This window comes from Pseudomonas sp. LAMO17WK12:I10, assembly GCF_900215185.1.
GTDB classification, from domain to species: domain Bacteria; phylum Pseudomonadota; class Gammaproteobacteria; order Pseudomonadales; family Pseudomonadaceae; genus Aquipseudomonas; species Aquipseudomonas chlororaphis.
In genome coordinates this window covers 1-57,671 of record NZ_OBDX01000020.1, presented here as the reverse complement: position 1 = coordinate 57,671, position 57,671 = coordinate 1, and the positions used below count along the sequence as shown (strand labels likewise).

Annotated in this window: 45 protein-coding genes, 3 pseudogenes and 2 riboswitches (1 of these 50 running past the window's edge); of the genes and pseudogenes, 23 read left to right on the top strand and 25 right to left on the bottom strand. The window is 63.3% G+C overall.

Annotation, left to right across the window (positions count from 1 at the left end):
• The 7 genes from CRO75_RS20925 to CRO75_RS20895 form a co-directional block, all read left to right on the top strand.
• Positions 1-177 carry the 3' portion of a FecR family protein gene (locus CRO75_RS20925; RefSeq protein WP_097137847.1) on the top strand. 777 nt of this gene lie to the left of the window's left edge, so the window shows 177 of its 954 coding nt (coding positions 778-954); its start codon lies off the left edge, out of view; its stop codon occupies positions 175-177.
• 104 nt (positions 178-281) lie between these two features.
• Positions 282-3,221 (top strand): TonB-dependent receptor, encoded by a 2,940-nt coding sequence (locus tag CRO75_RS20920; RefSeq protein WP_097137845.1) that lies wholly within the window; start codon positions 282-284, stop codon positions 3,219-3,221.
• Between the two features lie 187 nt (positions 3,222-3,408).
• Positions 3,409-6,303, top strand: a complete 2,895-nt coding sequence (locus CRO75_RS20915; protein ID WP_097137843.1) for a TonB-dependent receptor — start codon at positions 3,409-3,411, stop codon at positions 6,301-6,303.
• A 208-nt stretch (positions 6,304-6,511) separates the two neighbouring features.
• A complete protein-coding gene (locus CRO75_RS20910; protein WP_097137841.1) occupies positions 6,512-8,365 on the top strand; it encodes an extracellular solute-binding protein in 1,854 nt (617 codons plus the stop codon).
• Complete coding sequence (gene yejB / locus CRO75_RS20905; RefSeq protein ID WP_097137839.1) at positions 8,352-9,416, top strand: microcin C ABC transporter permease YejB; 1,065 nt, start codon at positions 8,352-8,354, stop codon at positions 9,414-9,416. Before CRO75_RS20910 ends, yejB begins: the two co-directional genes overlap by 14 nt.
• Positions 9,416-10,438, top strand: a complete 1,023-nt coding sequence (locus CRO75_RS20900; protein WP_097137837.1) for an ABC transporter permease — start codon at positions 9,416-9,418, stop codon at positions 10,436-10,438. The genes yejB and CRO75_RS20900 overlap by 1 nt, the downstream gene beginning before the upstream one ends.
• 1 nt (position 10,439) lies before the next feature.
• Entirely contained in the window at positions 10,440-12,062 is a 1,623-nt protein-coding gene (locus CRO75_RS20895; RefSeq protein ID WP_097137835.1) for an ABC transporter ATP-binding protein, read from the top strand.
• A gap of 81 nt (positions 12,063-12,143) precedes the next feature.
• Here CRO75_RS20895 and CRO75_RS20890 read toward each other — a convergent pair whose 3' ends face one another.
• Both CRO75_RS20890 and CRO75_RS20885 read right to left on the bottom strand, forming a co-directional pair.
• On the bottom strand, positions 12,144-12,458 hold the full coding sequence (locus CRO75_RS20890) for an SCP2 sterol-binding domain-containing protein (RefSeq protein ID WP_007921837.1): 315 nt from the start codon (positions 12,456-12,458) through the stop codon (positions 12,144-12,146).
• 50 nt (positions 12,459-12,508) lie between these two features.
• Complete coding sequence (locus CRO75_RS20885) at positions 12,509-13,219, bottom strand: histidine phosphatase family protein (RefSeq protein ID WP_097137833.1); 711 nt, start codon at positions 13,217-13,219, stop codon at positions 12,509-12,511.
• Positions 13,220-13,563: 344 nt separating this feature from the next.
• Between CRO75_RS20885 and CRO75_RS20880 the strand changes: the two genes are divergently transcribed.
• Positions 13,564-13,905 (top strand): hypothetical protein, encoded by a 342-nt coding sequence (locus tag CRO75_RS20880; protein WP_143503988.1) that lies wholly within the window; start codon positions 13,564-13,566, stop codon positions 13,903-13,905.
• A gap of 408 nt (positions 13,906-14,313) precedes the next feature.
• Here CRO75_RS20880 and CRO75_RS20875 read toward each other — a convergent pair whose 3' ends face one another.
• On the bottom strand, positions 14,314-14,730 hold the full coding sequence (locus CRO75_RS20875; RefSeq protein ID WP_097137829.1) for a hypothetical protein: 417 nt from the start codon (positions 14,728-14,730) through the stop codon (positions 14,314-14,316).
• Positions 14,717-15,847: a polymorphic toxin type 44 domain-containing protein gene (locus CRO75_RS20870; protein WP_097137827.1), complete on the bottom strand. Its 1,131-nt coding sequence runs from the start codon at positions 15,845-15,847 to the stop codon at positions 14,717-14,719. The genes CRO75_RS20875 and CRO75_RS20870 overlap by 14 nt, the downstream gene beginning before the upstream one ends.
• A 343-nt stretch (positions 15,848-16,190) precedes the next feature.
• Here CRO75_RS20870 and sohB point away from each other — a divergent pair, with 343 nt between their 5' ends.
• Positions 16,191-17,213 (top strand): protease SohB, encoded by a 1,023-nt coding sequence (gene sohB, locus CRO75_RS20865; RefSeq protein ID WP_085534266.1) that lies wholly within the window; start codon positions 16,191-16,193, stop codon positions 17,211-17,213.
• 148 nt (positions 17,214-17,361) lie between these two features.
• Here the strand turns inward: sohB and CRO75_RS20860 are convergent, their stop codons facing one another.
• Both CRO75_RS20860 and CRO75_RS20855 read right to left on the bottom strand, forming a co-directional pair.
• The gene (locus CRO75_RS20860) at positions 17,362-17,856 is read right to left on the bottom strand and encodes a DUF934 domain-containing protein (RefSeq protein ID WP_007921840.1); all 495 of its coding nucleotides are present in this window, start codon (positions 17,854-17,856) and stop codon (positions 17,362-17,364) included.
• Complete coding sequence (locus CRO75_RS20855; RefSeq protein WP_097137825.1) at positions 17,840-19,498, bottom strand: nitrite/sulfite reductase; 1,659 nt, start codon at positions 19,496-19,498, stop codon at positions 17,840-17,842. Before CRO75_RS20855 ends, CRO75_RS20860 begins: the two co-directional genes overlap by 17 nt.
• A gap of 498 nt (positions 19,499-19,996) precedes the next feature.
• On the opposite strand from CRO75_RS20855, the gene CRO75_RS20850 reads away from it, so the two are divergent.
• Positions 19,997-21,094: an ABC transporter substrate-binding protein gene (locus CRO75_RS20850; protein ID WP_097137823.1), complete on the top strand. Its 1,098-nt coding sequence runs from the start codon at positions 19,997-19,999 to the stop codon at positions 21,092-21,094.
• 7 nt (positions 21,095-21,101) lie between these two features.
• Here the strand turns inward: CRO75_RS20850 and CRO75_RS20845 are convergent, their stop codons facing one another.
• Positions 21,102-21,320 carry a DUF2970 domain-containing protein gene (locus CRO75_RS20845; RefSeq protein WP_009044467.1) on the bottom strand — a complete coding sequence of 73 codons (219 nt, stop codon included), beginning with the start codon at positions 21,318-21,320 and terminating at the stop codon, positions 21,102-21,104.
• A 107-nt stretch (positions 21,321-21,427) separates the two neighbouring features.
• Positions 21,428-25,138 carry a methionine synthase gene (gene metH, locus CRO75_RS20840; RefSeq protein WP_097137821.1) on the bottom strand — a complete coding sequence of 1,237 codons (3,711 nt, stop codon included), beginning with the start codon at positions 25,136-25,138 and terminating at the stop codon, positions 21,428-21,430.
• A gap of 156 nt (positions 25,139-25,294) precedes the next feature.
• On the opposite strand from metH, the gene CRO75_RS20835 reads away from it, so the two are divergent.
• Positions 25,295-27,586, top strand: coding sequence for a fatty acid cis/trans isomerase (locus CRO75_RS20835; RefSeq protein WP_097137819.1), 2,292 nt, complete (start codon positions 25,295-25,297; stop codon positions 27,584-27,586).
• Between the two features lie 203 nt (positions 27,587-27,789).
• Complete coding sequence (gene nfuA, locus CRO75_RS20830) at positions 27,790-28,374, top strand: Fe-S biogenesis protein NfuA (RefSeq protein WP_007921862.1); 585 nt, start codon at positions 27,790-27,792, stop codon at positions 28,372-28,374.
• Between the two features lie 154 nt (positions 28,375-28,528).
• Here the strand turns inward: nfuA and cobM are convergent, their stop codons facing one another.
• From cobM to CRO75_RS20810, 4 genes are all read right to left on the bottom strand, one after another.
• Positions 28,529-29,275: a precorrin-4 C(11)-methyltransferase gene (cobM, locus tag CRO75_RS20825; RefSeq protein ID WP_097137816.1), complete on the bottom strand. Its 747-nt coding sequence runs from the start codon at positions 29,273-29,275 to the stop codon at positions 28,529-28,531.
• An 81-nt stretch (positions 29,276-29,356) separates the two neighbouring features.
• Positions 29,357-29,770 carry a cobalamin biosynthesis protein gene (locus tag CRO75_RS20820; protein WP_097137814.1) on the bottom strand — a complete coding sequence of 138 codons (414 nt, stop codon included), beginning with the start codon at positions 29,768-29,770 and terminating at the stop codon, positions 29,357-29,359.
• A complete protein-coding gene (locus CRO75_RS20815) occupies positions 29,767-30,474 on the bottom strand; it encodes a CbtA family protein (RefSeq protein WP_097137812.1) in 708 nt (235 codons plus the stop codon). Before CRO75_RS20815 ends, CRO75_RS20820 begins: the two co-directional genes overlap by 4 nt.
• Before the next feature lie 11 nt (positions 30,475-30,485).
• The gene (locus CRO75_RS20810) at positions 30,486-30,674 is read right to left on the bottom strand and encodes a CbtB-domain containing protein (RefSeq protein ID WP_009049661.1); all 189 of its coding nucleotides are present in this window, start codon (positions 30,672-30,674) and stop codon (positions 30,486-30,488) included.
• Positions 30,675-30,771: 97 nt separating this feature from the next.
• Positions 30,772-30,994, bottom strand: a riboswitch (cobalamin riboswitch).
• Positions 30,995-31,099: 105 nt separating this feature from the next.
• Positions 31,100-31,299: riboswitch (cobalamin riboswitch) on the top strand.
• 95 nt (positions 31,300-31,394) lie between these two features.
• On the opposite strand from CRO75_RS20810, the gene cobW reads away from it, so the two are divergent.
• From cobW to CRO75_RS20790, 4 genes are all read left to right on the top strand, one after another.
• A complete protein-coding gene (gene cobW, locus CRO75_RS20805; RefSeq protein WP_097137809.1) occupies positions 31,395-32,462 on the top strand; it encodes a cobalamin biosynthesis protein CobW in 1,068 nt (355 codons plus the stop codon).
• Between the two features lie 3 nt (positions 32,463-32,465).
• The gene (gene cobN / locus CRO75_RS20800) at positions 32,466-36,239 is read left to right on the top strand and encodes a cobaltochelatase subunit CobN (protein WP_097137807.1); all 3,774 of its coding nucleotides are present in this window, start codon (positions 32,466-32,468) and stop codon (positions 36,237-36,239) included.
• Positions 36,240-36,416: 177 nt separating this feature from the next.
• Positions 36,417-37,424 (top strand): ATP-binding protein, encoded by a 1,008-nt coding sequence (locus CRO75_RS20795; protein ID WP_097137804.1) that lies wholly within the window; start codon positions 36,417-36,419, stop codon positions 37,422-37,424.
• A gap of 53 nt (positions 37,425-37,477) precedes the next feature.
• Entirely contained in the window at positions 37,478-38,098 is a 621-nt protein-coding gene (locus CRO75_RS20790) for a VWA domain-containing protein (protein WP_177409770.1), read from the top strand.
• Between the two features lie 90 nt (positions 38,099-38,188).
• On the opposite strand, the pseudogene CRO75_RS33615 reads toward CRO75_RS20790, so the two are convergent.
• A pseudogene (locus tag CRO75_RS33615) lies at positions 38,189-38,651 on the bottom strand (hypothetical protein); the annotation flags it as partial.
• On the opposite strand from CRO75_RS33615, the gene CRO75_RS33025 reads away from it, so the two are divergent.
• Positions 38,550-38,951 carry a MerR family DNA-binding protein gene (locus tag CRO75_RS33025; protein ID WP_345789169.1) on the top strand — a complete coding sequence of 134 codons (402 nt, stop codon included), beginning with the start codon at positions 38,550-38,552 and terminating at the stop codon, positions 38,949-38,951. The pseudogene CRO75_RS33615 and the gene CRO75_RS33025 sit on opposite strands and share 102 nt — an antisense overlap.
• Positions 38,952-39,038: 87 nt before the next feature.
• Here CRO75_RS33025 and CRO75_RS20775 read toward each other — a convergent pair whose 3' ends face one another.
• From CRO75_RS20775 to CRO75_RS20765, 3 genes and pseudogenes are all read right to left on the bottom strand, one after another.
• Positions 39,039-40,376 carry a Wzz/FepE/Etk N-terminal domain-containing protein gene (locus tag CRO75_RS20775; RefSeq protein WP_239990618.1) on the bottom strand — a complete coding sequence of 446 codons (1,338 nt, stop codon included), beginning with the start codon at positions 40,374-40,376 and terminating at the stop codon, positions 39,039-39,041.
• Between the two features lie 596 nt (positions 40,377-40,972).
• Positions 40,973-42,511: pseudogene (locus tag CRO75_RS20770) on the bottom strand (MFS transporter).
• Positions 42,508-43,005, bottom strand: coding sequence for a heme-binding protein (locus tag CRO75_RS20765; protein WP_007930475.1), 498 nt, complete (start codon positions 43,003-43,005; stop codon positions 42,508-42,510). Before CRO75_RS20765 ends, CRO75_RS20770 begins: the two are co-directional and overlap by 4 nt.
• A 103-nt stretch (positions 43,006-43,108) precedes the next feature.
• On the opposite strand from CRO75_RS20765, the gene CRO75_RS20760 reads away from it, so the two are divergent.
• Positions 43,109-43,984 (top strand): LysR substrate-binding domain-containing protein, encoded by an 876-nt coding sequence (locus CRO75_RS20760; protein ID WP_009044452.1) that lies wholly within the window; start codon positions 43,109-43,111, stop codon positions 43,982-43,984.
• A 26-nt stretch (positions 43,985-44,010) separates the two neighbouring features.
• Here CRO75_RS20760 and CRO75_RS33285 read toward each other — a convergent pair whose 3' ends face one another.
• Positions 44,011-44,244, bottom strand: a complete 234-nt coding sequence (locus CRO75_RS33285) for a hypothetical protein (RefSeq protein WP_239990617.1) — start codon at positions 44,242-44,244, stop codon at positions 44,011-44,013.
• A gap of 232 nt (positions 44,245-44,476) precedes the next feature.
• Here CRO75_RS33285 and CRO75_RS33280 point away from each other — a divergent pair, with 232 nt between their 5' ends.
• The 3 genes from CRO75_RS33280 (at position 44,477) to CRO75_RS20745 (ending at position 47,758) form a co-directional block, all read left to right on the top strand.
• On the top strand, positions 44,477-44,779 hold the full coding sequence (locus tag CRO75_RS33280) for an Imm52 family immunity protein (protein ID WP_239990616.1): 303 nt from the start codon (positions 44,477-44,479) through the stop codon (positions 44,777-44,779).
• Between the two features lie 401 nt (positions 44,780-45,180).
• Complete coding sequence (locus tag CRO75_RS20750; protein ID WP_097137802.1) at positions 45,181-46,740, top strand: TerC family protein; 1,560 nt, start codon at positions 45,181-45,183, stop codon at positions 46,738-46,740.
• 100 nt (positions 46,741-46,840) lie between these two features.
• Complete coding sequence (locus CRO75_RS20745; protein ID WP_092421096.1) at positions 46,841-47,758, top strand: hypothetical protein; 918 nt, start codon at positions 46,841-46,843, stop codon at positions 47,756-47,758.
• A gap of 95 nt (positions 47,759-47,853) precedes the next feature.
• On the opposite strand, the gene CRO75_RS20740 is transcribed toward CRO75_RS20745, so the two are convergent.
• The 3 genes from CRO75_RS20740 to CRO75_RS20730 form a co-directional block, all read right to left on the bottom strand.
• The gene (locus CRO75_RS20740; protein WP_009044436.1) at positions 47,854-48,315 is read right to left on the bottom strand and encodes a YccF domain-containing protein; all 462 of its coding nucleotides are present in this window, start codon (positions 48,313-48,315) and stop codon (positions 47,854-47,856) included.
• Positions 48,316-48,387: 72 nt separating this feature from the next.
• Complete coding sequence (locus CRO75_RS20735; RefSeq protein WP_097137800.1) at positions 48,388-50,151, bottom strand: hypothetical protein; 1,764 nt, start codon at positions 50,149-50,151, stop codon at positions 48,388-48,390.
• Between the two features lie 215 nt (positions 50,152-50,366).
• A complete protein-coding gene (locus CRO75_RS20730; protein WP_097137798.1) occupies positions 50,367-51,365 on the bottom strand; it encodes a bile acid:sodium symporter family protein in 999 nt (332 codons plus the stop codon).
• An 84-nt stretch (positions 51,366-51,449) separates the two neighbouring features.
• Here CRO75_RS20730 and CRO75_RS20725 point away from each other — a divergent pair, with 84 nt between their 5' ends.
• Positions 51,450-52,244 carry a helix-turn-helix transcriptional regulator gene (locus tag CRO75_RS20725; RefSeq protein WP_097137796.1) on the top strand — a complete coding sequence of 265 codons (795 nt, stop codon included), beginning with the start codon at positions 51,450-51,452 and terminating at the stop codon, positions 52,242-52,244.
• A 103-nt stretch (positions 52,245-52,347) separates the two neighbouring features.
• Here the strand turns inward: CRO75_RS20725 and CRO75_RS20720 are convergent, their stop codons facing one another.
• From CRO75_RS20720 to CRO75_RS20710, 3 genes are all read right to left on the bottom strand, one after another.
• Entirely contained in the window at positions 52,348-53,997 is a 1,650-nt protein-coding gene (locus CRO75_RS20720) for an FMN-binding glutamate synthase family protein (protein WP_097137794.1), read from the bottom strand.
• A gap of 52 nt (positions 53,998-54,049) precedes the next feature.
• Complete coding sequence (locus CRO75_RS20715) at positions 54,050-54,532, bottom strand: acyl-CoA thioesterase (RefSeq protein WP_009044429.1); 483 nt, start codon at positions 54,530-54,532, stop codon at positions 54,050-54,052.
• Between the two features lie 486 nt (positions 54,533-55,018).
• Entirely contained in the window at positions 55,019-55,810 is a 792-nt protein-coding gene (locus CRO75_RS20710) for a methyltransferase domain-containing protein (protein WP_007930528.1), read from the bottom strand.
• Between the two features lie 78 nt (positions 55,811-55,888).
• On the opposite strand from CRO75_RS20710, the pseudogene CRO75_RS33275 reads away from it, so the two are divergent.
• Positions 55,889-56,098, top strand: a pseudogene (locus tag CRO75_RS33275) (ATP-binding protein); the annotation flags it as partial.
• On the opposite strand, the gene CRO75_RS20700 reads toward CRO75_RS33275, so the two are convergent.
• Positions 56,054-57,355, bottom strand: coding sequence for an IS4 family transposase (locus CRO75_RS20700; protein ID WP_097137792.1), 1,302 nt, complete (start codon positions 57,353-57,355; stop codon positions 56,054-56,056). The pseudogene CRO75_RS33275 and the gene CRO75_RS20700 overlap by 45 nt on opposite strands.
• A 48-nt stretch (positions 57,356-57,403) precedes the next feature.
• Positions 57,404-57,671, bottom strand: a 268-nt coding sequence (locus CRO75_RS20695; RefSeq protein WP_143503985.1) for a transposase, incomplete at its 5' end; no start/stop codon positions are given.

Below are 57,671 nucleotides of genomic sequence, written 5' to 3'. Positions count from 1 at the left end.
AGCTTGCGCGGCTACCGGCGCGGCATCATCCGCCTCAGCCCCCAGGTGGCCGACCTGCGCCTGAGCGGCATCTATCCCCTGGACGACAGCGACCGCAGCCTGCAGTTGCTCGAGCGTTCGCTGCCGATCCGCGTCAGCTACCACAGCCCGTACTGGGTCAGCATCGAGCCGCGCTGAAGGGCGCGGTTATAACCCCATAACCCCTTGGCCTAACCGCCCCCTATAAAAAAACCTCAGTCGCTGCTCATTCCCTGCAACCGCATTCAACAGGGAATCGCCCCATGCACTCATCGATCCTTTTGTACCCGCCGCGCCTGTCACTGATGTTGACCCTAGCGTTCGGCGCTTATGGCAACGCCGCCTGGGCCCAGCAGGCAGAAGCCCGGCAGCTAGAGGCCAGGCAGATCACCTTCGACATTGCCGCCGGCCCGCTGGACGAGGTGCTGCTGGATATCTCGCGGCAGAGCGGGGTGCCGATTTCCTTCAGCCAGGACCTGGTGCAGGGCAAGCGCGGCCCGGCCATCCGTGGCGCCCTGGGCGGCCAGCAGGCGGTGGACAGGGCCCTGCAAGGCAGCGGGTTGGAGGCCCAGCACAGCGAGCAGGGGCTGACCATTCGCAATGCTCCGGCCAGTGCCAAGGCCAGGCCTAAAGTCAGCGCCGTGGCGCCGGTTCGCGCGGCGGACCCGCAGCTGGAAAAGGTCACGGTGACCGGCTCGCGCATCGCCCGCGCCCAGTCCGACGGCGCCACTCCGGTAAACGTGATTACCCATGAAGAGATGGAGGCCCGCGGTTACCGCAACGTCTACGACGCCCTGGCGACCCAGACGCAGAACACCGGCATGACCCAGGGCGAGGACTACGGCAACACCTTCCAGCCCGCCGCCAGCGCCCTCAACCTGCGGGGGCTGGGCCCCAACCACACGCTGGTGCTGATCAACGGCCGGCGGGTCGCGGACTATCCGACGGCCTATGGCGGCCAGGTCAACTTCACCAACCTGGCCAACATCCCTTCGGCGATCATCGACCGCATCGAGGTTCTCAGCAGCGGCGCCTCGGCGATCTACGGCTCCGATGCGATCGCCGGGGTGGTCAACATCATCCTCAAGGAGAAGGCCAGCGGCATCGACGTCAACCTGCGTGGCGGCATCACCGAGCGCGGCGGCGGCGACAACCAGCGCCTGCAGATCAGCGGCGGTGGCAGTTGGGGGGATTTCGATGGCCTGTTCGGCCTGGAGCTGACCCATCGCCAGCCGATCTGGGCCGACGATCGCGGTTTCATGGATCGCGGGCCGGCCCTGGACGTCGGTTACCGGCGCAACCTCGACAGCGGCAAGTACATCGGCCCCGGCTGTGGCGCCTACTCTGGGGTGTTTGCCAACCACCTCAGCGGCAGCGGCGGACGCTGCACCACCGACCAGGTCTACAACGATTACTGGACCTTGCAGACGCAGAAGGAAAACTACGACGGCTACACCCGCGGTACTTGGCATTTCAGCGACAGCGGCAAGGTCTTCGCCGACCTGATGTATGGCCTGGACCATATCCAGAACAACACCCGCGGGCCGAGCTTCACCTCGCCGGACTTCATCAACCGGAACACGGGCAACCTGGAGCGCTGGTTCCGGCGTTTCTCCGAGGAGGAAATCGGTGGCCGCACCAGCAACAACAGCAAGTGGCGCGACACCTCCTGGACCGGCACCCTGGGCCTGTCCGACCGGATCGCCGACACCGCCTGGAGCTACGAGCTGGCGGCCAACCGCTCGGAATACCGCAGCGTGCGCACCACGCGCTATACGCCGTCGGCCACTATTCGCGATTTCTACCTGGGGCCGCAGCTGGGCGAGCAGGGCGGGTATCCGCTGTTCGCCCCGGATGCTTCACGGCTTGACCGGCCGCTGACCGAAGAGGAGTGGCGACAGTTTCGGCGCAACCTGACCCAGACCAGCAAGTCGGTATCGCAGAGCTACAACGCCTCGCTCAATGGCGAGCTGTTCGACTTGCCGGCCGGGCCGGTGGGCTTCGCCGGCATCCTTGAGCTGGGCAAGCAGGAATACCGCATCGACCCGGACGACGGGCTCAACGACGGCAGCTTCTACGGCACCACGCCGGCGCAGAGTTCCGGTGGCTCGCGCAAGCGTTATGCCGCCGGCGGCGAGTTCAGCGTGCCGATCAGCGACAGCCTGCTGGTGTCGCTGGCGGGGCGCTGGGACCAGTACAAGTTCAGCGGTCGCACCGAGCAGCAGAAGACCTACAACCTCGGCCTGGAGTGGCGCCCGCTGAACAGCCTGCTGTTGCGCGGCAGCTACGGCACCAGCTTCCGCGCCCCGGACCTGAACTACATCTACCAGGCCGACACCAACGGCTATGTGCCGGACCAGATCGACTACTACGGGTGCAGCCAGGGCGTGGAGGGCGCCTGTGATCGCGGGCGGGTGGACTACACCCAGAGCGGCACCGCCGACCTCAAGTCCGAGCGGGGCAAGTCCTGGACCTACGGGTTCGTCTGGTCGCCGTCGCGCAACTTCGATGTGTCGGTGGATTACTGGCGCGTGCAGATCGAAGACCTGCTGACCACCGTCGACCAGAACCGCCTGTTGCAAGAGGAAAACGCCTGCCGCAGTGGCGCCATGGACATCAATTCGGCCAGCTGCCAGGCGACCCTGGCGCGCATCCAGCGCAACCCGGGCACTGCCGCGGTGGACCCGAACCGCTTGCAGCGGGTGCAGATCAACGCGATCAACGCCGCCAGCGAACGGGTCAGCGGGCTCGACCTGAAGAGCAATATCCGCTGGGGCGCCGGGGAGTACGGGGCCTTCAGTTCGACCCTGGGCTACACCCTGGTGCTCTCGCATTACTACAAGGAATCGGACGACGCACCGACCCAGGACTGGCGCGTGGACCGCAGCAATCACGACTGGCGCAGCAAGGTCAACGCCAGCCTGACCTGGGATTACCAGCACTACACCGCGACCCTGCTGGGCATCCGTTATGGCAGCGTGACCAACGGCAACTCGGACGGGCGCCTGTCGCCCTGGACCGTGTTCAACGCCAGCGCCCGCTACAAGGTCAACGACCGCGCCAGCGTCGGCCTGACCGTCAACAACCTGCTGAACCAGGTCAAGCGCGACGACTCCGGCGGCTGGCCGTATTACCCCACCGGCAACTACGACCCCTACGGCCGCCAGTGGTGGCTGGATGTGAGTTATCACTTTGGTGGCTGAACCCTCCCTAGGGCTCACGATGCTGTCTGGCCTGATGCGCCGCGGCGCCAGCATCGCGAGCAAGCTGCGCTCCTGCGAGGCTGACGAACAGGCATAAGCTCATTACCCAACGGTCTAGATCGGCCTCTATAAAAACCTCCGGGCCGTTGCACATCCCTGCATACACCTAATGCAGGGATGGTTGTCCATGAGTCTGTTCGTACCCCGTAGATCCCCTTTGAGCCTGGCCTTGCTGGCGGCGCTGAATGTATTGCCGGCCTGGGCCGCGACCACCCCGTTCAACCTGCCCGCGGGGCCGCTGGACCAGACCCTGCTGCAGATTTCCCGGCAGACCGGCCTGCCGATTTCCTTCGAGCAGAAGCTGGTGAGCGGCCGTTATGCGCCGGCGATCCAGGGCCAGCTCGACCAGCACCAGGCGCTGACCCTGGCCTTGCAGGACAGCGGCCTGAAGGAGCAGCAGGACACCCAGGGCGTGACCCTCGTGGCGGACACCAGCACTGCTAGCAGCACCCCGGCATTTGCTGAACCCACCACCCAGTTGCAGCGGGTGGAGGTGACCGGCACCGCGATCCGCCGGGTCGATGCCGAGACCGCGGTGCCGGTCACCGTGCTGCGGGTCGAGAAGCTGCGCGAGCAGGGCGTGACCACCACCGAAGAGCTGATCAACCGGATTTCCGCCAACCAGTCCTCAGTCGGCTCCGGGCGCTCAGTGGGCTCCAACAGCGGCGGCGCGGCCTATGCCGACCTGCGCGGCATAGGCCCGAACAAGACCCTGGTGCTGCTCAACGGCCGGCGCCTGAGCAACAACGCGACCAATGCCATCAACGGCTCCGGGGTCGACCTCAACACCATTCCGTTTGCCGCCATCGATCGAGTCGAAGTGCTGCGCGACGGCGCGTCCGCGCTGTACGGCACCGACGCCATCGGTGGGGTGATCAACTTCATCACCAAGAAGAGCCTGACCCGTGGCCAGGTCAGTACTGGCTACGACACCCCGAGCCATTCCGGCGGTGGCCAGAGCAGGAACTTCAGCGGCAGCTGGGGCATCGGCGATCTGGAGGAGGACCGCTTCAACGTGTTTGGCGTGGTCAGCTACGACAAACAAGAACGCCTGGCCGCCAAGGATCGCGGCTACACCTACAACTACCAGCCGGGCCGGGGCCTGGACTACACCTCCGGCACCGCCTCGCCGGCCAACTGGAGCCAGGGCGCCAATGCCACCAACCCGCTGGCCGGCTCCGGCTGCAACGCGCCGGGCTTGCTGTCGCGCAACGGCATTTGCCGCCAGAGCCTGTGGAGTTACCTGGACCTGGTGCCGGAAACCGAAAAGACCTCGGCCTTCGCCAAGGCCACCGGCAAGCTCAGCGACGATCACAACGTCAGCCTCGAATACTTCTGGGCGCGCAACGAGAACCGCACCCAGATCGGCCCCGGCACCTTGATGGGCAACCAGGTCAACCCGGGCACGGCCTTTTATCCGGGCAATGGCATCACCCCGGGGCCGAGCGGCTTTGCCCTCGACCCGACGCAACCGGTGGCGGCCAACTGGCGGGAAACCGATGTCGGCGCCCGCCGCCATGAAGACGACAACACCGGCCAGCGCCTGCTACTGAGTTTCGATGGCAGCGCGGCGGGCTGGGACTACAACATCGGCGCCTCGTACAACCAGAACAAGGTGGTCAGCACCATCCGCAGCGGCTACGTGAACGATGTGGCGGTGTCCGAGGGCATCGCCAATGGCGTGATCAATCCTTTCGGCCCGCAGACGGCGGCGGGCAGCGCGCTGTTGGCGGCCAATACGGTGGACGGCGATTACGCCACGGCGGTCGGGCGGGTCAAGGCCATCGACGGGCGGGTCAGCCGCGAGATCGGCGACTGGTTCGGCTCCGGCCCCGCGGCCCTGGCCCTGGGCGGCGAGTACCGCAAGGAAGACTTCCACCAGGATTTTGCCCAGTTCGCCGGCAATGTGCAGAGCCTGGGCATCGACCCCAACGGCGCCGTTTCGGGCGACCGCAGCGTGCAGGCGCAGTACGCCGAACTCAACGTGCCGGTGCTCGACAGCCTGGAGCTGACGGCGGCGATCCGGCATGACAAATACAGCGACTTCGGCAGTACCACCAACCCCAAGTATTCGTTCCGCTTCCAGCCCTTCAAGGAGCTGGTGCTGCGCGGCGCCTACAGCGAAGGCTTCCGCGCGCCGTCGCTGTACGAGCTGTACAACCCGACCTTTACCACCTTCACCAACGCCAACTACAACGACCCGCGACTATGCCCCGGCGGCACCCCGGCCAATGGCGGGATCGGCAACCGCGACTGCGCCCAGCAGTTCAACCGCAGCACCGGCGGCAACACCGAGCTGAAGCCGGAAACCGCGCGCAACGTGACATTCGGCTTCGTCTACCAGCCGTTCGAGCGGCTCAACGCCGGGCTGGATTTCTGGTGGATCAAGGTCGCCAACCAGATCGCCGAGTTTCCCGAGTCGGCGCCGTTCGACAATCCCGACCTGTACGCCGACCGGCTGGTGCGCAAGGCCGACGGCTCCATCGATCATGTGGTCACGGGCATGGCCAACCTGGGCAAGCTCAAGACCAGCGGGGTCGATGTCAGCCTCGACTATCGCCTGCCGGTCACTGCCTGGGGCGAGTTCGGCCTGGGGCTGCAAGGCACCTACGTCACCCGCTACGACTACCAGCAACAGCTCAAGGGCGAGTACATCGACAAGCTCGGGGACTTTCGCGGCGGCGACTTCGCCTCGGCCGGCGCGGTGGCGCGCTGGCGCCACAGCCTGACCGCGACCTGGAACCAGGGGCCGCTGGGCGCGACCCTGACCAACCGCTACACCAGCGGTTACCACGACTCCGACCGCGACAGCCATAACCGCGTCGGCTCCTACAACGTCTGGGACCTGGCCGGCACCTACACCTGGCGCCAGGCCCTGGGCGTGACCCTCGGGGTGAAGAACCTGTTCGACCGCGAGCCGCCGTTCAGCAACCAGACCTACACCTTCCAGAGCGGCTACGACCCACGCTACTCGGACCCGTTCGGACGGACCTTGTACACGCGGCTCAGTTACAACTTCTGAGCCGACCGGCAATAAAAGGTCCGGACGCTTTTTAGTAACCAATGGTTCTAAAACCCGCTCTATAAAAATGCCCGGTCAGTTGCACATGACAGGCAGGAGCGGGGTGTTCCGGGAGGAGGGATAAGGCTGGGAGTCGAGTGGCGGCTGGACGATCTTTCGCCGGTACGAACGCCGTCATCCTGGCCCCTGTTCAAAGAGGCATCATTCCATGTTGTTGCAACGCGCTGTGCTGTTCTGGCTCTGCCTGCTGCCGAGCCCCGTGCTGCTGGCCGCCGTGCAACCGTCGCTGACGGTCTACGGCGAAGCCCCGAAATACCCCGCCGGCTTCCAGCACTTCGACTACGTCAACCCGGACGCGCCCAAGGGCGGCAGCCTGCGCCGTTCCTCCCTGGAAAGCGGGCCCTTCGACCATCTGCTTCCGTACATCGATAAAGGCACCGGCGTGGCCGATATCGACGGCTGGCTGTACGCGCCGCTGGCCTATCGCTCCAAGGATGAGCCCTACACTGTGTACGGCCTGGTGGCCGAGGGCCTGGAGCTGGCCGCGGACCGTTCCTGGCTGCGCTTCTACCTCAACCCGCGGGCGCGCTTCGACGATGGCAGCCCGATCACCGCTGAGGACGTGCGCTACACCTTCGAGCTGTTGATGACCCAGGGCAGCTTCGTCTACCGCCAGCAGTTCGCCGATGTCGCCGAGGTGCAGGTGGAATCGCCGACCCGGGTGCGTTTCGTGTTCAAGAACACTGAGAGCCGGACCTTGCCCCTGGACCTGGCGTCGCTGCCGGTGTTGCCCGAGCACTGGTGGCGTGGCCGCAATTTCGCCGACGGTGGCGGCTTCGAAGCGCCGCTGGGCAGCGGGCCATACCGGGTGAGCGCGGTGGACGCCGGGCGCAGCGTCGACTTCGAGCGGGTCAAGGACTGGTGGGGGCAGGACCTGCCGGTGGCCCGCGGACGCTACAACTTCGACCGGCTGCGGGTGGAGTTCTTCGCCGACACCGATGTGTCGCGGCAGATCCTCAAGGCCGGCGGCTACGACTACAACCGCGAGTTCTCCGCCACCGGCTACACCATCGGTTATGCCGGCGCCGCGCTGGAGCAGGGGCGGCTGGTGCGCGAACACCTGGCGCCGGGTTCGGCCCTGGGCGCCCAGGGTTTTATTTTCAACCTGCAGAAACCGCAGTTCCGGGACCGCCGGGTACGCCAGGCGATCGCCATGCTCTGGGACTTCGAGTGGAGCAACCGGCAGATGATGCGCAGCCTGTATCTGCGCCAGCAGAGCTTCTTTTCCCACAGCGAACTGGCGGCAGCGGCGCTGCCGGACGCGCAAGAGTTGAAGATCCTCGAACCCTGGCGCGGGCAGGTCCCGGACGAGGTCTTTACCCAGGTGTTCCAGGCGCCGCGCACCGACGGCAGCGGGATCATCCGCCCGCAGCAGTTGCAGGCGCTGAAGCTGCTGGAGCAGGCGGGCTGGAACCCCCAGGGCGATCAGTTGCGCAACGCCGCCGGCGAGCCCCTGCATTTCACCTTTCTCAACGGCCAGAAAGGCCTGGAGCGTTTGCTGCTGCCGTTCAAGCGCAACCTGGCGCAGATCGGCATCGGTTTCGATATCCGCCAGGTCGACACCGCGCAATACACCAACCGCGTGCGCAGCCGCGACTACGACATGATCATCGCCGCCTACCCGGTGTCCCAGGCGCCGGGGCGCGAGCTGTTCAACTACTTCGGTTCGATGAGCGCCGACGACCCGGGCTCGAACAACTACATGGCGCTGCGCGACCCGGCGGTGGACGGGCTGATCAGCGCCCTGGTGCAGGCCGACAGCCGCGCCAGCATGCTGGCCCACGCCCGGGCGCTGGACCGGGTGTTGCAGTGGGGCTACTACTGGATTCCCAACTACTACCCGCCGGGCATTTCCTCGGTGTGGTGGAACCGCTTTGGCCGGCCGGCCATCGCCCCCCTGTACGACGCCGGGCTCGACACCTGGTGGGAGGTCAGCGCCGAGGCACTGACCCTGAGCCAGATGCGCCAACGTAGCGGGGAGGCGGTCCATGCTGGCTTATAGCGCGCGGCGCCTGCTGCTGATCGTGCCCACCTTGCTGTGCATCCTGCTGGTGAACTTCGTCATCGTCCAGGCGGCGCCCGGCGGCCCGGTGGAGCAGGCCATCGCCCGCCTGCAAGGCATTGGCGGCGCCGCGGCGGTGGGCGGCGGGCATGTCGAGACGGTGGGCGGCGAGTCCCGCGCCACCCGTGGCCTGGACCCCAAGCTGCTGGCCGATATCGAGCGCCAGTATGGCTTCGACAAACCCGCCGGCGAGCGTTTGTGGCTGATGCTCAAGCACTATGCGCGGCTGGATTTCGGCGACAGTTTCTTTCGTGGCGCCAAGGTCACCGAGCTGATCGCGCAGAAGCTGCCGGTGACCCTGTCGCTGGGCCTGTGGGCGACGCTGATCACCTACCTGGTGTCGATCCCGCTGGGGATTCGCAAGGCCATTCATGATGGCTCGGCCTTCGATGTCTGGAGCAGCGCGGCGATCGTCATCGGTTATGCGATGCCGGGGTTCCTGTTCGCCCTGCTGCTGATCGTGGTGTTTGGCGGCGGCACCTTGCTCGACTGGTTCCCGGTGCGCGGGCTGGTCTCGGAGAACTTCGCCCGGCTCTCGGCCTGGGGCAAGGTCGCCGACTACTTCTGGCACCTGGTGCTGCCGGTCAGCGCCCTGGTGATCGGCGGCTTCGCCACCTTGACCCTGCTGACCAAGAACAGCTTTCTCAACGAGATTTCCCGCCTGTATGTGGTCACCGCCCGGGCCAAGGGCCTGAGCGAGCGGCAGGTGTTGTACGGCCATGTGTTTCGCAACGCCATGCTGCTGGTGGTCGCCGGCTTGCCCCAGGCCCTGGTCAATGTGTTCTTCGGCGGCTCGCTGCTGATCGAGGTGATCTTCTCCCTCGACGGCCTCGGGCGCCTGAGCTACGACGCCGCGGTGTCGCGGGATTACCCGGTGGTGTTCGGCTCGCTGTTCATCTTTACCCTGTTCGGTCTGCTGATAAAACTGCTCGGCGACCTGTGCTACACCCTGGTCGATCCGCGCATCGACTTCAGTGCAAGGAGTGCCTGATGTTGACCTTGTCTCCCATCGGTTTGCGGCGCTGGCAGCGCTTCAAGTCCCACCGGCGCGGCTGGTGGTCGTTGTGGCTGTTCGTCGCGCTGTTCGCCTTGACCCTAGGCGGCGAGCTGATCGCTAACGACAAGCCTTTGCTGGTGGCTTACCAGGGCCAGTGGTATTTCCCGGCGTTCAAGCGTTACACCGAACAGCAGTTTGGCGGCGAGCTGCCGTTCCAGCCGGATTACCGCAGCGCCTCGGTGCGCCAGTTGATCGAAGGGCAGGGCGGCTGGTTGCTGTTCGCGCCGATTCCTTTCGCTTTCGACACGGTCAACTACGACCTGACGCAACCGGCGCCCAGCCCGCCCTCGGCGCAGAACTGGCTGGGCACCGACGACCAGGCCCGGGACGTGCTGGCGCGGGTGATCTTCGGCACCCGGGTGTCGCTGCTGTTCGCCCTGGCGCTGACCGCCGCCAGCGCGCTGATCGGCATCGCCGCCGGCGCCCTGCAGGGCTATTACGGCGGCTGGATCGACCTGTTGGGGCAGCGCTTGCAGGAGGTCTGGTCGGGGCTGCCGGTGCTGTATCTGCTGATCATCCTTTCCGGTTTCGTCGAGCCGAACTTTTGGTGGCTGCTGGGGATCATGGCGCTGTTCTCCTGGCTGGCCCTGGTGGATGTGGTGCGCGCCGAGTTCCTGCGCAGCCGCGGCCTGGAGTACGTCAAGGCGGCGCGGGCTCTGGGTGTCGGCGATGCCCAGGTGATGCTGCGGCACATCCTGCCCAACGCCATGAGCGCCACGCTGACGTACCTGCCGTTCATCCTCACCGGGGCCATCGCCACCCTGTCGGCCCTGGATTTCCTGGGTTTCGGCATGCCGGCCGGCAGTGCGTCCCTGGGCGAGTTGATCGGCCAGGGCAAAAGCAATCTGCAGGCGCCCTGGCTGGGGCTGACGGCGTTTTTCGCCCTGGCGCTGATTCTGTCGTTGTTGGTGTTTATCGGCGAAGCCTGCCGCGACGCCTTCGATCCGAGGCATTGAGATGAGTGAACGACTGATTGAACTGCGCGGCCTGCGGGTGGCGTTCAAGGCCACTGAGGTGGTGCATGGCATCGACCTGGAGATCCGTCCCGGCGAATGCCTGGCGCTGGTGGGCGAATCCGGCTCGGGCAAGTCGGTGACGGCCCACAGCCTCCTGCAATTGCTCGACCCGGGCAGCACGCGCATCGCGGGCAGCATCCGTTATCGCGGCGAAGAGCTGCTGGGCGCCAGCCCGGCGCGTTTGCGCCAGCTGCGCGGCAACCGCATCGCGATGATCTTCCAGGAGCCCATGAGCTCGCTGAACCCCCTGCATAGCCTGGAGCGACAGCTGGGGGAAACCCTGCGCCTGCACAAAGGCATGGCCGGCAGCCAGGCCCGCGAACGGATACTGGAACTGCTGCACCTGGTGGGCATCCAGCAGCCGGAGCAGCGCTTGCAGGCCTATCCCCATCAGCTCTCCGGCGGGCAACGCCAGCGGGTGATGATCGCCATGGCCCTGGCCTGCGAACCGGAGCTGCTGATCGCCGACGAGCCGACCACCGCCCTCGACGTGACGGTGCAACGCAAGATCCTGCTACTGCTCAAGGACCTGCAGCAGCGCCTGGGCATGGCCTTGCTGCTGATCAGCCACGACCTCAACCTGGTGCGCAGCATCGCCCAGCGGGTGGCGGTGATGCGCGCGGGGGAGATAGTCGAAACGGCGGGCTGCGCGCAGCTGTTTGCCGATCCCCGGCATCCCTACAGCGTCCAGCTGCTGAATGCCGAGCCTGGCGGCCAGGCGCTGCGCCGCGGGCCCGGCGCGACCCTGCTGGCGGTGGACGGGCTGAAGGTCTGGTTCCGCCAGGGCGGTGGCTGGCTGCGGCCCAGGCGTTACCTGAAGGCGGTGAACGGCATCGACCTGCAACTGCAACGGGGCAAGACCCTGGGCATTGTCGGTGAATCCGGCTCGGGTAAGTCGACCCTGGGCCAGGCGATCCTGCGGCTGATCGAGTCCGAAGGCCGCATCCGCTTCAAGGGGCAGGACCTGCACAGCCTCGACGGCAAGCAACTGCGACCATTGCGTCGGCAGCTGCAAGTGGTGTTCCAGGACCCCTTCGGCAGCCTCAGCCCGCGCCTCAGCGTGCAGCAGATCATTGCCGAAGGCTTGCTGGTGCACAGCGAGCTGAATGCGCGGCAACGCGAGCAGGCGGTGATCGAAGCCTTGCAGGAGGTCGGCCTCGACCCGGCCAGCCGCCATCGCTATCCCCATGAGTTCTCCGGCGGCCAGCGCCAGCGCATCGCCATTGCCCGCGCCCTGGTGCTCAAGCCGGAACTGATCCTGCTCGACGAACCGACTTCGGCCCTCGACCGCACGGTGCAGAAACAGGTGGTGGCGCTGCTACGCCGCCTGCAGCAGGAGCACGGCCTGACCTATCTGTTCATCAGCCACGACCTGGCGGTAGTGCGGGCGCTGGCCCATGACCTGATCGTGATGAAGGATGGCGAAGTGGTGGAGCGCGGCGAGACCGAGCACCTGTTCGGCACGGCGCGCCATCCTTATACCCGGGAGCTGCTGGCAGCGTCCTCGGTGATGGCGGCTCCCGTCACCGGTTTGCCGCTGGCCGAACCGCTTGGCGCCGACTGAAAGCGCGGGCCTGAAACGACGAATCCCGCCGGAAGGCGGGATTCGTGGGCAAGACAAGGGCGTCCCTGGGGAAGCGCTTACTCAGGCCGGGAACAGTTCGCTCAGCTTCATCGCCAGCATCATGTCGCCTTCGGCGCGCAGCTTGCCGCCCATGAAGGCCTGCATGCCGTCGGTTTCGCCGCTAACGATGCCTTGCAGGGTTTCGCCGTCCATTACCAGCGTGACCTGGGCGTCCGGGTTCTCGCCTTCCTTGAGCTCGCAGGTGCTGTCTTTGACGATCAGCGAGAAGTTCTTGGTGTCATCGATACGGAAACCGAAAACCAGGTCCAGGCCGGCAGCGGCAGCTGGGTTGAACTTGGCTTTCATGGCTTGTACGGCGTCGGCTACGGAGGTCATGATTCGATCCTTTTATGGGTTGTTACAGCAAGGGTCACAGTGATCCGGACTCAGCGGAAAGTGATGAGTTCCGGGGCCTTCAACAGTTGCAGGTGGGCATGGCTGTTGAAGGAAGCCAGGGCAACCTCGCGACCGCGAAACTTCAGCTGGTTGAGCGAGGTATTGACGATTTGCCAATTCAGTTCGAAGGCCTGGGCGGCAGGCATCCGGGTAATCAGGTGGAGCAGGGCGGTGATGGTGCCGCCGGAGGTGAACACGGCGATTTTCTGGGTGTTGTCGGCTTGTTCCAGGATGCGCTGCAGGCCGGCTTGCACCCGCTCGACGAACCCCAGCCAGCTTTCCAGGCCCGGTGGATCGTAGGTGCCGGCCAGCCAGCGGTCGATGATCAGGGCGAAGATGCGCTGGAATTCGGCGCGGTTCTGCGCGGCGTTGCGCAGGATGTCCAGGGCGTCGGGCTCCTCGGACAACATGCCGGGCAGCAGGGCGCGGATTACCGCGTCGGCATCGAATTCGTTGAACGCCGAATCGGTTTCCAGGATCGGCGTGGGCAGGCCCGCGGCGCTGAACTGCTGCAGGGTGGAATTGGCAGTGTGTTGCTGGCGACGCAGGTCGCCCGCCAGGCAGCGATCGAAGTTCACGCCCAGTTCGACCAGGTGTTGACCGAGCACTTCGGCCTGGCGAATACCCGTGGTCGAGAGGACGTCGTAGTCGTCCGCACCGAAGGAGGCCTGGCCATGTCGAATCAGATAGATGCTGCCCACGTCCGCGTCATCCCGGTACGTTGAAAGTTTTGCGAGGTTATGAGGATGCCGGTGAGCTGTCAATGAAAAAACATACGCTTGTTTGAAATGCCCGTTAGAGCACGGTAACAGGAGGTTTCGCGACTGGCCGACGCCTGCCTGCGCCGGTATCGGTAGGCGCTTCAAGGTCAACTAGGTAATCATCGAAGGTAACTTTGGTGACGACATGTATCTCAAGCTATTCAGCCCTGTGATGACCCGTACGCACCGTTGTGCTGTCACAGAAGTGGAAGTCCAAGGGGCAGAAGGAGCTCCGTATCTGCGACGTTCTGGAGCCTGTACTGGGCAGCCATAAGCTCGTGGTCATGGAGGGCGTAATCGAGCGGGACTATGAGACTACCCTGAGCATCGACGCAACGACTGACGTTAAGTACAGCAGCTTCTACCAGCTCACACGCATTACGAAGGAGCGGGGTTCTCTGGCCCACGATGACCGTCTTGATGCCTTGGCAATCGGTGTGCAGTTCTTCACGAATGCCTTGGAAAAGGATTCAGAGGTCGGCGCTTCGGAGATGCTGGAAGAGTTCTTGATGGCTCACGTGGAGAACCCATTGATGAGGTTCGAGGATCATCGTCAGATGCTTATGGGCGAGGTCACGTTGCAGTATGAAGCAGATGGCACTACCACCAACTATATGGGTTGGTAACTCAAAGGGGACCTTAACGGGTTCCCTATTTTTTCAAAATGGCCACCTCTCGGAGAGGCCCGGCCCGTAAGGCCTCTAAAACCCCCTCACTATAAGGGGAGGGGACTTAAGGTTACTTGAAGAGTATCCCCCCTATGACCTACAGGGCCCTATTCGATGGTGGTTATTACCTACCACCTAAACCCTACAGCTCAAGGAGGGTTATGCGATGACTACACGGTGGAAAACCTGTGTTGCTGTAATCCGCACTCTGGCTACCCACTGTGTCACCTATCGATTTCTTGGTCTATTCCTTGTCTCTCTGGGAGTTGCTCAAGGTGGTCCTTTGGTCGAAGTCTTTGGGAATGTCGTCTGCGTTCTACTTGGTGGCTGTGCTGGGTGATCTCATAGTGACACTGGTAGAGAACTTTAAGGGCGGAAAGGGTCGGGTTGACCGGGACACTGTTTCAGGTGGGCAATAACATCAGGGTCTGTTTTAGTGATGTCGATCTTACCGCTCCCATCAAGGTAAATGTCCATTGTTCTCCACCGTCTTGGTGTGATGTAGATGCACCGTGCCGGGGTCGTATCGGCCCACCAATCGAACATCATGAAAAAATCCTTATCGGGGAAAATATGCCCTGCATCGCCGGTTGTTTCACCCGGCATCAAGTCCCGTCGAAATATTGAATGCTGCGTATTGAAGACGTATTTGAACTCTTTTGAGCCATCATCCGAGTAGTAAATGACGACCCTTGGCAAAGCCAAATACCAGCATGCAATAAGGAGGCAAGCGAGTCCCGTAAGCCACCGCCCTAAGTAGAGTTTTTTCTCACTTGCAGACATGTGGTTGAACCCCTTTCGCCCAGTCGCTTATGGGTACTGCCAACACTTTGTCCATAATGATCTTCCCTGTGAGGCCGCCATTTGGATATTCCTTGTATAGGTTCATCCCGATAATGATCGAGACCCTATCGGGTACATCATCCCATGCGCGCATACCTTCAACACCCTCAGTCCTTTGCGGTCCATCAAATCTCTTAGGGTTTTTGATGAAGCGCCAAGTGTCTGATCCGATTTGCTCTACACCGGCACCGTCCAATAAGACACTCTCAGAAAGCCCACCTGCGACACCCACATATCCGTAGTGGATGTTCGACCAGATATCGTAGAAATATTCATAGGCACCTTGCTTGTGCCAAGGGTATTCACCAAAGAGTTTTTGCAGTATTGGCTTGTGGTCCCAGGGCCGATTTTGACCTACTCGCTCGGTCCAGATGGCGAAAGCCTTCGCTCTCTTTCCGAGCGCCAAACTGTAGAAGTCTGGGGCAGGACCGAGTCGCATGTAGAACGAAAGCTCAGCGTATTTTCGCATTTCCGCAGAAGGACTAAAGCTATTCAAATCCTTCATCTGTCGCACAGACGGGCTGTTGATATTGGTGTTCATCTCGCCCGCAATATAAGCAGCCAGCTCTTCCATCTGGTCAGGGTCATTACAGACCTTTTCTTCAGGCTTCTCTTCAGGGGTCTCAGAGGCCGCATTGGGATCAACCAAGGCATTTGCGGCGGTGGCCTTCTCCATCAGCCTCGGGTCGGCCAACAAGGTCGCCATCTTTTCATCGTCCACCGAGCCATCCGGGCGAAACACGCTGAGTGCTGCGAAGTTGATGATGGCAGCCCCAGGAGCAGGCCCCATGACAAAACCACCGAAAGTATCACCCGACCCCGTGATGATTGTCCCACCGTGGCTGGTGGGGCTCCCCAAGTGGGTCATAGGGCGACCATTCAGGATGACCGATGGAAACCCCGTGGTAATGACTGCACCACAGCCACAAGTGTCACCGACTCGGGCCGCGCCCATGAAGTTGATATTTATGTCGCCAGAAGCGGAAGCGATAGAGGTCGTGCCATGGCCGGGAAGAGGGCAGACGTGTTTGTCGCCCAGTCGAGCAGAGGAAAGCATGAGCATCATCCTTGCGTGTAAAGGTCCTTTTAGAGCCTCGCGAAGCTACCAAGTATCGAAGGGGAGGGCTGTAGGATGATTCTGAACTTTGCTGAAACCCTTCGAGAATCTGGCAGAAAAATCTGAATGACCACCTCAATACGCGTATGCGCCCAGGCTCCCCCGTAGGCCCTCGCTCCTGAGCCTTATCGCGTGCCCGCATTGGGTCCTTATCGCGCCCGCGCAGGCCTCTGGAAGTGGGCCTTCGAGGTGTCACAAACTGTTAGAACTCCGTTAGAACACTGTTAGACATTGGCTGCGAGATGCCCATAGAATGGGGCTTTCAAGCCTCATTGGATGTCTTATGGAGTTTCTCTCCGAGTACGCCAGTTTCCTGGCCAAAACCGTCACCCTGGTCATCGCCATCCTGGTGGTGCTGATCACCGCTGCCTCGCTGCGCAGCAAAGGCCGGCGCAAGGGCGCCGGGCAGTTGCATGTGAGCAAGCTCAACGATTTCTACAAGGGCCTGCGCGAGCGTCTGGAGCAGAGCCTGCTCGACAAGGACCAGCTCAAGGCACTGCGCAAGTCCGAGGCCAAGGCCGAGAAAAAACACAAGAAGCAGCACGAGGAAAAACCGCGGGTGTTCGTGCTGGATTTCAGCGGCGATATCAAGGCTTCGGCCACCGAGGGGCTGCGCCACGAAATCACCGCGCTGCTGAGCCTGGCCACGCCCAAGGATGAAGTGGTGCTGCGCCTGGAAAGCGCCGGCGGCATGGTGCACAGCTATGGGCTGGCCTCGTCGCAACTGGCACGGATTCGCCAGGCCGGCGTGCCGTTGACGGTGTGCATCGACAAGGTCGCGGCCAGCGGCGGCTACATGATGGCCTGCATTGGCGAGAAGATCATCAGCGCGCCGTTCGCCATCCTCGGCTCGATCGGCGTGGTGGCGCAGCTGCCCAACGTCAACCGCCTGCTGAAAAAACACGACATCGACTTCGAAGTGCTGACTGCCGGGGAATACAAGCGCACCCTGACCGTGTTTGGCGAAAACACCGAAAAGGGCCGGGAGAAATTCCAGGAAGACCTGGATGTCACCCATCAGTTGTTCAAGAACTTCGTCTCCCGTTACCGGCCACAGCTGGTCATCGACGACGTGGCCACCGGTGAAGTCTGGCTGGGTGTCGCGGCGCAGGAGAAAAAACTGGTCGATGAGCTGAAAACCAGCGACGAATACCTGGCCGAGCGCGCCAAGAGCGCCGAGCTGTTCCACCTGCACTACGCCGAGCGCAAGAGCCTGCAGGAGCGGGTAGGGCTGGCGGCCAGCAATTCTGTCGACCGTGTGCTGCTGACCTGGTGGAGTCGCTTGACCCAGCAGCGTTTCTGGTAAGGGACACCGCGGGAACGAGTTTCTTCTGTAGGCGCGAGGCTTGCCCGCGATCGCGGGCACCGCGTTAAAGATGCCGCGTTTAAAGATCACAGACACAAAAAAGCCCTGAACCGGTTTCCCGGTCCAGGGCTTTTTGTTGGCGCGGGCCTTAGCGGCGACGGAACAGCGGCAGCGGTTCGTCGGTGGCGGCCTGGTAGGTCACGGAGAAGTCCTTGAGGCTTTCCAGGGCTTCGTACGGGTCCTTGTCGGCGCGCAGGGCGTAGGCGTCGAACCCGCAGCGGCGCAGGTAGAACAGCTGGTCGCGCAGCACATCGCCGATCGCCCGCAGTTCGCCCTTGAAGCCGTAGCGGTCGCGCAGCAGGCGGGCGTTGGAGTAGTTGCGGCCGTCGGTGAAGGCCGGGAAGTTCAGGGCGATGACCTGGAAGTGCTGCACGTCATCGCCGATCTCCTCGGCTTCTTCATCGGCGTCCAGCCACACGCCCAGGCCGCCGTCGCGGGCCTTGAGGGCGTGAGCGTGCTCGCGCCACAGGGCCAGCGGCACGATCAGGTCGTCGCAGTTGGAAATGCCGTCGAGGGTCGCGTCCTTGGGCAGCAGGTGCCAGGTTTCGTCGATGACCTCGTTGTTCTTAATGATTCGCTGCATAGACGCGCTCCTTGAAGAGGTCGATGCCAATACGTTGGTAGGTGTCGATGAAGCGCTCGTCTTCGGTACGTTGCTCCACGTACACGTCGATCAGCTTCGAGATCACGTCGGGCATGTCGTCCTGGGCGAAGGACGGGCCGAGGATCTTGCCCAGGCTGGCGTCGCGGCTGGCGCTGCCACCGAGGGAAACCTGATAGAACTCTTCGCCTTTCTTGTCCACCCCGAGGATGCCGATGTGGCCCACGTGGTGGTGGCCGCAGGCGTTCATGCAGCCGGAGATGTTCAGGTCCAGCTCGCCGATGTCGAACAGGTAGTCCAGGTCGTCGAAACGGCGCTGGATGGATTCGGCGATCGGGATCGACTTGGCGTTGGCCAGGGAGCAGAAGTCGCCGCCCGGGCAGCAGATGATGTCGGTCAGCAGGCCGATGTTCGGCGTGGCGAAACCTTGTTCGCGCAGCTCGCCCCACAGGGTGAACAGTTGGCTCTGCTCGACGTCGGCGAGAATCACGTTCTGCTCGTGGGAGGTGCGCAGCTGGCCGAAGCTGTAGCGGTCGGCCAGGTCGGCGATGCCGTCCAGCTGCTTGTCGGTGACGTCGCCCGGGGCTACGCCCGTGGGTTTCAGCGACAGGGTCACGGCGACATAGCCCGGCTTCTTGTGGGCCAGGGTGTTGCGCGTGCGCCAGCGGGCGAAGCCCGGATATTGTTTGTCGAGTTCGGCCAGTTCGGCATCCTGGTTGACCAGGGCCTTGTAGTCCGGATCGACGAAGTGCTTGGCCACGCGATGCACTTCGGCTTCGGTCAGGGTGGTCTGGCCGCCGCGCAGGTGAGCCATTTCCGCTTCGACCTTCTCGGCGAACACCTCTGGGGTCAGGGCCTTGACCAGGATCTTGATCCGCGCCTTGTACTTGTTGTCACGCCGGCCGTAGCGGTTGTAGACCCGCAGGATGGCGTCGAGGTAGCTCAACAGGTCCTGCCACGGCAGGAACTCGTTGATGAAGGCGCCGACCACTGGGGTCCGGCCCAGGCCGCCACCGACCAGGACCCGGAAGCCCAGCTCGCCGGCGGCGTTGTGCACCGGCTCCAGGCCGATGTCGTGGACTTCGATGGCCGCGCGGTCCGAGGTCGAACCGTTGATGGCGATCTTGAACTTGCGCGGCAGGTAGGCGAATTCAGGGTGGAAGGTGGTCCACTGACGGACGATTTCACACCAGGGGCGCGGATCGATCAGTTCATCGGCGGCGACACCGGCGAACTGGTCGGTGGTGACGTTGCGCAGGCAGTTGCCGCTGGTCTGGATGGCGTGCATCTGCACGGTTGCCAGCTCAGCCAGGATGTCCGGGATGTCTTCCAGCGCCGGCCAGTTGAACTGCACGTTCTGCCGGGTACTGATGTGGGCGTAGCCCTTGTCGTAGTCGCGAGCGATCTTGGCCATCATCCGTGCTTGGCGCGAAGTCAGCTGGCCATAAGGCACCGCCACCCGCAGCATCGGGGCAAAACGTTGGATATAGAGGCCATTCTGCAGGCGCAGAGGGCGGAATTCATCTTCGCTCAGCTCGCCTGCCAGATAGCGCCGGGTCTGATCACGGAACTGCTTGACGCGGTCCTCGATGATCCGCTGATCGTACTCGTCGTATACGTACATATAGATCCTGTTCTCAGGCTTATCAGGTGACGCAGAGGCGGATGTCACCCAAGAAATTCTGCGCGCACGGCCGCGCACTCCCAACGGAGCCGGGCGAAGATACCAGTTTGCAGTTATGCGCAAAAGTGATGTTTGAGTATATGCAAAGAACCAAAACGACTAACGGTATCCGACCGGCTCAAACCCACATTTGTGGTGAGGGCAATCCTCGACTTAACTGTGCTCGAGTCTTTGTGCAATCACCGATAAAACCGACAAGAGGCGATGCTATGAGCAATCCAACCAAGGCAAGGAAAAGCGACAGCGCTGTCGATGCTTGGGCCATTCTCTTTCTGATCATTCTGGTCGTGGGAACGGCGGTGTTCTGGGTCAGTCATCAATAGTTGTGGTCAAGCGATGAGCAGAGTCCGAATTGTCTGTGGGAAATGACGATTTGCCGACATTGGCCAGTATTTTGCCAGTTATACTGCGGGGCAATATTCCGGGACTCTGGTCGCAATGTTCAAGGCGTTTGGTAAGTGTCTGCTGCTGGTGCTGCTTGTACTGAGTCCAGCGTTCTGGGCCATGGCCCATGCCACCTCGGTGGTGTTTTTGAACCCGGGCCACTCCACTGAAACCTTCTGGGTCGGTTATTCACAGTTCATGCAGGCCGCGGCCAACGACCTCGGCCTGGATCTGCGCGTGCGTTATTCGCAGCGCGATTCGCAAACCACCATCCGCCAGGCCCGGGAAGCCCTGCAGGGCCCGGACCGGCCGGATTACCTGGTGGTGGTCAACGAGCAATATGTCGCGCCGGAGATCCTGCGCCTGTCCCAGGGCAGCGGGGTGAAGCTGTTCGTCGTCAACAACGCGCTGACCGCCAATCAGCAGCGCTTGCTCGGCGAGCGCCAGAGCCGTTATCCCGACTGGATCGGCAGCATGATCGGCAACGACGAAGAAGCCGGCTACCTGATGCTCAAGGAGCTGATTCGCCGTCATGGCCCGCTCGCTCCCGGGCAGTACATCGACCTGCTGGCGTTCTCGGGCGTGAAGAACACCCCGGTGGCGCAATCCCGCGAACAAGGCTTGCAGCGGGCATTGGCGGAGCACCCCGAGGTGCGCTTGCGGCAGATGGTGTATGGCGAGTGGAATCGCCAGCGCGCCTTTGAGCAGGCCCAGCAGTTGCTCAAGCGCTATCCGCAGACGCAGTTGATCTGGTCGGCCAACGACGAGATGGCCCTGGGGGCGATGGAGGCGCTGGAACAGCAGGGGCGGCGGCCGGGCAAGGATGTGCTGTTCAGCGCCCTGAATAGCTCGCCGCAGGCCTTGCAGGCATTGATCGATGGGCGCCTGACGGCGCTGATCGCCGGGCACTTCACCCTGGGGGGCTGGGCGATGGTGGTGCTCAACGATGATGCCCGGGGGCTGAACCCTGCGGCTCATGGTGGCCCGAGCTGGCAGCTGGACGTGTTCCGGCTATTGGACAAGGTCCAGGCGCAGCGTCTGCTGGAGTTGCAGGGGACACAGCAATACGGCGTGGACTTTCGCGGGTTGTCGGCCGAGGGCAAGCCGGCCGGCTACCGTTATCCCTTCTCGCTGGATCTATTACTGCACTGACAGGCATTCAAAGCCCCGCCAGGTGCACGACCAGCTTGACGATACCGAACAGGGTCAAGGCGAACACCGCGGTGAACAGAATGCCCAGGATCATGAAATGGCTGGGCTTGCCGTGGGTGAAGTCGCGCTTGCGGTTCTTGCCGCTCTGCACGCCAAAGGCAGCAGCAGCGACGCTTTGCAGCATCTGCCAAAGGGTCGGCGGCTTGTCGTTGGTAGGGTCGTCCATAAATCCCTCGACACAAATGGGTGTGGGGAAAGCATAGACAATACCGCTTGTTCCAGCTTGCGGGAGCGCCGACTGGCGGCTCCCGCAAGTGAAGCGAGCTGGGCTTTTTAGTTGTCGTAGCCCAGATTCGGCGCCAGCCAGCGCTCGGTCACGGCCAGGTCCTGGCCTTTGCGCGCGCTGTAGCTGCTGACCTGGTCCTTGTCGATCTTGCCCACGGCGAAGTACTGCGCCTGCGGATGGGCGAAGTACCAGCCGCTGACCGCCGCCGCCGGGAACATGGCGAAGTGTTCGGTGAGGAACACGCCGCTGCGCCCGGCCTTGCCTTCGCTGGCCTCGGGGTCGAGCAGGGCGAACAGGGTGCTCTTCTCGGTGTGGTCCGGACAGGCCGGATAACCCGGGGCAGGGCGGATACCGCTGTACTGCTCCTTGATCAGCGCTTCGTTGTCCAGCTCTTCGTCCTTGGCATAGCCCCAGTAGTTTTTACGCACTTGCTGGTGCAGCCACTCGGCGCAGGCCTCGGCCAGGCGGTCGGCCAGGGCCTTGACCATGATCGAGTTGTAGTCGTCGCCCTTGTCCTGATAAGCCTTGGCCACTTCTTCGGCGCCGATGCCGGCGGTGGTGATGAAACCACCGACGTAGTCGGTCACGCCGCTGTCCCTGGGCGCGACGAAGTCGGCCAGGGAGAAGTTCGGCTTGCCATCGGTCTTGATGGTCTGCTGGCGCAGGTGGTGCAGCCTGGCCAAGGGCTGGCCGTCGTCGCCATAGACTTCCAGGTCGTCGTCCTGCACCTGGTTGGCTGGCCAGAAGCCGAACACCGCGCGGGCGCTGATCAGCTTCTCGTCGATCAGCTTGTCGAGCATTTCCCGAGCGTCCTGGTACAGCGCGGTGGCGGCTTCACCCACCACTTCGTCCTCGAGGATGCGCGGGAACTTGCCGGCCAGGTCCCAGGAGATGAAGAACGGCGTCCAGTCGATGTATTCGGCCAGGACCCGCAGGTCGATATTGTCCAGCACCTTGGCGCCGGTGAAGGTCGGCACGGTCGGCTGGTAGCTGCTCCAGTCGAACTGCGGCTTCTTGGCCACGGCCGCCGGGTAGCTCAGGCGCTCGGTGCGGGCGCTGCGGTTGGCGGTGCGCTCGCGGACTTCCACGTACTCTTCGCGGGTGCGCTGGACGAAACCGGCCTTGAGCTCCTTGGACAGCAGTTGGGTGGCCACGCCCACGGCACGCGAGGCGTCGGTGACGTAGACCACCGCGTCATTGCTGTACTTGGGCTCGATCTTCACCGCCGTGTGCGCCTTGGAAGTGGTGGCGCCACCGATCATCAGCGGCAGGTGGAAGTCCTGGCGCTGCATTTCCCGGGCGACGTGGACCATCTCGTCCAGCGACGGGGTGATCAGGCCGGACAGGCCGATGATGTCGCACTTCTGTTCCTTGGCCACCTGCAGGATCTTCTCCGCCGGCACCATCACGCCGAGGTCGACGATGTCGTAGCCGTTACAGCCCAGGACCACGCCGACGATGTTCTTGCCGATGTCGTGCACGTCGCCTTTCACCGTGGCCATGAGGATCTTGCCCTTGGCTTCCGGCTTGTCGCCTTTTTCCAACTCGATGAACGGGATCAGGTGGGCCACGGCCTGCTTCATCACCCGGGCGGACTTGACCACCTGGGGCAGGAACATTTTGCCGGCGCCGAACAGGTCGCCGACGATGTTCATGCCAGCCATCAGCGGGCCTTCGATCACTTCGATCGGGCGGGCGAAGGACAGCCGCGACTCTTCGGTGTCCTCGACAATGTGGGTGGTGATGCCCTTGACCAGGGCGTGCTCCAGGCGCTTGTTGACGTCCCAGTTGCGCCACTCTTCGGTCTCGGCTTCCTTGATGCTGCCGTCGCCCTTGTACTTGTCGGCGATGGCGAGGAGGGCGTCGGTGCCTTCCGGCGTGCGGTTGAGGATCACGTCCTCCACGGCGTCGCGCAGCTCCTGCGGGATCTGGTCGTAGATCTCCAGCTGGCCGGCGTTGACGATACCCATGGTCAGGCCGTTGCGGATCGCATACAGCAGGAACACCGAGTGGATCGCCTCGCGCACCGGGTTGTTGCCGCGGAAGGAGAACGACACGTTGGACACGCCGCCGGAACTCAGCGCATAGGGCAGCTCGTCGCGGATGTAGGCGCAGGCGTTGATGAAGTCCACCGCGTAGTTGTTGTGTTCCTCGATACCGGTGGCCACGGCGAAGATGTTCGGGTCGAAGATGATGTCTTCCGGCGGGAAGCCGACGTCGTTGACCAGGATGTCGTAGGAGCGCTTGCAGATTTCCTTCTTGCGCGCCTCGGTGTCGGCCTGGCCGGCTTCGTCGAAGGCCATCACCACCACGGCGGCGCCGTAGCGCTTGCACAGCTTGGCGTGATGAATGAACTGCTCGACGCCTTCCTTCATGCTGATGGAGTTGACGATGCCCTTGCCCTGGATGCACTTGAGGCCGGCTTCGATCACTTCCCACTTGGAGGAGTCGATCATGATCGGCACGCGCGAGATGTCCGGCTCGCCGGCGATCAGGTTGAGGAAGGTCACCATGGCCTTCTTCGAGTCCAGCATGCCTTCGTCCATGTTGATGTCGATCACCTGGGCGCCTGCTTCGACCTGCTGCAGGGCGACTTCCAGGGCTTCGGTGTAGTTCTCTTCACGGATCAGGCGGGCGAACTTGGCGGAACCGGTGATGTTGGTGCGTTCGCCGACGTTGACGAACAACGACTGGCGATCGATGGTGAACGGCTCCAGGCCCGACAGGCGGCAGGCCTTGGGAATGTCCGGGATCTGCCGCGGGGCATAGCCGGCGACGGCCTTGGCGATGGCCTCGATGTGCCCCGGGGTGGTGCCGCAGCAGCCGCCGACGATGTTCAGGAAACCGCTCTGGGCGAACTCTTCGATGACCTTGGCGGTTTGCCCCGGCAGTTCGTCGTACTCGCCGAATTCGTTGGGCAGGCCGGCGTTGGGGTGCGCGGAGACATGGGTACTGGCCTTGTTCGACAGCTCTTCCAGGTAGGGGCGCAGTTCGCTGGCGCCGAGGGCGCAGTTGAGGCCGACGGAGATCGGCCTGGCATGGGCCACCGAGTTCCAGAAGGCTTCGGTGGTCTGCCCGGACAGGGTGCGGCCCGAGGCGTCGGTGATGGTGCCGGAGATCATGATCGGCAGTTCGAGGCCCAGCTCTTCGAACACGCCCTGCACGGCGAAGATCGCCGCCTTGGCGTTGAGGGTGTCGAAGATGGTCTCGATCAGGATCAGGTCGGCGCCGCCCTCGATCAGGCCCTTGGTGGCCTCGGTGTAGTTCTCCACCAGTTCGTCGAAGGTGACGTTGCGGTAGCCGGGGTTGTTGACGTCCGGCGACAGCGAGCAGGTGCGGCTGGTCGGGCCCAGGACGCCGGCGACGAAGCGCGGCTTGTCCGGGGTCTCCAGGGTCTTGGCGTCGGCCACCTTGCGCGCCAGGCTCGCGCCTTCGACGTTGAGCTCGTAGACCAGCGCTTCCATGCCGTAGTCGGCCATGGAAATCTGCGTGGCGTTGAAGGTGTTGGTCTCGAGGATGTCGGCGCCGGCATCCAGGTAGGCTTTCTCGATGCCGCCGATCACGTCCGGACGGGTCAGCACCAGCAGGTCGTTGTTGCCCTTGACGTCGCTCGGCCAGTCGGTGAAGCGTTTGCCACGGTAGTCCTGCTCCTCGAGCTTGTAGCTCTGGATCATGGTGCCCATGCCGCCGTCGAGAATCAGGATGCGCTCTTTGAGGGCTTGCTGAAGGGCTTGGAGGCGCGTGCTGCGATCGGACATGAAAGACTACCTGGAAGGGCTATTACGAAGGGCGAGGATCATAGCAAACCTGTGCGCTTTTAGAGCATGCGGCGCTTTTGCATGAATATCGCTCATGTTGGTGGCCGTGCTGGCCCGGTAGAATCGCCGGATTTTCTTATGGATTGGACCAGGGATATGTCTTACCGCGTTGTCATCGGCAGTGTGTTGCTGCTTTTAAGTTCGCTCGCCAGCGCCGAGGGTCCCGCGCCAGCGATCTCCTACACCCGCGATATCCAGCCGATCTTCACCGAGAAGTGCGTGGCCTGCCACGCCTGCTACGACTCGGCCTGCCAGCTCAACCTCGGCAGCGGCGAGGGCGCGGCCCGCGGCGCCTCGAAGATCCCGGTGTACGACGGCGAGCGCAGCAAGGCGCAGACACCCACCCGCTTGTTCTACGACGCTTCCGGCAAGCACGCCTGGCAGGGCATGGGCTTCTACTCGGTGCTCGACGCCCAGGGCAGCCAGGCGGCGCTGATGGCGCGCATGCTCGAGTTGGGCCACAAGACGCCGTTGCAACCCAACGCCAAGCTGCCGGACAACATCGTCCTGGGCCTGAACCGCGAGAACATGTGCGCGCAACCGGCCGAATTCGATGGTTATGCCAAGGCCCATCCGCGCGAAGGCATGCCGCTGGCGGTGACCGGCCTGACCGATCAGCAATACCAGACCCTGCAACGCTGGCTGGCCTCCGGTGCGCCGATCGACGAGCAGGGCCTGGCGCCGAGCGCCAGGGAAGCGATGCAGGTGCTGCAGTGGGAAAACCTGCTCAATGCCCCGGGCGCCCGGGAAAGCCTGGTGGCCCGCTGGCTGTTCGAGCACTGGTTCCTCGCCCATATCTACTTCGAGGGCGGCGAGCCGGGGCATTTCTTCCAGTGGGTGCGTTCGCGCACGCCGAGCGGCCAGCCGATCGACCTGATCAACACCCGCCGGCCCAACGACGACCCGGGCACCCAGGTGTATTACCGCCTGTGGCCGGTGCAGGGGGTGATCGTGCACAAGACCCACATCACCTACCCGCTGAGCGCGGCGAAGATGGCGCGGGTCAAGACCCTGTTCTACAGCGGCGATTACCAGGTCACCGCGCTGCCGGGTTATGGCCCGGGCCGCCGCGCCAACCCGTTCGAGACCTTCGAGGCGATTCCGGCCAAGGCCCGCTACCAGTTCATGCTGGATAACGCCGAGTACTTCGTGCGCACCTTTATCCGCGGCCCGGTGTGTCGCGGGCAGATCGCCACCGACGTGATCCGCGACAACTTCTGGGCGCTGTTCCAGGCCCCGGAACACGACCTCTATATCACCGACCCGGCCTACCGCGGCCAGGCCACGCCGCTGCTGGCCATGCCCGGGCAGAACGACGATGTCGGCAGCGTGCTGAGCCTGTGGCTGGCCTACCGCGACAAGCGCAACGAATACGAGATCCTGCGTCGCGATTCCTACGCCGATGCGCCGCCACCCAGCTGGTCGACCCTGTGGGCGGGCAACGACAACGCGTTGCTGAGCATCTTCCGTCACTTCGACAGCGCCTCGGTGACCAAGGGCCTGATCGGCGAGGTGCCGCAGACGATGTGGCTGTTCGACTACCCCCTGCTGGAGCGCACCTATTACCAGTTGGCGGTCAACTTCGATGTGTTCGGCAACGTCTCGCACCAGGCGCAGACCCGGCTGTACTTCGATCTGATCCGCAACGGCGCCGAGCAGAACTTCCTGCGCCTGATGCCCGCCGGCACCCGCGAGGACTTCCTCGACGATTGGTACCAGAACAGCGGCAAGTTCAAGATGTGGCTGGACTACGAGTCCATCGACGATGACAAGGCCAGCGCCCTGGTGCTGGACGAAAAGGACCCGAAACGCGACTTCGCCAACCAGTTGCTGAACCGTTACGGCGATCTCAATGCGCGGCCCGATCCGATCAACCGCTGTGACGGTGCCTACTGCTCGCGGCCGAATATCGACCCGGCACTGCAGAACGCCGAACAGGCCCTCAGCAGCCTGGTTTCGCGGCCAGCGGCCGGCATGCGGGTCATCGACCTGTTGCCGGAAGCCACCATGCTGCGCATCCAGGCGCCGAGCGGCAAGCGGGTGTTCTACAGCATGCTGCGCAACCGCGCCCACAGTAACGTGGCGTTCCTGCTGGGCGAGTCGCTGCGCTACCAGCCCGGCCTTGACACCCTGACCATCTATCCGGGCGTGCTCAGCAGCTACCCGAACTTCATATTCAACATTCCCGCCGGGCAGGTGCCGGAGTTCGTGGCCGAGATGGAAAACGCCAAGGACGCCCACCGTTTCGAGAAAATCGTCGAGCGCTGGGGGATCCGTCGCAGCCATCCGCAGTTCTGGCAGTACTTCCATGACCAGACCCAGTACATCCTCGAGACCGATCCGAAAGAGGCGGGCGTACTGGACATGAACCGCTACGAGAACCTCTGAAGGCGCCAAACCCTTGAAATCCCGGGTCGCAGCCCTCAGGTTGCGGCCCGGCCCATTCCGGAAAAGCCTTGTAAAAAATCCCAGGCGTTGCGTTGACCACGTAGCGCGGGCCTATCGACCAAGGTCTATCCCGACAAAAATACTAGGACTTTGTCCGGCACGCCGATTGGCGTAAACTGCGCCCACGCCTGCGAGGAATTTCCATGACCGCTATTACCATTACCGACGCCGCCCACGATTATCTGGCTGATCTGCTCTCCAAGCAGAACACCCCGGGCATTGGCATCCGCATCTTTATTACCCAACCAGGGACTCAGTACGCCGAGACCTGCATTGCCTATTGCAAGCCGGGTGAAGAGAAACCCGAAGACAAAGCCCTGGGGCTGAAGAGCTTCACTGCCTACATCGATGCCTTCAGCGAAGGGTTCCTCGATGACGCGGTGGTTGACTACGCCACTGACCGCATGGGCGGCCAGCTGACCATCAAGGCACCCAACGCCAAGGTGCCGATGGTCAACGCCGACAGCCCGGTCAACGAGCGCATCAACTACTACCTGCAAACCGAGATCAACCCGGGGCTGGCCAGCCATGGCGGCCAGGTCAGCCTGATCGATGTGGTCGAGGACGGCATCGCCGTGCTGCAGTTCGGCGGTGGTTGCCAAGGCTGCGGCCAGGCCGACGTGACCTTGAAGGAAGGCATCGAGCGCACCCTGCTCGAGCGCATTCCCGAGCTCAAGGGGGTACGTGACGTCACCGACCATACGCAGAAAGAAAACGCCTACTACTAAGGCGTTCGCTGCGAACATGAAAAACGGCGCCCCGTGAGCGCCGTTTTTTTATGCCCATTATTCCAGGTGTCTTGCGGCGCCTGGATCGCGAGCAAGCTCGCTCCCACAGGGGGGACACGATCAACTGTAGGAGCGAGCTTGCCCGCGATGCTCTTCAAGGCCGATACAAATGCGCATGCCCCGCGCGATACAACGACGACTCACTGAAACTGTCCGTGGCCAGCACCCGGCCCACCAGGATCAGCGCCGTGCGCCGAAAACCCTTGGCCTGGACCTTCTCGGCAATGTCCGCCAGGGTGCCCAGCACCCAGTCCTGGTCCGACCAGGTCGCCCGGTGCACCACGGCAATCGGGCAGTCGGCGCCGTAGTGGGGCAGCAGCTCGGCGACAATCTTCTCCAGATGGTTGACCCCCAGGTGAATCGCCATGGTGGTGCCGTGGGCGGCCAGGCTGGCGAACGCCTCGCCGGCGGGCATCGAGGTCTTGTCGGCATAGCGGGTCAGGATCACGCTCTGGGCGACGTCCGGCAGGGTCAGTTCGGCCCCCAGCAAGGCCGCGCAGGCCGCGGTGGCCGTCACGCCGGGGATGATCTCGAAGGGGATGCCCAGCTCGCGCAGACAGCGAATCTGCTCGCCGATGGCGCCGTACAGGCTCGGGTCGCCGGAATGTACCCGGGCCACGTCCTGGCCTTTGCCATGGGCGTCCTTGATCAGCTCGATGATCTGCTCCAGGTGCAGCTCGGCGCTGTTGACCAGCTGTTCGGCGCGATGGCCCTGAAGCACCGCTTCGGGCACCAGGGAGCCGGCATAAATGATGACCGGGCAACTGTGGATCAGCCGCTGGCCCTTGACGGTGATCAGTTCCGGGTCGCCGGGACCTGCGCCGATAAAAAAGACGGTCATGGCGTTCTCCTGTGAAAAAAGGGGCGAGGCAACCTCACAGATGAAGATTGCTCATGATCAGCGGCGGGGATTATCGAAGATTTACCCGGAGCAGGCCAAGGCGAGGGTCGCCTGGGCGTATTTCTGCCGCGGGACCAGCAGCTTTGCCGGGCTTCGGGCCAGGCGTTCGACCAGGGCCAGGGCGGCACTTTCGGCGACCCCGTAGCAGCCGGTGCGTTCGTAGGCGATCTGCGAACGATGGCTGAGTTGCAGCACATAAGGCGTCAGCTGGTTACTGCTGAAACAGGTCAGGGGCAGGCTCAGTTGCGCGGCCAGGGCCAGCAGGCCGGGTTCCTCGCGTTTCAGGTCGATGCTGGCCAGGGCCTTGATCTGCCCGAGGTCGATGCGATGGGCACTCAGGGTCTGGTCGAGCAGGGCGCGCAAGGTCTCCACCGGGCAGCCCCGCTGGCAGCCCAGGCCGACCACCAGGGTCGGCGCTGTGCTGGCGTGCGTCATGCCGAGTACTGATCGTCGCTCTTGCGGCGGAACAGCCAGGCGCTGATCAGGCCCAGGGCCAGCCAGAACGCGGCGTTGGTCAGCTGCGAAGCGATCTTGAACTGCGCCTCCAGCTCCTCCGGGGCGAGCATCGAATGCACTTGCGGTTGTGGCGCGCCGATGAGATGCGGCACGGCGAGGATGGCCACGCCCAGCGCTTTCAGCAGCCAGTTCCGGGCGAAGACGATCAGGGCAATGCCGACCGCGGTGGAAGCGGCGGTGCCGACCCACCAGATCTGCCGTTGCGCCAGGTCCGCGGCGGCGGTGCCCGGCAGTTCGGGCGGCAGGCCGAGGGTCGGCGCCAGGCAGAAAGTCGCATAACCGGCCAGGCCCCAGAGCAGGCCCTGGGACGTACGGTTTGGCGCGCGCAGGGTGTAGAGACCGGCGAGCATCAGGGCGAAACCCACGGCGACCACCAGGTTGCCGCCGGTGGTGGACAGCACGCGCTGCCAGCCGTCTTCCGGCTCCCAGGCTTCGGCCTCGTGGCTGTGGGCGGCGCTGCCGGCGGCATGCTCATGCACTGCTTCATGCTGGGCGGCCGGGGCCTTCTCATAGGTTTCCGCCTCCAGGATCAGCGGCGCGACCCAGAAGCTTTGCAGCAGGGTCAGCAACAGGGCCGCCAGCAACCCGGTGAACCCCGCGGTTTGCGCGATACGCTTGATCATCTCGGCAGGTCTCAGTGGCAAGGGAAGGCGGCGCTGTGACGGGTATCGTGGGCGGCGTTGTGCACCGCTTCGATATGGGAGAAACCGGCGAAATACACAAGGCACGCACCGAGGATCGAGGCGCCGATGGCGGCGACCAGGCGTTGGCTCAGGGTGGCGGTGCTGCTGGTGGAGTGGCTGGTGCTGCTGATGATCGACATGGCGCTTCCCTCTGGTGTGTCAGCGGGTGAATCGAGCGCAGCAAAACCCCGCGAGACGGGCCCGCGGGGAATTAACAGCGCCCGCCCACCGCGGGTTTGTTATGACTGTGTAGCGGGCCGGTCTCCGGGCTCGCGAGGGGCGGGGCTTGCGCCACGCCTGCAAGAATCGCCTTCCCATGCCGGACTGCTGGCACAGTGGATCTGATTCTTCGCTCGCTTACCGTTGCGGGGGCAGCACCGGACTGATCAAGGCTTTTGGCCTGTGACGCACCGGTTTCCCGTTTCACCCTGTGAAGGGCACCCGTAACAAGGTGTGTAGGAGAGCATGGGCGAGGGAGGGGCGTCAATTGGCAAGGGTTCTCGTTTTCGATCGCAATTGGCCTGTCCGCGCGCTGCATGAACATTGACCGCCCCCCAAGCTCTGCGTAGCCTTGCGCTTTCGAGGTTCTTCGGCGTCTGCCGAAGCTAAGAAGGGAACGCGGTCCAAGCCGCGGCTGCCCCCGCAACTGTAAACGGTGATGAACGATGCAAGGCCACTGCCAGGCGGCGGGAAGGCGCATCGTTGGCCAGTCGAACGACCGGCACGCCGTCAGCCAGGAGACCTGCCTCGGACCTGATTCTCACTACAACCGGGCGGGGTGATCCGGTGGCGAACCTTTCCATGCAGCTGCCTGCGCGGTTCTCGTCCCGTATGCCCGCCACCTTGCCAAAGGGCATCCGATGAAAACACTGGCCAAACTTCCCGTCACCATCGTTACCGGCTTCCTCGGCTCGGGCAAAACCACCTTGCTGCGGCACATGCTGGACAACGCCCAGGGCCGACGCATCGCGGTGATCGTCAACGAGTTCGGCGAGCTGGGCATCGACGGCGAGATCCTCAAGCAGTGTTCCATCGGTTGCACCGAGGAAGAAGCCAGCGGCCGCGTCTTTGAACTGGCCAACGGCTGCCTGTGCTGCACCGTGCAGGAAGAGTTTTTCCCGGTGATGCGCGAGCTGGTGGCCCGTCGCGGCGACCTCGACCATATCCTGATCGAAACCTCCGGCCTGGCCCTGCCAAAACCTTTGGTCCAGGCGTTCCAGTGGCCGGAAATCCGCAGCGCCTGCACCGTCGACGCGGTGATCACCGTGGTCGACAGCCCGGCCGTGGCCGCCGGCACCTTCGCCGCCTTCCCGGACCAGGTTGACGCCCAGCGCAAGCTTGACCCGAACCTGGACCACGAGTCGCCGCTGCATGAGCTGTTCGCCGACCAGTTGTCCAGCGCCGACCTGGTGATCCTCAACAAGGCCGACCTGATCAGCCCGGCAGACCTGGCCAAGGTGCGTCTGGAAGTGGCCGAGGAGCTGCCGCCGGCGGTGAAAGTCATCGAAGCCAGCAGCGGTCGCCTGCCGCTGGACGTGTTGCTGGGCCTGGGCAACGGTTCGGAAGAACACATCGACGGCCGCCACAGCCATCACGACCATCACCACGATGGCGACGATCATGATGATCATGACCACGACGCCTTCGATTCCATCTCCATCGAGCTGCCCCAGGCCGACGAAAGCCTGCTGCTGGACGCCCTGACCCAACTGGTGGTGCAGCACGGCATCCTGCGGGTCAAGGGTTTCGCGGCGATCCCCAACAAACCGATGCGCCTATTGATCCAGGGCGTGGGCACGCGTTTCGACAAGCACTTCGACCGCCAGTGGGGCGCCGACGAAGCCCGTACCACGCGCCTGGTGCTGATCGGCCAGGCGCTGGACGCTGTGCTGCTCGAAGCGCAATTGCGCGCCGCGCTCAGCGTGTAAGCCATGCACCTGCTCAGGACCCAGCCCGGCGGTTTCGTGTCGGATGACAACATTGCCGACCTGGGACAGACCCCCGCCGAGCTGGTGATCCTGTGCAGCGGCGACTCCAGCCTGGCGCTGCTGGCCGAAGCGGCGCAGCAACTGCCAGAGGATTACCCGAGCTTTCGCCTGGCCAACCCGATGCAGGTGCAGAACCATGCCTCGGTCGACCTGTATGTCGACCAGGTGCTGCGCCACGCCAAGGTGATCCTGCTTTCCCTGCACGGTGGCATCGCCTATTGGCGTTATGGCATCGAGCAACTGGTGCAGCTGGCGCAGCGCGGCGTGCAGCTGATCCTGGTGCCGGGCGACGATCGTCCGGACCCGGAACTGAGCGACCTGAGCACGGTGCCCGCCGGCGACCGCGAACGCCTCTGGCACTTCCTGCGCCAGGGCGGCATGGGCAATGCGCTGAACCTGTACCGCTGCCTGGCCAGTGGCTGGCTGGGGCGCGATTACCCTTGGTCCGAGCCGCAGACCCTGCCGCGCACGGCGATCTACCACCCGCACCAAAGCAGCGCTGCCCTCAGCGACTGGCACGCCGACTGGCGGGCCGGCCAGCCGGTGGCGGCGCTGCTGTTCTACCGCTCGCATTTGCAGGCGGCCAACACCGCCTTTATCGATGAGTTCTGCCAGCGCTTGTCGGCGGCGGGCCTGAACCCGCTGCCGATTGCCCTGGCCAGCCTGAAAGAGCCCGGTTGCCTGGCGGTGGTCGAGGACCTGTTGGATGAAGTTGAGGCAGGGGTGATTCTCAACACCACCGGCTTTGCCCAGTCCAGCCCGGAGGCGCCGCACCTGCGACCGTTCCGCCGCGATATCCCGGTGATCCAGGCCATCTGCGCCCAGGACAACGAACCCGGCTGGCGCGCCAGCGAGCAGGGCCTGGGGCCGCGGGACCTGGCGATGCACATTGCCTTGCCGGAACTGGACGGGCGCATCATCAGCCGGCCCATCAGCTTCAAGGACCTGGCCTGGCGCAGCGAGCGCAGCCAGTCGGACGTGGTCTGCTACCGCCCGGCCCCAGAGCGCATGGATTTTGTCGCCGAACTGGCGCGGCGCTGGGTCGATCTGGCCCGGCTGCCGAATGCTGAAAAACGCATCGCCCTGATCCTCGCCAACTACCCGACCCGCGACGGCCGCATTGGCAATGGCGTGGGCCTGGATACGCCGGCGGCGGCGCTGAATATCCTGCGCGCGCTGCACGCCGAGGGTTACCCGCTGCCGGCCGAGTTGCCGGACAGCGGGACGGCGCTGATCCAGCAACTGCTCGGTGGCGTCAGCAACGACCTGGACAGCCTCGACCTGCGCCCGTGCCAGCAAAGCCTGGCGCTGGAGGAGTACCAGGCCATGTTCGACGCGCTGCCCGAAGCCAATCGCCTGGCGGTGACGGAACGCTGGGGCGGGCCGGAAAACGACCCGATGTTCCGCGGCGGGCGGCTGATGATCGCCGGCCTGCGTTTTGGCCTGACCTTTGTCGGCATCCAGCCGGCACGCGGTTATCAGGTCGATCCGAGCGCGGTCTATCACGACCCGGACCTGGTGCCGCCCCACGGGTACCTGGCGTTCTACTTCTGGCTGCGCCAGACCTACGGCGCCCATGGGCTGATTCACGTCGGCAAGCACGGCAACCTGGAGTGGCTGCCGGGCAAGGGCGTCGGCCTGTCCGCAAGCTGCTGGCCGGACGTGCTGCTGGGGCCGCTGCCGAATATCTATCCATTCATCGTCAACGACCCAGGCGAGGGCGCCCAGGCCAAGCGCCGGACCCAGGCGGTGATCATCGACCACCTGATGCCGCCGCTGACCCGCGCCGAAACCTACGGTCCGCTGCGCGACCTGGAACTGCTGGCCGACGAGTACTACGAAGCCCAGTTGCTCGATCCGCGCCGCGCCCGCGAGTTGCAGAAAGACATTCTCAAGCTGGTGCGGGTAACCCGGATCGACCGCGAACTGCAACTGGACGGGCAGCTCGACGGCGAGGCCGACGCGGCGCTCTGGCTGCCGCGCCTGGATACCTACCTGTGCGACCTGAAGGAGTCGCAGATCCGCGATGGCCTGCATGTGTTCGGCGAGTCGCCCGTGGGCCGCCTGCGTATCGACACCTTGCTGGCCTTGCTGCGCATTCCCCGTGGCGATGGCCGGGGCGCGCAGTCGAGCCTGTTGCGGGCCCTGGCCAAGGTCTTCGAACTGGGCTTCGATCCGCTGGATTGTGCCCTGGCCGAGCCCTGGAGCGGGCGCCGGCCACAGGCCTTGCAGGACATCAGCGAGCAGCTGTGGCGTACCGCCGGGGATACGCGGGAGCGTCTGGAGCTGTTCGCCGGGCAGTTGATCGAAGCCGCGCTGTCGGGCGAAGTCGCGCAACTGGACGAGCCCGGCTGGAGCGAGGTCAAGGCGATCATCGACAGCCTGCGCGAAGTAGTGGCGCCGCGCCTGGATGCCTGCGGCCCGGCGGAAATGCGTGGCTTGCTAGCTGCCCTGGACGGGCGTTTCGTGCCGGCCGGGCCCAGCGGCGCACCGAGTCGCGGGCGTCTGGATGTGCTGCCCACCGGGCGCAATTTCTACTCGGTGGACGTGCGCAACTTGCCGACCACCACCGCCTGGCGCATCGGTTTCCAGTCGGCCAACCTGATCCTCGAACGGCACCTGCAGGACCATGGCGACCACCTGCGTCAGCTCGGCCTGTCGGTGTGGGGCACCGCGACCATGCGCACCGGCGGCGACGATATCGCCCAGGCCATGGCGCTGATGGGCGTGCGCCCGGTGTGGGCCACCGGCAGCCAGCGGGTCGACGACTTTGAGATCCTGCCGCTGAGCCTGCTGGACCGCCCACGAGTGGACGTGACCCTGCGGGTGTCCGGGTTCTTCCGCGATGCCTTCGCCAACCTGATCCGGCTGTTCGACGCCGCGGTGCAGGCGGTGGCTGCGCTGGACGAGCCGGACGACCTCAACCCGCTGGCGGCCAAGGTCCGCGCCGAGCGTGAAGCGCTGCTGCAGTCCGGTCTCGATGCCGAGGCCGCGCAGCGCCAGGCCGGCTGGCGGATCTTCGGCGCCAAGCCCGGGGCCTATGGTGCGGGCGTGCAGGGGGCTATCGATGCTCGCCTGTGGCAGAGCCGCGAGGACCTGGCCGAGGTCTACCTGAACTGGGGCGGCTACGCCTATGGCGGCGCCGACGAAGGCACCGCGGCCCGTGGCCAGTTCGCCCAGCGCCTGAGCCAGGTGCAGGCGGTGCTGCAGAACCAGGACAACCGCGAGCACGACCTGCTGGATTCCAACGACTACTACCAGTTCCAGGGCGGCATGCTCGCGGCGGTGGAAAGCCTCAGCGGCGAAAGGGCCGCCAGCTACCACGGCGACCACAGCCAGCCGGACCTGCCGAAGATCCGCAGCCTCAAGGAAGAGCTGAACCGGGTGATCCGCTCCCGCGCCGCCAACCCGAAGTGGATCGCAGGGGTGAAACGCCACGGTTACAAGGGCGCCTTTGAAATGGCCGCCACCGTGGATAATCTGTTCGCCTTCGACGCCACCACCGAACTGATCGACGATCACCAGTACGCCTTGCTGGCCGACGCCTATCTGCTGGACCCGGCGACCCGCGAATTCATCCGGCAGCACAACCCCCATGCGTTGCGCGACATGACCGAGCGCCTGCTCGAGGCCCAGCAGCGCGGGATGTGGCAGGCACCCGGCGAGTACCGCGAGGCCCTGGAAAACCTGCTGCTGGATATTGAAGAAGATGGCTGATGCCCCTATAGCCGCTGCCTCGGGCTGCGATCGGGCCCGCAGGGCCCGCTGGGGCAGGCAACGCGGCCGGTCAGATACCAATGCGTCCTCTGTTTTATGCCGACTGCGTCGTCAATCGCAGCCTGCGGCAGCGGCTACATCGATTGATGTTCGTGCACCCCTTTACCGAGAACCGACATGAGCGATACCCCACATTTCCCGCTGTCTGCCGTGGTTGGCGCCGATGACCTGAAACTGGCGCTGTGCCTGACGGCCATCGACCCGAAAATCGGCGGGGTGTTGATCGAAGGCCCGCGGGGCATGGCCAAGTCCACACTGGCCCGCGGCCTGGCGGACCTGCTGGCCAGCGGGCAGTTCGTCACCTTGCCCCTGGGCGCGACCGAAGAACGCCTGGTCGGCACCCTGGACCTGGACGCGGCGCTGGGCGAAGGCCGGGCGCAGTTTTCCCCGGGTGTCCTGGCCAAGGCCGATGGCGGGGTGCTCTACGTCGATGAAGTGAACCTGCTGCCGGACCATCTGGTGGACCTGCTGCTGGACGTGGCCGCCAGTGGCGCCAACCTGATCGAGCGCGACGGTATTTCCCACCGGCACTCGGCCAGGTTCGTGCTGATCGGCACCATGAACCCGGAGGAGGGCGAGCTGCGTCCGCAACTGCTGGACCGCTTTGGCCTGAATGTCGCCCTGAGCGGGCAGACGCCGCCCGCTGAGCGGGGGCAGATCATTCGCCGGCGGCTGGATTTCGACAGCGATCCCCAGAACTTCTGCCAGCAGTGGGACACCGAGCAGGCGGCGCTGCGCCAGCGCTGCCAGCAGGCGCGGCTGTTGCTGGCGGAGATCGCCCTGGACGATCGAGCGCTGGAGCGGATCACCGAGCGCTGTTTCGCCGCCGGCGTCGACGGCCTGCGCGCGGACCTGGTGTGGCTGCGTGCCGCCCGCGCCCATGCGGCCTGGCGTGGTGCCCGGGCTATCGAGGAGCAGGACATAGACGCCGTGGCCGAATTCGCCCTGCGCCATCGTCGTCGCGACCACCCACCGAGCGCGGCGCATCCGCCGCAGCCATCTCCCACGCCATCCCCGGCCCAATCCAGCCCCGCCGAAGGCCAGGGCCAATGGGGCGAGCTGCCGGCCCAGGCGCTGGCCACCGGCGCCCGGCGTGAAGTGCCGAGCTGGCCAAAAAAGCCCTAGGCATTCGCCCCCGGTCCGACGCGGGGGCGAATGCCAAGTCCCGCGCCGGGCGGTTGGACAAGGGCAGGCAAGGTCGCGCGCGCGCGGCCGTCCACGGCTCGATCAACTGGCCGGGCACCTTGCTTAACGGCCGGCCCCGCCAGCGTGACGACCTGTTGTGGCACCTGCGCAGCCGTTCGCCCCATGAACTGTGGCTGGTGATCGTCGATGCGTCGGCCTCGACCCGCCGCCATCAGGCACTGAGCGATGCCAAGGGCCTGCTGGCCCAGCTGTTCGACGATGCTTACCGGCAGCGCGCGCGCCTGGCCTTGCTGACCGCCAGCGGCCGCGCGCCGAGCTGGCAGGTGCAGGGCCTGAAGGCCTCGAAGGATCTGCGCGACTGGCTCGACGGGCTGGGCGCGGGCGGCGGCACGCCATTGCTGGCGGCCTTGGCCGAGGCAGGGCGGTGGCTGGTCTCGCGGCACAAGCGTTACCCGGCCGAGCAGCAACGGGTACTGCTGCTCACCGATGGCCGGCTCAAGACCTTGCCGCCCTTGGCGCGCCTGGGTTGCCCGACCCTGTTGATCGATATCGAACGCGGGCCGATCCGCCTCGGCCGCGCTCGCGAGCTGGCGCAGCAGCTGGATGCGCAGTACCGGCATATCGACGACCCTTCGCAGCTCCAGCTTCTGTAGGCGCGAGGCTTGCCCGCGATAGCGCTGCACCTGACCCAGCGCAGCGCTTGCATCGCGCGCAAGCTGCGCTCCTACAGGTTTGGCGGGTATCTATTCGGCCAGCGCCCGGCGGTACTGGCGCTGTTCAACTGGTCGAGCAGCAGCGCCAGCCAGGGGCGTACTTGAAGTTTGGGCGCGCGCCCGCGACTCAGGCGATGCATCTGCAGGCGGGCGATGGCCATGGTCGCCAGGGAGGCCAGGGGCTTGCGTTTCCAGCGTAGCGGCGGCAGTTGCGGATGGCTTTGCTGGCCGCTGCGGCAGAGCCGGGGCAGGGCCGGCTCGAGGGCCTGCGCGGTGGCGATGCCGGCCGTCGCGATACCTCTGTCCAGCACTTGCTGCACCACCGGCAGGCGGCATGGATCTGCACCCCGGAAAAACCGGCCTGTTCGGCCAGCCAGGCGCTGTTGGCGAAGTGCTGGATGATCTCGGCGATGTCCTCTTCGCTCATGGGCCTGGGTTCAGCGAACATTTTCGAGAACTGCCCCATGTCCAGGGCCACCACCGGGCCAACGGCTATCGCCGTTACCCATCGCAGACCCTGAAGATCGTCCAGTACGCCCAGCAGGCCGGGTTCAGCCTGGACGAACTCAAGCAGCTGCTGCCGGGCTGCGAGTCGAGTGACCTTGACCATCAGGCCCTGCTGCAAAGCCTCGAGCGCAAGGTCGGGCAGATCGAGGACATGCAGCGGCATCTGGCCCAGAGCAAGGCGCAACTGCTGGAGATCATCGACAACATCCGCGACCGCCCGGAAGGCATGGATTGTTCCGAGAACGCCGAGCGGGTCATGGCGTCGATCAAGGGTGGGGTGTTCTGAGCCGCCTGTGTTTCGGGACGCTTGAAACAATTTGGGCGACCATCGCGGTCGCCCAAAAGGTGTTTCAGGTTTGGCGGATCGAACCGCTTACTGCGGCGTATCGTTGCCTTTGCCCTGAATGTTGCCGGACTGGTCCAACAATACCGGCGTTGCGAGCAGGCCATTGTGGTGCGATGCGCGGTTACTGTACGAGTGGATGAGCCGGCGGATCAGGGCGATTGCCACGCCGAGCATCAGGCCCAATACCAGCGACAGCATGACGATCAGTACTCGCTTGGGCTTGATCGGGCTTACTGGCTGCAAGGCCTTGCGATCGATGGTGACCAGTTTCAGCCGGTCCATATCGATGTTCAGGTTGCGCAGGCGAGCTACTTCAGCCCTGAGCGGAAAGACGTCCTTCAGGAAAATGTCCTCGTTGGAGCGCTTGTTCAGTTCCTGCACCTGGCGGTTGACCTGCAGCATCTGCAGTTCCTTGCCGATTTCGGCGATACGCTTCTCGGTGAAATCGTCAGAGGTGCGTTTTTGCAGGGCTGCGCGCTCGGCCTCGAGGGTTTCATAGCCCATGAAATACAACGGGATGTCCTGAGTGTTGACCTCGGTGCGCATCACCTGGGTCGAGCCGGCGTGGGAGGCGTCGGACATCGAGGATGGCGTGGTTGGCGTGCGGATGCCCATCGACTTGGCGATGGTGATCGCTTCGGCCAGTTCGGCCAGACGATCCTTGCGCTGTTCTTTCAACTGCCCGCGCAAGGCCTTGAGTTCGTCCTCGAGCTGCGCGCGGCGAATATTATCGCTTTCGAGCAAGGCCGCGATTTTCGATTCCTTGTCGGTTTCATAGTTGGAGCGCGCCGCGGCAATCTTGCCTTTGAGTTCATTGAGCCGGTTGTTGACGATGACCTTGAGGTCGGCGCCAATGCGTTCCCGTTCAGCATCGATGGCGTATTCGACGAAACCGTTGAGGATCTCTACCCCGTTGACATCCTTGGGATATTGCATTTCCAGCTTGATGTAGCTGCTCAGGGCGTTGGTGATCTTCGGATCCGGAAGGATCAGATTGATCGAGTCCCGGTTGAAGTCCTCGAAACTCTGTTCGAGGGTTTGCCCAGGGCGTTTAAAAGCCTGGAACAGATCCTGGTGCGAGCGGAAAAACTCCAGTCGTGTTTCATAGGACTCAAGTGCTGCGCCGACCTTGGACAAGGCATCTGCGGGCGGCAGTTTGTAGACTTCCGAGCGATTGAGGGCGTCGAGTTCATTCAGGGCGGCTGGGCGTAATACGCTGCTCACCTCATATACACGGGGAGCCAATAGCGCATAAACCATACCCACCAGTGTCACGGCAACGGTACAACCGATTACCAGCTTCTTTTGCTGCCAGACGGATTGGAACAATGCAAACAGATCAATTTCATCCGCGTCAGCATTCATCTGAGGCCGGGGAACAATATTCAAAATCAGCACACCTCTAATTCATGTGAATCCTAACCCTGTCATGCCGTACCCCAGACGGAGCATGCATGCAGGGCCGCCCCCGTGATGAGGCTCCTTGCCGATGGGCGCCACTCGTTGCCAGAAAAAAACCATGAGATGGGGCTGTTTTCTTGCGAGAGATAGTTGGCAGGCCGCTTTCCGAGCTAGGTCCCGGAAATGGCTGTTTCGATGCCGAGCGCCTTTAACGTAACTCTTGAATCCTGAAGGCACTTTGCCATTGGCGTTGGTGAAGACGTTAAGTGGGCGAATGTTACAGGAATGCTCGGGAGGATAAATATATGAATTTAACCGTACCTTCATAATTCGCCTTATCTATTGCTGTTTGGATAGCAAAGCGGCCTGTTTCCCATATGGAAGTTTATCGGTGCCCCATAAGAGGGCAGGTAGACTTACAAGTTGTGAGTATTTATCTAATAGCCTGGCAGTGGGCCTCAAAAGAATGGGCGATAGAACACCCTGAGGTTTTATTGGTGCTGGCCTGATACAGAGTAGCCGCACCTTGAACGCGAGAGAGGGTGAGCCCCCATGAGTATTCACTCCACGCTCAGCGTCAAAGGCCGCGGCTGCGGGATGGGATTGCGCATCAGCGTACCGACCGTTACCGCCGCCAGCAGCGCCAGCAGGCCGGCCACCCAGAGCACCACACCGAAACCGTCGACAAAGGCCTGGCGGGCCAGCGGTTCGACCAGCCCTTTCGCGGAGTCGGGCAGCAGCGCCAGGGCCTCGGGCATGTCGCCGGCCACCACCCGTGAGGCGATGGCTTGGGCCTGGTCGAGCCATTGCGCGGCGCTCTCGCCCAGGCTGGTGTGCAGGCGTTGCTGGGTATGGCTGCCGAGCAGGGCGCCGAACACGCCGATGGCCAGCATGATGGCGCTGAAGCGCATGGTGGTGCTCAGGCCCGAGGCCATGCCGGCGCGGTTGCGGGGGCACGCAGGCCATGATGTTTTTCTGCGTGTCGCCGTTGAGCAGGCCGGCGCCGGCACCGGTCACCGCGATGGCCAGGGCAAAGCTCAGGTAGCCGCCAGCCTGCACGGCCCAGGCGGCAAGCAGGTTGCCGCAACCGACCAGGGTCAGGCCGGCGGCCATCAAGGTCGCTGGCGCATAACGTGTCGCCAGGCGCACACCAATGCGCGGGCAGATCAGCATGGTCAGGGCAAATGGCAGCATGCCCAGCCCCGAGGCGATCGCCGAGAAGCCCAGGCCGTTCTGCAGGTAGAAGGGCAGCAGGGTCATCATCACCTGGGCACAGCCGGCGTAGGCGAACATCCCCAGCAGGGCACCGATGAAGCGCGGGTGGCGGAACAGCTGCAGGTCGACCATGGGCCGGCGCTGCACCCGCTCGATCAGCACGAACAGCCCGAGCAACGCCACGCCGCCCAGCAGCGGGCGTAGGTCAGCGGGTGGCTCCAGCCGATGCGATTGGCTTCGATCAGGCCCCAGATCAGGCACAGCAGGCTGGCGCTGAAGGCCAGGCTGCCCCAGGGGTCGAGGCGGGCGGCCTGGGTGTCGCGGGACTCGGGTATCGCGCGCAACACCATCAGCACCAGCAGCCCGCCCACCGGCAGGTTGAGGTAGAAGATCCAGCGCCAGCCGATGAACTCGGTGATCAGGCCGCCGACGGTGGGCGCGGCGGTCATCGCCACGCCCATGCAAGCTCCCCAGAACCCCCAGGCCTTGGCCCGTTCGACCTCGTCATGGAAGGTGTGGCCGATGGTGGCCAGGGCCGAAGTCAGCAGCAACGCCGCGCCGACCCCCTTGATCGCCCGGGCGATGTCGAGCAACAGCACGTTGGGCGCGGCGCCACAGCCGAGCGAGGCGAGGATGAACAGCCCGAGGCCGCAGAGCAGGGTGCGCTTGCGCCCGAAGCGGTCGGCCAGGCTGCCGGCCGGCAGTAGCAGCGCGGCGAAGGCCAGCATGTAGGCGCTGACCACCCATTCGATATCGGCGAAGTTGGCCCCCAGGTCGCGGGCGATGCTCGGCAGGGTCACCGCGACTATGTTGGTGTCGAGCACAATCAGCGAGCACACCCCGGAAGCGGTGAGCAGGGTCAGGCGCGGGCTGGCCGGCCTCATGGCTGCACCCGTTGACCCAGCGCGGCGAGGGCGGCCTGGGCGATTTCATCGTCATGGGCCGGGGTGTCGGCGCTGATGCCGATGGCGCCGATCACCTGGCCGTCGACGCGGATCGGCTGCGCGCCTTTCATCATCAGCAGGCCCGAGGTGATGGCCGCCTGGCGCCCGCCGTTGATGGCGTTTTCCAGGTCGCCGGAAGGCCGCTTGAACAATGCCGAGGTCCGCGCCTTGCCCTGGGCCAGTTCGATACCGGCCACCACCGGCGCACCGTCCATGCGCGCGCTGAGGATCGGCCAGCCGCCGTCGTCGACGATCGCCACGGCGCAGGGCCAGCCCTTGGCCGAGGCGGTTTCCTGGGCGGCCTTGAGCAGTTGTTGGGCGGTGGCGAAATTGAGGATTGCCTTCTGGGCAACATCGGCGTCTTTCTCGGCGGCGAAAGTCGTGGGCACGCTGCAGCAAGTGATCATGGCCAGAAACAGTGGTTTGACGTGCATGGCGTGGGCTCTCTACTGTGAAGGTCTGGCCAGCTTATCCCGGGCTTTCGCTCGTTCTGTTAGGCGAGCTGGAGCACTTCATTACCTTTGAGCTAACGCACTTATGGAAATCCGTCATTTCCGCTATTTCCTGGCGGTGGCCCGGCAACGCAATTTCACCCGCGCCGCCGAGCAACTGGGCATCGCGCCGCCGACCCTGAGCCGGCAGATCCAGGACATGGAACAGGCCCTGGGCACCCGCTTGTTTGTGCGCCAGCAGCGCGAGGTCAGCCTGACCGAGGCCGGCGCGGCCCTGGTGCGCGAGGCCGAGGCCACGGTGCGCCAGTTCGAGTTCGCGCAACGTAACGCCCAGCGCGCCGGGCGCGGCGAAATCGGCCATATCGAGCTGGGATACGTGGCCTCGGCGGTGTATTCGGGGCTTCTGCAAAAACAGGTGCAGCGCTTCAGCCAGGATTGCCCGGACGTCAGCCTGAGCGTGCGCGAAAGCCCGATGGCGGCGTTGCCCGGACTGGTGGCCGAGGGGCGGTTCGACATCGGTTACATCCGCTCGCCCATGACCCTGCCTGAAGGGGTGGAGGCGGTCCGCCTGGATGGCGAGGGCTTTGTCCTGGCGCTGCCCGCCGAGTCCTGGCTGGGACGCTTGCCGGAGATCGCCCCGGCCCATCTGCACAACGAGACCTTCGTGCTTCCGGAACAGATCAGCGGCACCTTGCAGGTCGCCGCCGAGGGCGGTTACGCGCCGAAACTGGGGCCGCAGCCCGGCGGCCTGGTGGCGGTGCTGGCCCTGGTCTCCCTGGGGCAGGGGGTGGCCGTGGTGCCGGAATCGGTGGTCGGGCACGTGGGGCTGCCCAATGTGTTGTATCGGCCGATCCAGGGCAGCACGGCTGCGTCCTGGCTGTCGCTGATCCACCGCCGCTTCGAAAAGGCCCCGGCGGTGGCGCGTTATATCGAGCAGGTCAGAGGCACATTGCGGGGGTAGGTGAATGATGCCGGCGATGTGGCGTTCTATCTGTGTTTCTTGCGTCTACGCAATATGACTTGAGACCGTATGGAGTACTCATGGACACATTCAAGCGTTTCAATTTCAAGCTGAGCTTTGATAAGCAGAAGATTGCCCAGGTTACCGAGCAGCAACAAATCGACAGGAGCCTGGCCTTTCTCAAGGCGATAGGCGAGATCGACCCCATTCTCAAGAACTGGTTCTTGTGCGCCGAAGGCAAGGATGACGGCCTGACGCACAATGTGCTCCTCGACCCGAGCAGCTTGCGGCGGGAAATAGCCTCCTGGAAAGACTCGGACTTCGACGTCAACGACATGAGCTTTGTGTTGTGGAACGGGATACCTGATCCGCGGGCTTTCGATCACCTATCACGCCCGAAGCGGCGGTTCGTTGCCCGCGGGCATCGAGTTTTCCGAAGCCGGGACACTGGTCCGTTGCCTGCCGGATCCTCGACAGGGCATTGTCGAGTTGATGAACGCAGCGGTCGATCTCTGGCCGGAAATCTATTGGGGCGTGGCCGCTCCCAACGAGTACTTTCGCAAGCAGCGGGTGTTCCAGGACCGGCAGACCATCGGCTGGATCGGTTATTGCCCGCACCCTCTGTCGGCGGCCGATTTTCCGGAGGTCGCCGAGCTGCGTCCCACTCAATCGAAGGGCACCATCGTCGTTGCCTGCCCCGGCATCATGGACGAGAAGAACGTCCAGCATGTGCAGGTGGTGGGCGACACCGATATCAAGCTGGTGGAACTCGGGCTGTTGCCCGGACGCTATTGAGTCGCACGGGCAGGCTCGCTTTTGCTGGGGCGAGCTTGCCTGCGATAGCGGTGGCCAGGCACCCCGATAAGATCTTGAAATGATTTCCCCCATGGGAAATTCCCCTTGAGGTTGTAGGATTCAAGTCCGTTTTTCTTCACAGGACTTGCATGAACACCCTCTCGGAGCCTCCCAGTCGTCCTTATTCCTGGACGCCTCAGCCTTTCCCCGCTCGATCCGCCTTGCGACGCCTTCCGCCAGTCATAAGGCGCGGCCGTTACCCCGAACTCGCTGTTTTTCGCTGCTCGCCGCCGGTCGTCGCGACCGTTGGGCGCTGGCCTGCGTTTGCCGTTCAAAGGCCTTGTGGCCTTGCCTTGCCGTGCCCGGTTGCCTGAATTTACTGGAGAGATAGAGTCGTTTTTATGGAATGGATAATGGACCCCACGGCCTGGCTTGGCCTGTTGACCCTGATCGTGCTGGAGCTGGTGCTGGGGATCGACAACCTGGTGTTTATCGCGATCCTCGCGGACAAGTTGCCGCCCCACCAGCGTGACCGCGCGCGGATCATCGGCCTGTCCCTGGCGCTGCTCATGCGCCTGGGCCTGCTGGCGAGCATTTCCTGGTTGGTGACCCTGACCGCGCCGCTGTTCGAGGTGTTCGGCAAGAGCTTCTCCGGTCGCGACCTGATCATGCTGTTCGGCGGTGTGTTCCTGTTGTTCAAGGCCACCATGGAGTTGCATGAGCGCCTGGAAGGTCATGTCAGCCAGCGCGCCGGCAATGCCGCTTACGCGTTGTTCTGGCCGATCGTCGCGCAGATCGTGGTGCTCGATGCGGTGTTCTCCCTGGACGCGGTGATCACCGCCGTGGGCATGGTCGACGAACTGGCGGTGATGATGATCGCGGTGATCATTTCCATCGGCCTGATGATCGTCGCCAGCAAGCCGCTGACCCGCTTCGTCAACGCCCACCCGACGGTGATCATGCTGTGCCTGGGCTTCTTGATGATGATCGGTTTTGCCCTGACCGCCGAAGGCCTGGGTTTCCACATCCCGAAAGGCTACCTGTACGCGGCCATCGGTTTCTCGATCCTGATCGAGGTGTTCAACCAGATCGCCCGTGCCCGCCGCAAGAAATCCATGCAGGGCCTGCGGCCGATGCGTGAGCGCACGGCCCATGCGGTGATGCGCCTGCTGGGCGGTCGCCAGTTGGCGGTGGAGGAGGTGGGCGAAGAGATCGCCGACCTGCTGGACAATGGCGAAGCGCCGAGCACCGAGCTGTTCGATCGCCGCGAGCGGGTGATGATCAGCGGCGTGCTGCAACTGGCCGAGCGACCGATCCGCACCTTGATGACGGTACGCGCCGACGTCGACTACATCGACCTGGCCGACGATGCCGAAGCCATCCGCAACAGGCTGATGCATTCGTCCTACTCGCGCCTGCCGCTGATTCGCGACGGCGCGGTGGAAGAGCCGCTGGGCTTCGTGCACAAGAAGGAACTGCTCAAGGAATACCTGGCCGGCAACGAGCCGAACCTGGAACACCTGGCGCGCACGGCGATCAACCTGCTGGACAGCTTCTCGATCCTCAACGCCCTGGAGCAGATGCGCAAAGCCTCGACCCACATCGCGTTCGTGATCAACGAATTCGGCGATTTCGTCGGCGTGCTGAGCATGACCGACATCCTCGAATCCATCGCCGGCGAGCTGCCCGACGCCAGCGAAATCGAAGGCCCGGACATTGTCGAGGAGCCGGGCGGTTTCATGGTCAGCGGCGCCTTGAACCTGGCGCAGATCCGCCAGCGCACCGGCTTCAGCGCCGAGCCGACCGAGGACTACCAGACCCTGGCCGGGCTGGTGATGAGCCTGCTGGACCGCTTGCCGGTGATTGGCGACCGGTTGCAATGGCAGGACTGGACGTTGCAGGTGGTGACGGTGGAAGAGCGGCGAGTGACCCGGGTGCTGCTCAGACCCGCGGGCGAATAGCCGAGGTTGGCCAGTTGCCTGGGTGCGGTCGCCGCTGTTGAAGCCTCGCGTCTATTCCTGCACCATCGCCGCCCGCTTGTTCAATGGATGGAAGAGAAGTATGCGCAAGGTTTGCATGGGCGCGGTACGCGGCAGGGCCGTCATGGGGGGATTCTGCCTGTTTACCCTGGCACTGCTTGGCGGTTGTGATGACCAGGATGAGGCCCCCGCGGTGGCGCACCCGGTGGTGGAAATGGCCCTGCATGAGCCCATTGCCCAGGTGCTCGCCCGGAGCCCGCTGCCGTTTTCCAAGGACTGTCTGAAGCCCGTCAGGATGTGCTGGTATGAAATCGAGCGTTCCAGCAACGACAAGAACCTGCCGGTCGTCCTGATCGGCGGTGGTGAGCATGGGCTCAGGATCGAACAGGTCTCGGACATCAGTACGGTGATCGACGAGGACCTTGGAGATACGGTCAGTAATATCGACATCACGTTGCGAGGCCTGCCGGATAAAAGTCCCTACGCCGAGCAACAGGCTTTCATTCTCCAGCGTATTGCCGAGCTCAAGAGCGCTGGCTGGAAGCGTTACTACCTACCTTCGAACCCGCGGGTTTCCGGCTCCCAGGCCGACAAGATTCCCTCTGGCGACAATGTGCTGGGCCACTCCATGCTCAACCATCCCTGGCTCGACCCGGACTACCCGATACCGCTCGAGCGCTGGCTGCACAACAAGTCCTTCTACAGCTGGTACTTCCATCGGGACGACGCCTACCTGCATGTCTGGTCCTGGTGTTGGGATGACCAGCAGGCACCCATGGAGCGAGCGACCTGTCTGACCACCCTGCAGTTCCAGAGTGAATACGATTTCTGGTTGTCCAGTTTCGAGGAGAACGAGCGACCGCGCTGGAAGGAGCTGATGCCCGCCAAGCTGGCCAAGGACCGGGAGACGCGGCGAGTGGTGGAAGAGCAGTTGCGTGCCGCTGGCATCGAGATCGACGACAGCTACCAGGACCCGCCGATCAAGGCGCTGGCCCCCTGAGTGCCTGCACCGGTGAACGGCGGGGTTACGGGTGAGCGGTATAAAACCATCCTGGCCCGTATGGGGTGCCTGTTACCGCGCCTGTCAGCCTTGGCTCAGCCCGGCTGACGCTGTTTCAGCGCCGCATCCTGGGCATTGAAGGTGCGCGCCGCGGCGGCCACTTCCTTGCGCACGATGGTCTTGCCGATCGGCGCCAGGGCGATGCCCGCCAGCTTCAGGTGCTGGATGCCGAAGGGAATGCCGATGATGGTGATAAAGCACAGCAGCGCCGACATCACATGCCCCAGCGCCAGCCAGATCCCGCCGAACACAAACCACAGCACGTTGCCGATCACCCCCAGGCCGCTGGTGCCGATATCGTCCTTGTTGTTCAGCTCGCGCCGGCTGATCGCTTCCTTGCCGAACGGAAAGAACGAGAAGGCCCCGATCACGAAACAGGCCCGGCCCCAAGGGATGCCGACGATGCTGATAAAGGCCAGGATGCCCCACAGCCACCAGCACAGGCCCATGAAAATGCCGCCGAGGATAAACCAGAGAAAATTGCCGATGGCGCTCATGTGAAGCTTCCTTGTTTGAACCGTGAAGGGTATTGAACAGGCCCCGTTCGAGGCCCGTGCAGGTATAGACGCTTATTCCTTGCGCCGAGTCAGGCCGGAGACGATCGCCACCAGCAACAGGCTGATGCCCCAGCCGATCAGGGTTTCGAGCCAGATCAGCAGACGGATGCCGTGGCCCCATTCGAGATTCTTCAGTTCATCCCAATAGCTGGGGAAAGGCGTTGGAGTGATAGGTCCCCAGTCCTTCTCCTGCTGCAGATCGACCAGCGACAGCAGGATGTCCAGCGAATAGGCGCCGGGGCTGAAACCGGTGTACTCACCGCGCAAGGCCTTGCAGGTGTACCAGTTGCCGATATCGGAAGGCAGGTCCTGTTTAGGGTGCTGCTGCTTCCAGGCCTCGCCGTATTCCGCGGTACAACTGGAGTAGGTCTCGTTCTGGAACACCAGCGGGTTGCTGGGGGCGAAGACTTTGTGATTGACGGCGGCGTACCAGTAGACGCTGGTGAACAACAGCCAGATGCCCAGTATCCAGGCCAGCAGCCGCATGGGGCGATAGCCGTAGCCGGTGAGGGCGCCATAGAGCACATGGGGGACTTTGCCGAGCCAGCGGGTGCCCCATATCCAGTTGGCCGTGCGGTGGCCCACCATGCCGACCTTGCGTAGGCGCTGTTCGAAAGCAATGCCGACCTCGCGTGCCTCTTCGAAGTGGCCCATCTTTTCAAAGACGTGCTTCAGCTGGAGCCAGGGCTGTGGCAGGAATCCGCTGTCGGCGCCTTTGAGGCCGTCGTCACCGGTGCTGGATGGCAGCTGTGAGTCGAGCCAGGCGATACGATCCTTGGCCCTCAAGGGGGAATCGGTGGTCAGGAAGTCGTAGGTAAAACCGTTAAGGCCCAGCTCCTTGCCCCAGGTCTTTGAGTCGTCGCTCAAGGTCCTGACGTGAGAGCCGCTGAAAGCCGCGTTTTGTAAAGGATGTTCCAGATGGGTGAGCATCAGTGTTTTACCGACGATCATGTTTTGCGCGAGTAAGGAAAAGCCGCCGTTGCCATCCAGATGATGTGAACCTTTCAGGCTCAGTTGTCCGTCGATCTGCGCGGCTGTGAGGCGCACGGTTCCTATGGAGTGGAAGCCGGTAGAGAGAAGCACACTGCCACTCACACGGGCTTTGTCAGCATTCAAGGCAATGCCGGTGGTGGCGGTAAAGGTGCAGTTCGAGCACTTCAAGCCTTTCATCGTCGCGCTGTTCAATCGCACTTCACCCAGAGACTTGAACCCTTCGTCAAAGATGATGTTTGCGTCGATTACACAGCGGTCTGCCTCCAGAGCATTGTTCCCCAGACCATCGAGCTGAGCTGCGCTGAATATCAGCGACCCCGCGATTTTTGCTCCGATCAGGCAAATGGTGCCCTGGGAATGGAACGCTTTCATCTGGACCGATGAGCACACGCGAAGAGACTGGGCCGCAACGCCGGAAAACTGGCTGCTGCTCAAATCAAGCCAGCCGTCGATCACCGTGTTTTCAAGCCGCAGGTCCTTGTCGCACAGACAATGGGTCAAGCTGACGTTGGTGGCGATCGTGGCGGAACTGAGATGCAGGGAGCCCTGGATGAATGCGCCTTCGAGGTGAACCCCATTCAGATCTATTGGGTTCTTGTCATCGCCGCCCAGTATCAGGAACCTCAGGAAACTGGCGCGAATGGTGTTTTCCGCCGTGCCGGCTACAGGCCTTTGCTTGGCGATACTGAACCGCGCTCCTGTGGCGCCGTATGCCAGCAATTTTTTTTCCACCGGGTTCAAGGGCAGGTAGTGCTGGAGTACCCGATCGGCTGTAAGCGTCATGCTTTTCACTCCTGAACAGCGCTGAGTTCAGCGGGAGTCGGCGCTTGTCTGAGGCGGCAACCAGCGAGGAGGGGCAAAGCGTGAGGCACGAGCGGGAAACGCATAAAAACTTCCATGTAGGGTCGTCGGGCGGCAAAGGGCTGGCAGTATGCCATTGGCTTGCCGTCCCGACAAAAGCACAAGCCCCTGCTCCTGCAAGGGCTGTTGCGGGTGCTTCAGGGATCGACCTGCGCCATCAGTTCCGGCACCGACTCGGGGCGTTTGGCGTAACGCTGGGCCAGCACCGCGCAGACCATCAGCTGGATCTGGTGGAACAGCATCAGCGGCAGGATCAGCACGCCCATGGTGCTGCCGGCGAACAGCACCTGGGCCATGGGCACGCCGGTGGCCAGGCTTTTCTTCGAGCCGCAGAACAGGATGGTGATGCGGTCTTCCTGGTTGAAGCCGAACAGCTTGCTCAGCAGGCTGGAGGCCAGCAGCGCCAAGGCCAGCAGCACGCAGCAGGCCAAGACCAGCCCGCCCAGGTTCCACAACGGAATCTGGTGCCAGATGCCTTCGTTCACCGCCTCGCTGAAGGCGCCGTAGACCACCAGCAGGATCGAGCCCTGGTCGACGAACTTCAGCCAGTTTTTGTTGCGGCCGACCCAGGCGCCGATCCAGCGGCGGGCGATCTGCCCGGCGATAAAGGGCAGCAGCAATTGCACGCTGATCTTGACGATGGCATCCACGGTCGAGCCGGCATCGCCGTGCACATTCAGCAGCAGGGTCACCAGCAACGGCGTGAGGAAGATCCCGAACAGGCTGGACGCGGCCGCGCTGCAGATCGCCGCCGGCACGTTGCCCCGCGCCAGCGAGGTGAAGGCAATCGCCGACTGCACGGTGGCGGGCAGGGCGCAGAGGTAGAGCATGCCCAGGTACAGCTCGTTGCCGATCAGCGGCGACAGCAGCGGCTTGAGCGCCAGCCCGAGGATCGGGAACAGCACGAAGGTCAGGCTGAAGATCAGCAGGTGCAGGCGCCAGTGGCCGGCCCCGGCGATGATTGCCTCGCGCGACAGCTTGGCGCCGTGGAGGAAGAACAGCAGGGCGATGGCGGCGTTGGTCAGCCAGCCGAAGCCTAGCGCCACCTGGCCGCTGGCGGGCAGGAAGCTGGCCAGCAGCACCACGCCGATCAGGGTCAGGGTGAAATTGTCGGGCAAAAGACGTGAGCGACTCATAACGGGATCATCCAGGGGTTGCCAGGGCGGTGGGCCGACTCTAACGTGATGGCGGACTGCCGACTAACGCCAATGAGCCAGTAAATGCCGCCTAAAGGACATGAAAAGATCGTCCGCCGCAGTATTCCCGGTCTGCCGAGCCTGCCTCGACCGGTGTACGGGCGCACCGAATCCCTGCCCAATCGGGCGCTGACCCGGCGCCACAGCCACCCCTGGGTGCAATTGTCCTACGCCATTCAGGGCGTGCTGGAAGTGCAGACCAGCGCCGGGCGTTTCATCGCCCCGCCGCAACGGGCGGTGTGGATTCCTGCTGGCATGCCGCACAAGGTGTTCAGCTCGCCGCGCACTGAAATGCGCAGCCTGTACCTGGATTGCCGCGTCACTGCCTGGGCCGGCGAAACCTGCCAGGTGCTGGCGGTGAGCAGCCTGCTGCGCGAATTGATCCGCGCCTTCAGCGAGCTGCCGGTGGAATACGCCGAAGATGGCGCCGACGGCCGCCTGGCCCAGGTCCTGCTGGACCAACTGGCCGCCGCGCCGCAACTGGACCTGATGTTGCCGCTGCCCCAGGACCCGCGCCTGCGGCAGATCTACCGCAGCCTGCAAGCGCACCCGGACCAGCCGACCACCCTGGGGCAGTGGAGCGAAAAGCTGGGGGTGACGGAGAAAACCCTGAGCCGCCTGTTCCTGCACGACACCGGCCTGACCTTCCGCGCCTGGCGCCAGCGCCTGCGCCTGCTGGGCGCCCTGACGCCCCTGGAGAACGGCGAGCGGGTGACGGACGTGGCGCTGGCCTGCGGCTACGATTCGACCTCGGCCTTTATCGCCGCATTCCGCCTGCAGTTCGACGTCACCCCCGGGGAATTCTTCCGCCAGGCCTGATCATCGCCTGTGGCGCGAGGTTTGCCGGCGATAACGCCAGTGGCCGCGCCCTCAACCTTGCCCCCGTCATCAGCGCGAACGGCCACCTGGTCATGCAAAAAACCTAAGCCGGCGTCAGCCGCTCGGCCTTGGACGGCGCGGCCACAGCCAGTGGCGCGAAGCTGTGGGGCTGGGCCATGTTCCACATGCGTGCGTAGAACTCCGAACTGATGGGGCGTTGCAACAGCTCGCCGGGTTCGAGGAACACGTGGATCTGCGAGAACAGCCGGACCTCGGTGGTGGTCAGGCGCCGCACCAGGTGCTTGGCCTGCAACTGCGCCGGGTGGTCGAGGCCGGCGGCGCTGAGCATTTCGCCGAGGGCGACCAGGGTGTTGCGATGGAAGTTGTGCACCCGCTCGGCCTTGTCCGTGACCTGCAGCGCTTTCTGGCGCAGCGGGTCCTGGGTGGCGACGCCGGTGGGGCATTTGTTGGTGTGGCAGCTTTGCGACTGGATGCAGCCGATGGCGAACATGAAACCGCGCGCGGCGTTGACCCAGTCGGCGCCGATGGTCAGCACGCTGGCGATGTCGAAGGCACTGATCACCTTGCCGCTGGCGCCCAGCTTGATCTGCGAGCGCAGGCCGGCGCCGACCAGGGTGTTATGCACGAACAGCAGGCCCTCGCGCATGGGCATGCCGATGTTGTCGGTGAACTCGCGAGGCGCGGCGCCGGTGCCGCCTTCCTTGCCGTCGACCACGATAAAGTCCGGCTGGATGCCGGTCTCGAGCATGGCCTTGACGATGGCCATGAACTCCCAGGGATGACCCACGCAGAACTTGAAGCCCACCGGCTTGCCGCCGGACAGGTTGCGCAGCTTGACGATGAACTCCAGCAGTTGCATGGGCGTGCTGAACTCCGAGTGCCGCGCCGGCGACACGCAGTCATGGCCCATCTGCACGCCACGGGTCTTGGCGATTTCGGCGGTGACCTTGTGCTTGGGCAGGATGCCGCCATGGCCGGGCTTGGCGCCCTGGCTGAGCTTGATCTCGATCATCTTCACTTGCGGATGGCTGGCCTGCTCGGAGAAGCGCTGGGCATCGAAACGGCCGTCCAGGGTGCGGCAACCGAAGTAGCCGCTGCCGATTTCCCAGATCAGGTCGCCGGCGAATTCCTGGTGATAGGGGCTGATGCTGCCTTCCCCGGTGTCGTGGGCGAAGCCGCCGAGCCGGGCGCCTTTGTTAAGGGCGCGGATGGCGTTGGCGCTCAGCGCACCGAAGCTCATGGCCGAGATGTTGAACACCGAGGCGCTGTAGGGCTGCAGGCAATCCGGCCCGCCTACCACCACGCGGAACTGGCTGGGGTCACAGGCATCGCCCGGGACCATGGAATGGCTGATGAATTCGAAGCCGGGCTGATAGACGTCGGCCAGGGTGCCAAAGGCCTTTTCCGCGGGCTGGTTCTTGGCGCGGGCGTAGACCATCGAACGCTGCGAGCGGGAGAAGGGCAGCTTCTCGTCGTCGCCTTCCAGCAGGTACTGGCGGATCTCCGGGCGAATCGACTCGATCAGGTAACGGATATTGCCGATGATCGGGTAGTTGCGGCGCACCGCATGGTGGCTTTGCAGCAGGTCGTTGAGGCCGACCAGGCTGAGCACCCCGGCCAGCACGATCAGCCCCTGGCCCCAGGGGCTGGCGGGCCAATACAACAGGCCGAACAAGGTAAGGGCAAGGCAAAGGATCAGGGTCGCGTAGCGACTGAGCAGCGATATCTTCATGGTCGTTCCTTGGGCAAATCGCAAGACATGGGTTCAGGCGGGCAGGGCGGGCTCAATCCGAGTTGCGGATCTGCCGATAGCGCTCCTGCAGCTCCTGGCGCTGCTGTTTGCGCAGCAAACCCTGGGCGTAGCGGCGTTGTTCGATGGCGGTTTCCGGCACGAAGGCGCGCACCGGGTGCGGGCGCCCGTCGGGGTCGACGGCGACCATAGTGAAGTAGCAACTGTTGGTGTGGCGCACCGTGCGTTCGTGGATGTTCTCGGTCATCACCTTGACCCCGACCTCCATCGAGGTGCGCCCGGTGTAATTGACCGAGGCGAGGAAGGTCACCAGTTCGCCGACATGGATCGGCTCCTTGAAGATCACCTGGTCCACCGACAGCGTGACCACATAGCGCCCGGCATAGCGCTTGGCACAGGCGAAGGCCACTTCGTCGAGCAACTTCAGCAGGGCGCCGCCGTGCACGTTGCCGGAGAAATTGGCTTTGTCGGGCGTCATGAGCACGCTCATGCTCAATTGATAACTGCCTGGTTCCATGGGTGACCTCATCAGTAATCGATGCTGTCCGGATAGGCAGGCTAGAGCCCCCGCGGACAGCATTTGGCTGGAGATCGGAGGGTAATAAGAAGTCTTGATAGTTAGCTAGCTATCTTTTGCAATGAGCTGTTGTGGGGATTGCAATAATGAGTGGGGAGGGGGGATACCTAGCGCTTGTTATTCAACGGTGAGTCGCTTTGGTTGCAGTCAGGGCTAACAACCCTGCCGAGCTCACTCGTATGGGGAGCAGATTCGTTCAAGCCTATCGGCAATACCGCGAACTCTGTAGCCGCTGCCGCAGGCTGCGATCGGGCGCTTGCGCCTGCCAAACCTGATCCACGACTTGAACGATGGGGGCGCTACGGTAATGACTGTTTCTTTGCATGACACCGCCCTGTAGGAGCGAGCTGGCTCGCGATAGCGTCCGTGCTCGCGCTGCCGTTTTTTGGACGGTGTCATAGGTCGCCAAAAAAATTGAATGCAGGGTCAATAATGATAGCGACGGATGGCTTGTTCAAGACGGAATTCCGTCTTTGGAGGATTGTCCACGAGCCGCGCAACAATGAAGAGCTTATCGACATCATCGACCATGTGTCGCATGTAACAGTTGACCATTCGATAGCGTTCTATGGCGAAATAGGTGTTCATTATTTTGATTTTTTCGTCCATATCACCGTCATCGCCTACGTTGCCAGCACCTGGCCCGAAAACATTGTGGCTTTCAAACAGTAGGTAGCCACCCGGCTTTAGAAACGACACCAGGCGCTTCATGTAGTTTTCAAACCCCATATTGAGGTTGCCATCAATGGTGTGATGATTGGAAAACGACAGCACCACATCAAATTTTTTATCTGTGGCAAATACCGAAAAATCGCTTTCTATAAACTCTATATTGTCGCGCTTCAAATAACGCGCGGTATCCTTCGCCACTTTATTGAGAAAAGGGTTGAGTTCGACGGCTGTCACGGATTTCGCCAGTCGCGAACAATAGGCTGAGACAAAACCGCAGTTGCTGCCGATGTCCAGTACGTCAGCGCCCTTCAATTCTTCATCGATGGCGTATTGCTTGAACCGAAAACCCGTAGGCTTCAGGCCTGTGATTCCCAGTTCTTCCAAGCCCTGATAGAAATATCCTTGGCTGTATTGTTGCTTCTTTGGCCAGTTCTTCTGCTGCTCCTTCAAATGCCCTCGCAAACGCTTCTGGATGAAAAGCGTGCCTTTGAAGAGCCCCTTCCAGAAATCAAAAAATGAGAGCCTGACGCTGTATGGAATTTCCATTGATAACCCTGAAATAAGACGTCGATACTGGTGAACCTTCCAGACTATCGGCCGCAGGTGGATTCACATTAGGCGTGCACGGCGTTGCTGGATCGGCTGACACACCACTGCCGCATCGTCGAAACGGGCAACGAGTCCTACCGCCTGCAACACAGCAGCTTGGTCGCCCAGACAAAGATCAAATCACGACATATCCATTCCTGCGCACGGCGGCTTATGGTTTCGCCCTTACGGCCATCCCTTTCAAGGTCTTTTCGTTTTGGCAGCCTTGATGACTCTATCTGTTGAAACGTGGGCATGCACCGCAGTCCCTTGAACCCATGCCTTGGGTTTGGGCACCTTGGGGACACGTTGGCTTTTGGTGACTCGCTTGGGTTGGATGTTCTTGGCTAATTCCAACAAGCGCTGGGCCAGTTTTTCCATTGAGACAATCGGTAGGTATTCGACGGGCAGAGCGATCTGCATGCCCTCATATCCAGCTCTGGCCTGGATCGCCAAGTGATAGATCGAAGCCTCCCAACCCTCGGGCTGAGTGTCTCGATGAGCGTGTTCGACGCTGCGCTTGAGCAAGGCCAGTACGTTGTACGCCAGCACGGCAGTGGTGAACCCAAGCAAGGCCGCTCGTGGACTGCCGAGGGTTTCAATTTCACTTTCCAGAATGGCTTCCAGTCGCTGAAACATTCCTTCAATGCTCCAGCGACGGCGATAGAAGTCCGCGATCTGCGGTGCGCTGATGCTCTCGGGCAGGTTGCTCCAGAACATCAAACGGCTGTCACCTGAGTCGTTTGGCGAATGGAGCGTCAATTCGATGCGTCGCCACTGATGTCCCCCTCTTACCTCAATGCTTTGCTCACGCACGGTACCTGTTGCAACAGGCAAAGATGCTTGCCACTCACCCTCTTGAATCAGGCGCGGGTGCTTGGCCTGCTGGCGAATGACAAATGACGTTTTCACCTGTTCACAGGCCTCCATGACAGGAAGCGTGCAGTAGAGCCAATCAGCGATCCAAACCTGATTTGCCTTGGCATCGGCCAGCAGTGGCAACACGCAGACTCGCTCGCTTGCATAAGCGTCTTCGCAGGGTTGCAGGTCAATGACCTGATCCAGATCGGGATCGTAGACCACGACCGAGAACCCGGGACGAGCCGCTCCTCGCTCGTGGCGTAGTGCTCCAAGGCGCTTTTCGGTGGAAGCCAAGTGGCTGCCGTCTACCACCCGAACCTGCCAATCGGGAAGCATGGCTGAGCCCCCCAACTCCTTGATCGTCGGAGCCAGGCGCTGCGCGCAACCTGTGACCAAGGCACGCAACAGAGCCGGTTCGGTACGGCTGACCTTGTCGTAAAGGGCCGCCAGGCTAACCGGAAGATCCTCCAGTTGCCTGGCTGCGGCATGTAGTGACGGCTTCAAGCCCAATGAAACAAGGAACATGAGTTTAATGATGGTTGAGAACAACAATTCGCGGGAGTACTGCCGTTGCCGGTGTTCTTCGAAAACCTGATCGACCCACTCCGGCGCAATGGCTTGTTCCAAGGCAAGTTTGGCCATAACGCTGGCAGGTGTTTTTTCTCGAATCGCGCTACAGGGCGTTCTCAATCAGGCCAGCCAAATGACGGCTGACACGAGGCTCAACATCGCCTGATAGTTCCTGGCCCGTCGCTCATATCGGGTCGCTACCCGACGGAACTGCTTCAACTTCAAGAAGAAACGCTCCACCAGGTTGCGCGCCTTGTACAGATGCCGATCCAGTGTGAGAGGGTACAGACGATTCCTTTTGGATGGGATCACGGCCTCAGCCCCTCTACACTGGATCGCATCGACGAAGGCGACGCAGTCATAGCCTTTGTCGGCCAATATGGCTTCG

Excerpts from the sequence above, each read along its gene's own strand:
- CRO75_RS20820 (WP_097137814.1), bottom strand. The coding sequence starts at position 29,770 with ATGACGCACGCCAGCACAGCGCCGACCCTGGTGGTCGGCCTGGGCTGC.
- CRO75_RS20870 (WP_097137827.1), bottom strand. The coding sequence starts at position 15,847 with ATGCTTTCCTCTGCTCGACTGGGCGACAAACACGTCTGCCCTCTTCCC.
- CRO75_RS20810 (WP_009049661.1), bottom strand. The coding sequence starts at position 30,674 with ATGTCGATCATCAGCAGCACCAGCCACTCCACCAGCAGCACCGCCACC.
- CRO75_RS20725 (WP_097137796.1), top strand. The coding sequence starts at position 51,450 with ATGCCGCCTAAAGGACATGAAAAGATCGTCCGCCGCAGTATTCCCGGT.
- CRO75_RS20900 (WP_097137837.1), top strand. The coding sequence starts at position 9,416 with ATGTTGACCTTGTCTCCCATCGGTTTGCGGCGCTGGCAGCGCTTCAAG.
- CRO75_RS20880 (WP_143503988.1), top strand. The coding sequence starts at position 13,564 with ATGGAGGGCGTAATCGAGCGGGACTATGAGACTACCCTGAGCATCGAC.
- CRO75_RS20735 (WP_097137800.1), bottom strand. The coding sequence starts at position 50,151 with ATGACGCTTACAGCCGATCGGGTACTCCAGCACTACCTGCCCTTGAAC.
- CRO75_RS33280 (WP_239990616.1), top strand. The coding sequence starts at position 44,477 with ATGAACGCAGCGGTCGATCTCTGGCCGGAAATCTATTGGGGCGTGGCC.
- CRO75_RS20765 (WP_007930475.1), bottom strand. The coding sequence starts at position 43,005 with ATGCACGTCAAACCACTGTTTCTGGCCATGATCACTTGCTGCAGCGTG.
- metH (WP_097137821.1), bottom strand. The coding sequence starts at position 25,138 with ATGTCCGATCGCAGCACGCGCCTCCAAGCCCTTCAGCAAGCCCTCAAA.
- CRO75_RS20750 (WP_097137802.1), top strand. The coding sequence starts at position 45,181 with ATGGAATGGATAATGGACCCCACGGCCTGGCTTGGCCTGTTGACCCTG.
- CRO75_RS20875 (WP_097137829.1), bottom strand. The coding sequence starts at position 14,730 with ATGTCTGCAAGTGAGAAAAAACTCTACTTAGGGCGGTGGCTTACGGGA.
- CRO75_RS20700 (WP_097137792.1), bottom strand. The coding sequence starts at position 57,355 with ATGGCCAAACTTGCCTTGGAACAAGCCATTGCGCCGGAGTGGGTCGAT.
- CRO75_RS20775 (WP_239990618.1), bottom strand. The coding sequence starts at position 40,376 with ATGAATGCTGACGCGGATGAAATTGATCTGTTTGCATTGTTCCAATCC.
- CRO75_RS20850 (WP_097137823.1), top strand. The coding sequence starts at position 19,997 with ATGTTCAAGGCGTTTGGTAAGTGTCTGCTGCTGGTGCTGCTTGTACTG.
- CRO75_RS20815 (WP_097137812.1), bottom strand. The coding sequence starts at position 30,474 with ATGATCAAGCGTATCGCGCAAACCGCGGGGTTCACCGGGTTGCTGGCG.
- CRO75_RS20920 (WP_097137845.1), top strand. The coding sequence starts at position 282 with ATGCACTCATCGATCCTTTTGTACCCGCCGCGCCTGTCACTGATGTTG.
- sohB (WP_085534266.1), top strand. The coding sequence starts at position 16,191 with ATGGAGTTTCTCTCCGAGTACGCCAGTTTCCTGGCCAAAACCGTCACC.
- CRO75_RS20915 (WP_097137843.1), top strand. The coding sequence starts at position 3,409 with ATGAGTCTGTTCGTACCCCGTAGATCCCCTTTGAGCCTGGCCTTGCTG.
- cobN (WP_097137807.1), top strand. The coding sequence starts at position 32,466 with ATGCACCTGCTCAGGACCCAGCCCGGCGGTTTCGTGTCGGATGACAAC.
- yejB (WP_097137839.1), top strand. The coding sequence starts at position 8,352 with ATGCTGGCTTATAGCGCGCGGCGCCTGCTGCTGATCGTGCCCACCTTG.
- CRO75_RS20835 (WP_097137819.1), top strand. The coding sequence starts at position 25,295 with ATGTCTTACCGCGTTGTCATCGGCAGTGTGTTGCTGCTTTTAAGTTCG.
- CRO75_RS20710 (WP_007930528.1), bottom strand. The coding sequence starts at position 55,810 with ATGGAAATTCCATACAGCGTCAGGCTCTCATTTTTTGATTTCTGGAAG.
- CRO75_RS20740 (WP_009044436.1), bottom strand. The coding sequence starts at position 48,315 with ATGAGCGCCATCGGCAATTTTCTCTGGTTTATCCTCGGCGGCATTTTC.
- CRO75_RS20745 (WP_092421096.1), top strand. The coding sequence starts at position 46,841 with ATGCGCAAGGTTTGCATGGGCGCGGTACGCGGCAGGGCCGTCATGGGG.
- CRO75_RS20845 (WP_009044467.1), bottom strand. The coding sequence starts at position 21,320 with ATGGACGACCCTACCAACGACAAGCCGCCGACCCTTTGGCAGATGCTG.
- cobW (WP_097137809.1), top strand. The coding sequence starts at position 31,395 with ATGAAAACACTGGCCAAACTTCCCGTCACCATCGTTACCGGCTTCCTC.
- CRO75_RS20730 (WP_097137798.1), bottom strand. The coding sequence starts at position 51,365 with ATGAGTCGCTCACGTCTTTTGCCCGACAATTTCACCCTGACCCTGATC.
- CRO75_RS20890 (WP_007921837.1), bottom strand. The coding sequence starts at position 12,458 with ATGACCTCCGTAGCCGACGCCGTACAAGCCATGAAAGCCAAGTTCAAC.
- CRO75_RS20895 (WP_097137835.1), top strand. The coding sequence starts at position 10,440 with ATGAGTGAACGACTGATTGAACTGCGCGGCCTGCGGGTGGCGTTCAAG.
- cobM (WP_097137816.1), bottom strand. The coding sequence starts at position 29,275 with ATGACCGTCTTTTTTATCGGCGCAGGTCCCGGCGACCCGGAACTGATC.
- CRO75_RS20910 (WP_097137841.1), top strand. The coding sequence starts at position 6,512 with ATGTTGTTGCAACGCGCTGTGCTGTTCTGGCTCTGCCTGCTGCCGAGC.
- CRO75_RS20720 (WP_097137794.1), bottom strand. The coding sequence starts at position 53,997 with ATGAAGATATCGCTGCTCAGTCGCTACGCGACCCTGATCCTTTGCCTT.
- CRO75_RS20855 (WP_097137825.1), bottom strand. The coding sequence starts at position 19,498 with ATGTACGTATACGACGAGTACGATCAGCGGATCATCGAGGACCGCGTC.
- nfuA (WP_007921862.1), top strand. The coding sequence starts at position 27,790 with ATGACCGCTATTACCATTACCGACGCCGCCCACGATTATCTGGCTGAT.
- CRO75_RS20795 (WP_097137804.1), top strand. The coding sequence starts at position 36,417 with ATGAGCGATACCCCACATTTCCCGCTGTCTGCCGTGGTTGGCGCCGAT.
- CRO75_RS20760 (WP_009044452.1), top strand. The coding sequence starts at position 43,109 with ATGGAAATCCGTCATTTCCGCTATTTCCTGGCGGTGGCCCGGCAACGC.
- CRO75_RS20715 (WP_009044429.1), bottom strand. The coding sequence starts at position 54,532 with ATGGAACCAGGCAGTTATCAATTGAGCATGAGCGTGCTCATGACGCCC.
- CRO75_RS20860 (WP_007921840.1), bottom strand. The coding sequence starts at position 17,856 with ATGCAGCGAATCATTAAGAACAACGAGGTCATCGACGAAACCTGGCAC.